The following is a 57671-nucleotide window of genomic DNA, read 5'->3' as shown; positions in this document are numbered from 1 at the left end:
GGCCAGGCCCTCGGGGTCGCCGACCGCGCGGAGGTCGGGTTCGCCCTCGTCGCGGTGGCGGACGGCCTCGGCGTACTCGGCGCGGGCCAGGGCGGTGGCGGCCAGGTACATCAACGCGAAGCCGGCCTGGCCGCGGTCGCCGGCCGCCCTCGCCTGGCGTACCGACTCCTCCAGCACCCGCACCGCCCTCGGGTGGTCGCCGGCGTAGAACGCGGCCAGGCCCGACGTGGTCAGCGCGCGGGCGGCGCCGGCTCCGTCGCCGGCCTCGCGGCTCAGCCGGGCCGACTCCTCCGCGGCGGCGGCCGCCGCCGGCAGGTCGCCCTGGATCGTGGCGAGGCCGGCGGCGCTGTCGAGTGCGCGGGCGCGGACCAGCTCGGGCACGCCGGCGTCGAGGGCGAGGGCGCGGGCGAGCCACGCGCGGCCTTCGCGAGGCGCTGTGCGGGCTCGTCCAGCAGGTCGTAGCTCCAGTCGATGACGGCGCGGAGCGTCTGGTGGCGGGGCGAGGCGGTGCGGCTGCCGTGGGTGAGCAGGCGGAAGCGGTCGTCGAGGCGGGCGGCGATCCGGTCGACGCCCAGCGCGGGCACGACCGCGGCGGCCAGCTCGATCGCGAGGGGGAGGCCGTCGAGGCGCTGGCAGATCTGGGCGAGCGCGCCGGCCGTCGCCCCGGTGAGGGCGAAGCTCGGCTCCCCCAGCGGTTACCCGTTCCACAGTCTGCCAGCCCACGTGGGCACGCTCCCGCGACGCCGCTGTGCCACCAGGTGGGAAATCGATGTCCGAAAATACCCTTTCTATCGACTTGTGCGAATACCTGCGGCTTGTCCGCCCGGTGATCGGGCTGCTTAGTTCGGAAAAACTCCCCCCACGATCCGGTGTGTGCGCACCGGGGTCAGGAGGCCTCATGACGAGACGACTGCTCGCCTTCGCCGTCACCGGTGCCATGCTGGTGCTCGCCGCCGTCGGCGTGGCGGCGCCGGCCGGTGCCGAGCCGCTGGAGAGCGGCCCGTGGACCGCCTACTCGCCGTCCTTCACGGTGCAGGAGCGGGGCTGCGGCGTGGTCAACGGGCTGACCTTCCAGCTCACCTGCTCGACCGCGAGCGGTGACCAGCGGGCCGAGCGCCGGTACGCCACGTACAGCACGGGCGTCCGCCAGTTCGAGGGCTACTTCCGGATCACCAGCATGCCGGGTACGCGGATCAGCCTGAAGCAGACGTTCGGTCCCAGCGGACCCTTCTTCATGCTGGCGGTGGAGCGCGGTGGCCGGCTGTACGCGGTGCACGGCGGCACCACCCTCGCGACCGGCGCCACCGTCGGTGCCACGGTGCGGGTCAACACCGTGCACAACACCGGCAACGGCGCGCACCGCACGTACATCAACGGCTCCAACCGGCATTCCCAGACCGGCGGGAGCGGCGGCTACTACGACAAGTTCGGCGCGTACCGGACCAACAGCGGCGCCGGGCCGGCCACGGTCGTGTGGAGCGGTATCCAGTTCTGGCAGAAGTAGACCCGCGCGGCCGTCCCGGGCGGGGGACGGCCGCACCCGCTACGGAGGCGACGTGAAGGCACTACCGCTCGTCCTGGCCCTCTGCGCGGCCGGCTGCGCCGCGACACCGTCCACTTCGGAGCCGGCCGCCGCGGTCCGGTTGGAGGCCACGCTCACCACCCCGGTCGACGTCCGTCTGGAGTGGACCGGCGCGGCGCCGGGCACGACCGGGCAGATCGTGGAGTTCGCGACCGCGCCCGAGGGACCGTGGACGATCCTGCGGTTCCTGCCGGCGACGCGGCGCGGGTACGACCACCCCGACCTGATGCCGCGGACCCCGTTCTACTACCGCGTGCGCGCGCTGCACGGCCCCGCCTCGGCGCCGGTCGACGTGCGGTTCGCGGACGTACCGTACCCGGAAACGACCGATGTGGACGTCGCCTGGGCCGACCCGCGGCGCCGACCCGGCACGGCGGCCGGTGGCCACGCCCTGCGCGGCGGTGACCCGGCGGCCGCGCCGGCGGCCTTGGCGGCGCGGGTGATGAGCCACGACGCCGTGCTCTTCACGTGGCGGGACAACGCCGCGGACGAGGACGGCTACCTCGTGGAGGTACGCCCGGAGGGCGCCGCCGAGTGGGACGTGGCGATGATGCTCGACCCGGACGTGACGTCGGTCGGGCTGACCGCGCTGCCGCGGGAGCGGCGGGCGGCGTTCCGGGTGCGCGTCTACTACCACGGCGCCAGCTCCAACGTGGTCCACCGCACCACCGGCGAGGGCCGCTAGTGCGGTGGCCTCACCCGGGCCGGCTTCGCCGGCACGGGTGAGCGGCGGCCGAAGCCACCAGCCTCCTAGAGGCCGGCGCGGTCGAGGCGGACCTGGAAGAGCGTCTTGCGCTCGTGGTCGCGGCGCAACGCGACCAGCCGCGTGCGAAACTCCTCGCCGTCGCCACGGCTTTCGTAGGCGTCCTTCAGCTCGGTCAGCAGCTGGATCGCGCGGTCGTAGTGTCTCGACCGGCTGAGCTCGACGAGCCTGGTGACCTTCTGCCACGCGTCGAGCGCCCGGCCACCGGCGTGGCCCGGCGCGGTGACCGCGGCGATCTGGCCGAGCAGCCACTGTGGATCGGGCAGCACGACCGTTCGCTGGAAGCTGTGCGCCCCGTCCACCGGCTCGAGGGTCCACCGGCCGAGGTCGAGTGTCGATCCCCAGGGTGGCGGCCACCGGCCGTAGAACACGGGCGGGCAGTCCGGGACGACGTCGACGCGGAGCCGGCCGTAGCCGAGCAGGGCGCCGAGCGGAGAGCGGACGGCGGTCACGTCGGCGATCGCGGCGAGCGGCAGCTCGACATCCGGCTCGGAGTCGCGCGTGAGCACGATGCGCCGGTCGGTGACGACAAACCGGGTGGTGCGCCAGGCTTCGAACCGGAGTAGCCACAGCATCGCGCCGGCGAGCAGCCCGACAACGAGGAGGACCCCGGACACCGCCTCGGCGAGGAGGGCCGACACGGTGACGATCCCGCCCGCGACGACGCTGGACGCCGCTACGTGGACCGGATGTGGCCGCAGGTCGGCGACGATGCGTTCGACCGGCTGTGCCGCGCCGTCGTCCGGCGCGGTCCACCAGAGGTCGTCGCCCACCGTCCACCGAAACTCCGCCAGGTCCGTGCCGGCCGGCAGGCGGCGGCGCACGAAGCGGCGCGCGCGCTCCGGGTACGTCGCCCGCCGCAGGACGCCGGCGGCGAGCCGGATACGGGCCTTCAGCCCGTCCAGTCGGGTGGCGAGCGCGTCGGCCCGCCGCGCGGCCGCCTGGATCTCCCGGTACGCGTGCAGGCCGCCCGCCGCGCGCAGGCCCTCCAGGCGCGCGGGCAGGTCCGTCACGTGGAGGTGGTGCTGACCCCACTCGTGCCGGGTGATCGTCAGGCCGGCGGCGCGCGCCGTGCGGTCGGCTGCCGCGTGCAGCCGCTCCCACAGCGGGGCGATCCTCGCTTCGGCCCGCTCGCCGTACGGCGCGAGCTGCTCCGTCCATAGTGGATGCTTCGCCGCGAGGTGCTCCTGGAGGCGCAGGTGGCGGAACTGGTACACCGCGCCGCTCTGGCGCAGGACGCCGCGGCGGTGCGCGCCGGACAGGAACGCCATCGTCCGCCACGGGAGGCGGCGGGTGAGCGCGAGCCAGAACCGGGCGTCCGCGTACGACTGGCTGGCGCTGAACAGGCCGTTGACCGTCGCCGTGCCCACGGCGAGCCGGACCGGGAGCATCAGCAGGGTGCAGGCCAGGTACACCGCCGGCACCGGCAAGCCGCAGATCAGGTAGAGCCCGGCCGCGGTGGTGGCGTTGTCGAGCAGGCGCCTGACGACGAAGGCCGGGCGGTCGAGGCGGAGCACCTCGGTCGGACTCACAGCGCGGGTGACGTCGACGGGCTCGGTCACCGGCATCGACGCCATCGTCGCCGCGAGCAGGGCCAGCCAGGGCACCAGTGACCAGAAGGGCAGTTCGGTGCCGGCCTGTTCGCCTTCCACCACGACCACGCCGAACCCGGCGAGCGCGGTCAACATGGCGGCCAGGGCCAGCGCCTGCACGACGTACGCGCGCAGCAGGCGCAGCGGCCGCAGGCGCAGGGTGACCGGCCGGCGGTCCTTGGCGGCCGTGTCGAGGACGGCGTCGATGGCCGCCACGGTGGTGAGCACCGCCCAGGCGCCCAGCGCGAGCCACAGGACGGTGCGGGTGGGGTCGTCGTCGTGGAGGAAGCGCTCGACGGCGCCCTCGAGGAATTCCCCGACGTCGGTGCCGACGAGAACGTCCCACCACGGAAGCAGCCGCTCCCCGAGTGGACCGCCGAGAAGGAGGCCGGGAATGTCGGCTTCACCCTCGGGCGACCGGTCGTACCGGGCGAGCGACCACACCGCGATCGCCAGCACGGCGACCCGCAGGGCCATCTTGAGACCGACCGCTACCGGCAACCACGCGAGGAGCGCACGGTGCAGCCGCCACCACGCCAGCTCCGGCGTCCCGATCCGCCGCAGGTGGGCGGCCAGGAACGCGAGCCAGCGCTCGGCCCGGCGGCCGCCGGCGTCCCGGCCGTAGACCGCGGGCACGAACGCGTCGAGCAGGTACGTCTCGAGCGCGGCCCGATCCTGGTCGCTGCGGGTGAGCCGAGCCGGGGTGGTGGTCGGCTCCTCGTGCACGGTGCGGGCCAGCCAGAGCATGAGCGGGTTGGTCAGGGTGCCGGCGAGCGGACCGTCCGGCTCCCGGGTGAGCTGGTCGAACACCGGTTGCCAGCGCTCCGGCCGCACGGTCGCCTCCATCAGGTACTCGCGGACCTCGGGGAGGCGCAGCGGCCGCAGCTCGACGACCGCCGCCTGGGAGATCGCGCGGCCGGCGGCGACGGCGTCGTGGTACTCGTCCGGACGGCTGGTGAGCACCATCGGCTGGTCTGAGCCGTGCGCGTTGATCGCCGCGACCGCGCGCTCCCGTACTGGCTCCGGCAGCTCGTCGAACCCGTCGAGCAGGGGCAGGATCCCGCCACGTGCCAGCAGCGCGCCGGCGAGCGAGATCGTGCCGCCGGTCGCCGGGCGGATGTGGGCGCCGAGCCCCGGGTGGTTGCTGATCAGCTGGTCGGTGAGCCAGTCGTCGAAGGGCTCCTCCGCGTCCCAGGTCGCGATCGGCACGATCACCGCGACCGGCTCCGTGTCGCCCCGCGCCGCCAGCAGGTCGCGGGCCAGCCGGGTGAGAAGGACGCTCTTGCCCGCCCCGGCCGCCCCGAGGATCACCAGCCGGCGGGCGGGAAGCCGCGCGAACACCGGCTGGATGTCGGCGTACTCACCGGCCAGGTCGCCGCCGGCTGGCGTGCCGGACGCCATGCCGACGACCTCCCACCGCACGGGCAGCGGGCGCGGATCGTTGACCTTGCGGAGCCGCTCCTCCGCGGCCAGGTTGCCGCGCAGCACGGCCGCGAGATCCGCCATCGCCCGCGGCACGTCCACGTCGGACAGGGGCGCCCGCGACAACCACCGCGACGTCCGGCGGAAGGCCGGCATCGCCACGACGCCGAGGGCGAGGAAGAACGCCGCCACGCTGGCGGCCTTGTCCGCCCACTCCAGCCCGTTGCGCGACGCGACCTGGCTCGCCACGTAGAAACCCACAGCGAGCGGCGCGGCCACGGCGAGCACACCGAGCCACCGCAGGAGCACACCACGCACGCCGCCATGATGGTGCAGGCCAGCAAGCCGGACAATCCACCGATCCGGGAGTGTCAGGAGGGCCGCTCGCGCTCCAGTTTGGACAGCAGCGCGATGTTTTCCGCCTCGTCGGTGTCGGGCTCGGGCGTCTCGACGAACGCGCGAGCCACCTCGACGGCCACGTCCGGCGCGAGTCGCTTGAGGCTCATGGCGAGGACGTTGGCGTCGTTCCAGCGGCGGGCGCCGGTGGCGACCCAGGGCTCCCAGGCGAGCGCCGCGCGGACGCCGGGGACCTTGTTGGCGGCGATCGCGGTGCCGGTGCCGGTCCAGCACATCACCACGCCCAGGTCGGCCTCGCCACCCGTCACCGCGCGGCCCACCGCGGCGCCGATCTCCGGCCAGGGCCGGGCGGCGTCGACGCGGACCACCTCCCCGAGCCCGGACAGGTAGTCGACGACCGCCCGGGTGGTCTCGTTGTCGTCGTCGGCGCCGAACGCGATACGCACGCCGCCAGCATACGACCGGTCAGGCGGGGTAGCGGCGGACCCACTCGGTGCGCGGGCCGTAGTCGCCGTGCAGGTCGCGGGACTGGGCCTGCTCCATGGCGAAGTCGTCGGCGAGCTCCAGGATGGTGCCGCGGCCCTCGACGGCCGCCACCCAGTCGGGCGGCAGCGCCGTCTCGCCGTGCCAGGCACCGAGCAGGTTGCCGCAGATGGAGCCGGTCGAGTCGCTGTCGCCGGAGTGGTTGACCGACAGCAGCAGCGCCGCGCGCACCTCGGCCGGGTCCGGGTGGGACAGTGCACAGTAGACGCCGATGGCCAGCGCCTCCTCGGCCACCCAGGCGCCGCCCAGGCGCTCGATCTCCTCCGCGGAGCCGGGCCGGGCGGCGAGCGCGGCGCGCAGCGCGGCCACCGTCTCCTCGTGGCCCGGGCGGGCGGGGAGGAGGTCCAGCGCGACCGCGACGGCGTCCGCCAGCGAGGCGCCGTCGACGAGAGCGCGGACGATCGCTGCGAAAGCGCCCGCGGCCAGGTACCCGGTGGGGTGGCCGTGTGTCTGTGTGGCGCACTCGGCGGCCAGGTCGAAGACCTTCTCCGGGGTCAGCCACGGCTGCGGGTAGAGGCCGAACGGCGCGGAGCGCATCACGGTGCCGCAGCCCTTGGAGCCCGGGTTCTTCGGCTGGGCGAGCGTGCCCATGCCGGGTGAGCTGAGGCCGGAGAGGCAGGCGTTGCCGGGCGCGCGGCGGGCGTACAGCCAGGGCAGGGCGGCCAGCCAGCCGTCCGGCGACGGCGGCGGTGCCGGGAGGTGCTGGGTGTCGAGCCACCGCAGGTGGGCCCGGTGCACCATCGACGGCGGGTGGCTGACCCCTCGGTCGGATCGGACCGAGGCGCGGATCAGGCCCTCGGCGGTGAAGAGGGTCATCTGGGTGTCGTCGGTGACCGGCGCGACACCGGCCTCGTCCGTGACGATGTCGGTGAGGCCGTCCGGGCCGTACTCGGCGCGGACGCGGTCGAGCGACATGAACTCCACCGGCGCACCGAGCGCGTCGCCGACCGCGCCCCCGACCAGGCAGCCGCGCACCCGCGAGCGGTAGCGCTCCAGGCCGGCCCGATCCATCACCGCGGTGATCCTAGCAATCGGGCACCGGATCATGCCGGCCCGACCAGAATGAGCGACATGCGATGGTTGGTCGCTTGTGTCCTCGCCGCCTGCGGGCTGCTCGCGGTCAGTGGCGGGCAGGCCCGCGCGGACCTCGGCGACGAGACCGCCCTCGCCCAGCGGTACGCGCCGGTGGTGCGCCTGGTCGAGCAGGTGGAGGAGTGCGGCTACGGCGAGCCGTACCGGCCGATGGACGTCGACGTGCTCTTCGACCAGTCGACCGTCGCGCTGCGCGGGCCGTGGACCACCACCGACCTGGTGAAGATCGGGCCGAGCGCGGCGGACCTGTCGGCCGGGCGGTACGAGTACCACCTGGACTTCCCGGGCAACGCGCTGCACCCGGGGTGCGGCTACCAGCGGTGGGCGGACCGGGTCACCGGCGACGCGCCGCCCACGGTGTACGCGCACGTGGCGACCGACCCCGGCCACCCCGGCAAGCTGGCGCTCCAGTACTGGTTCTTCTACGCGTTCAACGACTTCAACAACACCCACGAGGGTGACTGGGAGATGATCCAGCTCGTCTTCGACGCGCCCGACGCGGCCGCCGCGCTCGGCGAGCGGCCGGTGGAGGTGGGGTACAGCCAGCACGAGGGTGCCGAGCGGGCCACCTGGGGCGACCGCAAGCTGGAGCTCGTCGACGGCACCCACCCGGTGGTGCACCCGGCCGCCGGCTCGCACGCCAACTTCTTCGAGGACGCGCTCTACCTCGGCAGCTCCGGCTCACAGGGTGTGGGCTGCGACGACGCGACGGCGCCCTCTGTGGAGCTGCGGCCGGCGGTGAAGGTGATCCCGAGCGACCCGGTGGCGGCGCGGGCGGCGTTCCCGTGGATCGGGTACGAGGGGCGCTGGGGTGAGCTACAGACGGCGTTCTACAACGGGCCGACCGGGCCGAACCTCAAGCGGCAGTGGACCGAGCCGATCACGTACGCGGAGGAGTGGCGCCACCGCAGCTACTCCGTGCCGGCCGGCGGGCTGCTCGGCACCGGGGCCACCGACTTCTTCTGCGCCGCGCTCCGCACCGGCTCCGACGCGCTGCGCCGCATGGTCGACGAGCCGGCGCGGGTGCTGATCGCGATCGGTGTCGTGCTCGCGCTCGGCCTGTTCATCGTGCGGCGTACCCAGTGGCGGCCGGCCGCGCCGCTGCGGGTGAGCCGGCGGCGGGCCTGGGGGCAGATCCTGGCCGCGTCCGCCCGCATGTACCTGCGGCGGTGGCTCCTCTTCGCCGGGATCGGCGTGGTGGCGCTGCCCATCGCCGTGTTCATCACGCTGATCCACTGGCTCGGGCTCGGCGCGCGGGACCTGCTCGGCGTCGAGCTGGAGGGGAGCGCCGCCGGGCTGCTGGAGCTGGTGGCGCTCGTGGCCGGCGCGACGCTCACGCTCGCCGCCCTCTCGCTCGTGCAGGCCGCCACCGTGCGTGCCCTCGCCGAGCTCGACGAGGGACGGCCGGTCACGCCGCTGGGCGCGTACGCGATGGCGGCACGGCGCCTGCCCCGCCAGCTCGCCGCGGCGGCGATCGCGGTGATCATGGTGTTGCTCCTCAGCGCCACGGTGCTGCTGCTGCCGGTCGCCGTCTACCTGGCCGGGCGGTGGGCGCTGGTGGCACAGGTCATCGAGCTGGAGGGCGCCACGGTGCCGGCCGCGCTGCGGCGCAGCGGCGAGCTGGTGCGCGGGCGCTGGTGGAAGGTGGCCTGGCTGGTCGTCGCCGGCGCCGCGATCGTGCTCGCCCTCGGCCCGCTGGTCGGCATGGCGCTCATCCTCGGCACGGACATCCCGTTCACGATGGTCGACATCGTCTCCGGCGTGGTCTACGCGCTGACGCTGCCGTTCGTGGCGCTCACGACCGCGTACGTCTACCACGACGCCGCGGTGAGCGAGGTGCTCGAGCCCCACCACGATTCCAGCGAGCTCCCGTCCGAACTTCCCGCCTGATCGCGGATACGATCGCGCTCGTGACTCGACTGGTGCGCACCGCCGCCGGCTGGGCCGTCTCACACGACGGCGCCCTGCGCGGGCTCGGCGCCACCCTCGCCGACCTGCTCGCCCTCCCGCTGGCCGAGGCCCGCGCCCGCTACGAGGCCGCCGCCGAGCCGATGGACGGCGCGCGCTCGCTGGCGCCGGTCGACGCGCAGGAGGTGTGGGCGGCCGGCGTCACCTACCAGCGCAGCCGCGAGGGGCGGCGGGAGGAGTCGGGGCACGCCGCCCTCTACGACCACGTGTACAGCTCGTCCCGCCCGGAGATCTTCTTCAAGGCGACCGCCGCGCGGGTGGTCGGCGACGGCGAGCCGGTCGGCATCCGCGCCGACTCCGGGTGGGACGTGCCCGAGGCCGAGGTCGGCCTGGTGGTCAACGCGGCCGGCGAGGTCTTCGGCTACACCGTCGGCAACGACGTGAGCAGCCGCTCGATCGAGGGCGAAAACCCGCTCTACCTGCCACAAGCCAAGGTGTACACGCGCTCGTGCGCGCTCGGCCCGGCGATCGTGCCGGTGTGGGAGGCGGGGCCCGGCCCGTTCCCGGTGTCGGTGCGGGTGGAGCGCGACGGCGCCGAGGCGTGGGCGGCGCAGACGTCGACCGCCCGGCTGGCCCGCACGCACGACGACCTGGTCTCCTGGCTGACACGCGCGCTGGACTTTCCCGCCGGCGTGGTGCTGCTCACCGGCACCGGCGTGGTCCCCGACCGGGACTTCACGCTGCGCGCGGGCGACGTGGTGACGATCGACGTCGGCGGGGTAGGAACTCTGCGCAATCCGGTGACGGTAGTCGGTACAGGGGGATGAAACGTGGACCACATCGAGAGCCGATCGCCGCAGTCGCCTGACGACCTCGTCGTCCGGGTGCCGGACGGTGGCGCCGCCGAGGTGTCCGGCGCCGTCGAGCGCACCCGCGCGGCCGGCGCCGGCTGGGCCCGCCGCCCGGCCACCGAGCGGGCCGCCGCGCTCGGCGCCTGCGCCGACGCGCTCGCCGCCGCGGCCAGCGAGGTGACCGCGCTGGTCGTCCGCGAGGTCGGCAAGCCGGTCGGCGAGGCCACCGGCGAGGTGGCCCGGGGCGTGGCGATCCTGCGGTACTTCGCGCAGGCCGCACTGCTGCCCGACGGCGACGTCTACCCGGCCGCCGACGGCGTCTCGCTGCTGCACACCCGCCGCCGCCCGCACGGTGTCGCCGGCCTGATCACGCCGTGGAACTTCCCGGTCGCGATTCCACTGTGGAAGGCGGCGCCGGCGCTCGCGTTCGGCAACGGGGTGGTGCTCAAGCCGGCCGAGCAGTCGCCGGCCGTGGCGCTGCGGCTGGCCGAGCTGTTCGCGGAGGCGCTGCCGGAAGGGGTGTTCACGGTGGTCACCGGCGGCGGCGCGGCCGGCGCGGCGCTGGTGGGGCTGGCCGACGCGGTGTCGTTCACCGGATCGGTCGGCGCCGGGTCGCACGTGCGGCGCGCGGCGGCCGAGCGGGGCATCCCGGTGCAGTGCGAGATGGGTGGCCAGAACGCCTCGGTCGTGCTCCCCGACGCCGACCTCGACGCCGCCGCCCGCGCGATCGCCGCCGCCGCGATGGGGTACGCCGGCCAGAAGTGCACCGCCACCAGCCGCGTCATCGTGGTCGGCGACGCGGACGGCTTCGCCGAGCGGCTCGTCGCGGCCGTCGAGGCGCTCGGCGTCGGCGACCCGGCCGAGCCCGGCACCGCGGTCGGCCCGGTCATCGAAGAGGAGGCCCGCGACGCGGTCACCGGCGCCGCCGACCGGGCGGCGAGCCACGGCGCGAAGGTGCTCACCGGCGGCCGGCCGCTCGACCGTGCCGGGTGGTTCGTCGGGCCCACCGTCGTCACCGCCGTGCCCGAGGGCGACGAGCTGCTGACCGAGGAGGTCTTCGGCCCGATCTGCGCGGTCGTCCCGGCCGCGTCGCCCGAGGCCGCGGTCGAGGCCGCCAACGCGGTGCGGCACGGCCTCGTCGCCGCGCTCTTCACCCGCGACCTCGGCCACGCGCTCACCCTCGCGCCCCGCTTCGACGTGGGCATGGCCAAGGTGAACGCGCCGACCGCCGGCGTCGACTTCCACGCGCCGTTCGGCGGGGCGAAGGAGTCCAGCTACGGGCCGCGCGAGCAGGGGCCGGCGGCACGCGACTTCTACACCCGCACCACCACCGTGACGCTCACCCCGTGAAGATCGCGGTCACCGGCGCGGCCGGCCGGGTCGGCGGCGCCGTCGTCGACCTCGCCCGCGCCGAGGGGCACGAGGTAGTGGCGATCGACCTGCCGGACGTCGACGTGACCTCGTACGGGCAGCTCCACGCGGCCCTCGTGGGGTGCGACGCGCTGGTGCACCTGGCCGCGCATCCCCAGCCCGAGGCGCGGCCCGAGCCCGAGGTGCACAACAACAACGTCACGGCCAGCTACACCGCACTGCGGGCCGCCGCCGACCTGGGCATCGACCGGGTCTGCCTCGCCTCTAGCGTCAACGCGATCGGCGGCGGCTACTCGCGCCGTCCCCGCTTCGACTACTTCCCGCTGGACGAGTCGCACCCGTCGTACACGGAGGACCCGTACAGCCTCTCCAAGTGGATCGCCGAGACGCAGGCCGACAGCATCGCCCGCCGGTTCTCCCACATGTCCATCGCCAGCCTGCGGCTGCACTGGGTACGCGACGAGCCGCCGACCGGCATCACCCCGGACGACGCGGATCGCGGCGGGTTCGCGGTCCGCGACCTCTGGGGCTACGTGCTGCGGCCCGCGGCGGCACGGGCCTGCCTGCTGGCGTTGTCGGCGGACTTTCGCGGGCACGAGGTCTTCTACATCGTGGCGCCACGGACCTATGTGGACACCCCGACGGCGCGCCTGTGTTCGACCTTCTACCCGGAGGTACCGCTGCGCCAGCCCTTGCGCGGCAACGCCGCCCTCTTCGACTGCGCCAAGGCCGAGCGCCTGCTGGGCTGGCACCACGACACCTGACCCCCGCACCTGTCCATAGTGGATCGACCGCGTCCGGACCGTATCCGAAGATTGGGCTACCGCGACGTTCGCCGTGGCCTATGCCGTTGCTCCCGCGGCCTCACCCTGGTTTCTTGGTTGCGGTTACCCCTTTGAGCCTCCGGACCATCAGGATTGGAATGGCACAGGCGAGTGGAGTGTGCGCAGACCCCCTCCTCTGACATCCTGACGCAGCGTCACCAGCCTCGGGGTCGGGTTTTGAGATTCTAGGGGACTTAGGGTTGAAATAGCGCCCTAGCTCTCCAAGATCTCGCATTGCGCGCTGTTCACACCGTCGCGGCGGTTACTCGCGGCATCGACGATGCCGACTGGGTGGCCGGGGCAAGACCGGGCCCGACCGCGTGTCGCCCACGCCGGAGCAGGCCGAGGAGCTCAGGCGGACGATCCCAGGCGCTGACCGGCCGGGATCCGGAGAGCGGGAGCGGATACACCGAGAATTCATCTTCGTGACTGGATTCGCCTTCCGCCGGACCGGGAAGGTGGGGCCATGCGTCCGATGAAGATGGTTGCCGCGGGGGTGGCGGCGCTGCTGATCGGCGGCTCAGCGGCGGTGGTGCCCAGCGCGCACGCCGGCGCGGCTGACGATGTCGCGATCACGCTGCCCCGACCGACCGGCCCTTACCCGACCGGCACGACGCTCGTCCACATGCGCGACGAGGGTCGGGTCGACCCGCTGGATCCGGCCGGTGGGGTGCGCGAGCTGATGGTCCAGCTCTGGTACCCCGCGCGGCCCGCGCCCGGTAAGCCGCTGGCGCCGTACGTCCCGCCGGGGGAGGCGGCCGCCCTCCAGCAGATGCACGCCGACGTGCCGGCCGGTGCGTTCACCGCCACCACCAACAGCCGCCTCGGGGCGCCGGCCCGGCCGGGCACGCACAAGGTGGTCTTCTTCCACCATGGACTGTGTGCCTCGCGTACCGATTCGACCGCCGTCAACGAGCAGCTCGCCAGCCTCGGGTACGTCGTCGTGGCGCTGGGCGGCACGCGCGAGTCGTGGGCCGTCGAGTTTCCCGGCGGGCGCGTGGTCGGCACCAGCGACCTGGCGTTCTGCCGCGCCGGCGGTGACCCGTTCTCCGAGGCGGGCCAGGCGATCCTCAACAGGCTGCTCGCCGTGCGGGTCGCCGACACCCGGTTCGTGCTCGACCGGCTGACCGCCGGGGCCGGCCTCCCGCCCGGCCTCGCGGGCGCGATGGACACGCGGCGGGTGGGCATGTTCGGGCACTCGTTCGGCGGTGGCACGGCCGCGGCGGTGCTCCACGCCGACCGGCGCTTCGTGGCCGGTGTCGACCTCGACGGCTTCATCATCGGGCCGGTGGCCGAGGCCGGGCTGCGCAAGCCGTTCCTGGTGCTCGGCAGCTCGTACCACGACACCGTGCTCGACCCGTCCTGGGCCACGTTCCTGCCCCGGCTGCGCGGCTGGCACCGGTGGCTGCGGCTGCTGGACGCCGGCCACTACCGCTTCGTCGACCTGGGCGGCAGCGCCGGCCGGTGGGGCCTGAAGGAGAAGATCCCACCGGAGGCCTGGCGGCTCAACTTCGGCGACATCGGCGACGCGCGCGGCCAGGAGATCCTGATCCGCGTGACGGTGGCGTTCTTCCAGAAGTTCCTCTGTGGACAGAGGGAGCCGGTCCTCGACCATCCGGAGCGCTTCTACCCGGAGATCGAGGACCGGACCGACCTCATCGACTCCTAGCCGTCCGGCGCAGGCCCGGGATCAGCACGGCGGCGGCCGCGAGGTGCATCGCCACCAGCGCGGCCGCGCCGCCGGCGGTCTCCGCGCCGCCGACCGGTCCGGCCAGCGAGAGCACCAGCACCGCCACCGCCGCCCAGGTCCAGGCGGTGGCGGCGCGCCGCATGGCGCGTTCCAGGATGGCCAGGAGCGCCCACGCGGCGAGGCCGACCACCAAGGTCACGACGACCACCGCCGGGAGCGTCACCGCCTGCCCGCCGGCGGTGAGATCGGCGCCGGCGCCGCGGCCAATCGCCCAGATCGTGCCGGTCGCGGCCGCCGCCCCCACGATCCAGACCGCACGGGTACGGGCGACGGGGCGGGACTTCGGGGCAAGAGTTGTCGTCATCGGGGCACCTTCCTGAGTCGATTGACGCCGACCACGATCCGCCGCGCGGGGCTCGTCCCGGATCGCCCGCCGGACCGGACCCGCCCTCGGTCGCGGGACGGAGACCGGACCCCCGCGCGGTCGGTCGCCAGTCCGATGGCGGCGCCCCGGCCGCCGCCTACCGTGAAGGTCATGAACGCCATCCGCTGCCGGCCCGCCCTCCTCGACGGGATGTTCGGGGCCGTGCTCGCCGCCGGCCTGATCACGCTCGTGCTGGGCGTGCCGGACGACCGGCCGGGTCCGGCGGGGCTCGCCGTGGCCGCCGCCTGCGCCGTGGCACAGGGCGCCTCGCTGTCGCTGACGCGCCGGCACATCTGGTGGGCGACCGCGGTGGCGCTGCTGGCCGGCGCCGGTTTCGAGGCGGTCACCTCGCACGTCGGCTGGCTGGGCCTGATCGCCGCGCCGCTCACCTACGTGTCCCGGCTCCGCCCGCCGCGCGAGTCGCTGTGGGTGCTCGGCCTGATCCTCGCGCTCACCCCGCTCGAACTCGCCACCGGCGGCTGGCAGAACTTCGTCATCGCGCTCTTCGGCACCCTGCTCGGCTGGAGCTGGGGCGAGCTAGCCCGGGTGCGGTCGGTGCGGCGGGCCGAGGAGCGGCGCCGCATCGTCGCCGACGAGCGGGCCCGGCTCGCCCGCGAGCTGCACGACGTGGTGGCGCACACCGTGTCGCTGATCGTCGTGCAGGCCGGTGCCGCCGCCGACGTGTTCGACGCGCGGCCCGAGAAGGCCCGCGCGGCGCTCGACACGATCCAGGAGCACGGGCGGGCGGCACTGGCCGAGCTGCGCGCGATGCTGGACACCATGCGCCCCGGCGACCCCGACCCGAGCGGGCCCCGGCCCGGCCTCGACGACGTCGACGCGCTCGCCGCCTCGCTCGGCTCCGCCGGCCTGGCGGTCGACATCACCCGGGCCGGCGTACCGCGGGAGGTGCCGGCCAACGTGAGCCTTTCCGCGTACCGGATCGTGCAGGAGTCGCTCACCAACACCCTGCGCCACGCGCGCGCCACCCGGGCCGGCGTCGACCTGCGCTGGACCGACGGCGCGCTGCTGGTGGAGGTGACCGACGACGGCAGCGCGGTGCCGGCGACCGGGGGCGGGGGAGCCGGGCTGATCGGCATGCGCGAGCGGGCGCGGCTGCTCGGTGGCACCCTCGAAGCCGGCCCGCTGCCCGCCGGTGGGTTCCGGGTCGCCGCCCGGCTGCCGCTGCGGGCCCACTTCCGTGCGGAGGTCTCGTGAGCGACGTGCGGGTGCTGCTCGCGGACGACCAGGAGCTGGTCCGGGCCGGGTTCGCGATGATCCTGGAGGCCCGCGACGACATCGCGGTCGTCGGCGAGGCGGCCGACGGGCAGGAGGCCGTCGAGCTGGCCGCCACCACCGATCCCGACGTGGTGCTGATGGACGTGCGGATGCCCCGCCTCGACGGCATCGAGGCGACCCGCCGGATCGTCGACTCCGGCAGCCGGGCGCGGGTGGTCATGCTGACCACGTTCGACCTGGACGAGCCGGTCTTCGCGGCGTTGCGGGCCGGGGCGAGCGGCTTCCTGCTCAAGGACATCCGGCCGGCCGAGCTGGCCGACGCCGTGCGCGTGGTGGCCCGCGGCGAAGCCCTGCTCGCGCCGACGGTCACCCGGCGGCTGCTCGACCGGTTCGCCACCGGCCTGCCCGCCGAGCCGTCCCAGTCCGCCCGGCTGGACGTGCTCACCGCGCGCGAGGCGGAGGTGCTGACGCTGGTGGCCCGCGCGCTGACCAATGCGGAGATCGGCGAGCGCCTCTTCCTCACCCAGGCGACCGTGAAGACCCACGTCTCGGCGATCCTCATGAAGCTCGGCCTGCGCGACCGCGTCCAGGCGGCCGTGTTCGCGTACGAAACCGGACTCGTCCGGCCCGGATCCGCAACGTAGCGGCGTCAACCTTTCGGCACCCGGTGCGCTCCTACTCTGTAGGACCATATGGACGGGGGCACATGCCTAGGGACGACGAGGGGTTCCGGGAGTTCGTCGACACGCGGTACGTCGAGCTGCTCCGGATCGCCTACCACCTCACCGGGTCGGCGCACGAGGCCGAAGACCTGGTCCAGTCGGCGCTGGTCAAGGTGCTGGGCCGGTGGGGGCGGATCGACGACCCGGTCGCGTACCTGCGGCGTGTGATGGTCAACCACCTGAGCAGCGTGTGGCGCCGCCACCGGATGCGGGAGGTGCTGACCGCGATCCTCCCGGACCGGCCGGCGCCGGACGCCGCGTACGGGATCGCGGAGCGGCAGGCCGTGTACGCCGCGATGCGCGCGCTGCCGGCCCGCACCCGGGCGGTGATCGTGCTGCGGTACCTGGCGGATCTTCCGGAGGCCGAGGTGGCGGCCGCGCTCGGCTGTTCGGTCGGGACGGTGAAGAGCCGGGCGTCGCGGGGCCTGGCGCGGCTGCGGGAGGCGCTCGAGGCGGATGCGCCGGTCATCGAGATCGAGAGGGCGCTGTGATGGTTGTGGAGGAGCGGATCAGCCGGATCCTGGCCGAGATGGCGGAGGACCTGCGGCCGCTGCCGGACCCGTACCAGCGGGCCCGGGCCGGCCTCCGGCGGCGGCGCCGGCGCCAGCTGATGGGGCTCGGGCTCGCCGCGGTGACGCTGCTCTCGGCGACCGGCGCGGTGGTGGCCGGCGGCTCGGCCCGGCGGGTGGACGAGACCGCCGTGCGGGAGCCGGACCCGGGCTGGCCACAGGTGGTGGAGTGGGCCCGCCGGCTGGCGGACTCGCCGCGGCGGGGCGCGGTGGCGGCCGACCGGGGCTACGTCGCCGCCGTCGAAGGCAAGCTGCTGGAGGACCACCGCCGCGGGTCGATCGGCCCGGCCGGCACCGCGCTCTCCAACGTCCGGGTGCTCTTCGCGGACGACGTCGGCGACCACCGGGTCGCGCTCGTCGCGCTGGTCCGCGCCGACCCGGCGCCCAACGAGTGGCCGGCCGCCGCCACCTGGCTCGTCGCGCCGAAGGGCACCGGCGCGGCCGAGCTCGCCTCGTCGGTGCGCGGCGTCAGCGACGCGCTGGAGCCGTACATGACACTGCGCGAGCAGGGCTATTACGTCGGGATCGCGCCGGCCGGATGCGAGTTCGCCAGCGCCGCCTGGCCGCTCGTGAAGGACTGGAAGGACGAACCCACCGGCTCCTACCTGGTGCGCACCGGCGCCACGCTCCGCCCGGAGTGGTGGCGGGTCACCTGCGGCGGCCTGGTCAAGGAGATGACACCCGGCCCGGGCGGCCTCCACGGCCAGTCGCTCATGGACGCCAACATGGCGGAGCTGGCGGCCAGCGCGCGGCGCGGGCCCGTCCCGGCTGCCTGGCGCGAGGCGATCTTCAACTTCGCGTCCGGCGTCGGCTACGAGGTGACCGCGCTCCCGAGGGCGATCTGGGCCGGACGGATCACCGGCACCGTGCCCGGACTGGACGGCTCCTACGACGGGCAGGCGAAGGTGGTGGCCGCCCCGGCGGTGGGCGGCGGCTGGATCGGCGAGGTCCAGATCACGTACGACCACGTCAACCCGGTGACCAACAGCGTCGGGACCGCGATCCGGTTCACCGTCAGCGGGTTCGACCCCACGGATCCGGACACCACGGTCGCCGTCCCGCTCGGCGACCGGGACAAGGCACGGAGCATCCTGGTGATCGCGCCGAGGGGGGCCTCCCACATCGTGGCCTACCGGAGCGAAGGGCCGTTGGCCACGGCCCCGGTCGTGGACGGTGCCGCGGTGTTGCCCGTGCCGGCCAGCGCGGACGTCGGGGTCAGGGCGTTGACGCCGTCCGGCGAGAACCTCGCGTTCGTCCCGCCGGGCGACTGGATGCGCCCATCGCTGGCGGTCTCGAGCTGGGGGCTCTGATCCTCAGAAGGCGGTGATCGTCCGCGGCGCGCGCTCGGCCCGGCTGAGCGCGCGCAGCACCGCGGTCGGGCCGTGGCGGCGGACGGCCAGGCGGGACAGCAGGTCGACGACCGTCTCGACCGCGGACGGCGGCACCGGCGGCGCCTCGACCCCCACGCTGACCGCGAGGTCGTCGGCGTGCACGGCGAGCTCCATCATGCGGGTCACCAGCAGGTCGTCCAGGCGCATCGACCACGGCCCCCACAGCGGGATGCGGGCGGCGCGGTCCGGCGCCGCGGCGGGCAGGCCGGCGGCGAGGGCGTCCACCGCGGCGTCGTACCGGTCGGCGAGCGCCCCGGGCCCCTCCGCGCCGATCTGGTCGCCGCCCCGCCGGATCCGCACGTTGATCTCGGCGTCGAGGTCGGCGCCGATCCACTCCACCCGGCCGTAGTGCTCCATCAGCGTGATCACCGGCTCGGTCGGCTCCGGCGCGGCCAGCACGTCCGGCAGCGCCAGCACCTGGTAGGCGAGATGCCCGGCCAGGCCGCCGACGCTGAACTCGGCCAGCGCGCTCGGCCCGCCCCAGGCGGCGGCCACCGCGGGATCACGGAACAGGGGCGCGACAGCGCGGGCGGTGGCGATGAAGTCGTCTCGGGTACCCGTCATGGAGAAGATTTTCGGATTTTCTCGCCGGCGGTGTCGATCCCGGGCCGGCCCGGTCGACGCGTGGATAGGGAGGCGCATCCGGCGCCGCCACGCACCGTAAGGAGATCGGACCATGCCGACCAAGGCCGGACCCCGCACCTGGCTCGCGCTCGCCGTCCTCTGCCTGCCCACGATGCTCGCGGTGGTGGACCTCAACGTCCTGTTTCTCGCGCTGCCCAGGCTCAGTGCCGACCTCGGCGCGGGCAGCACCGCCCAGCTCTGGATCATGGACATCTACGGCTTCATGATCGCTGGCTTTCTCGTCACGATGGGTAACCTCGGCGACCGGATAGGCCACCGCAAAGTGTTGCTGGCCGGCGCCGCGCTCTTCATCGCCGCGTCGGTGCTGGCCGCGTACTCCACGTCGGTGGCCTCGCTCGTCGGCGCCCGCGCGGTGCTCGGCGTCGCCGGCGCCACCGTGATGCCCTCGGTGCTCGCGCTGATCCGCCAGCTCTTCACCGACCCGAAGCAGCTCGGCGCCGCCTACGGCATCTGGGGCACCGCCATCATGGTGGGCGTCGTCGTCGGCCCGTCCGTCGGCGGGCTGCTGCTCGACGCGTTCTGGTGGGGCGCCGCCTTCATGATCAGCGTGCCGGTGATGGGCCTGCTGCTGGCGACCGGCCCGTTCCTGCTGCCCGAGTCGCGGGAGCGTACCGGCGGCCGCCTCGACCCGCACAGCGTCGCGCTGTCGCTGGCCGCCATCCTCCCGTTCGTGTACGGCCTCAAGGAGATCGCCCGCGGCGGCCCGGACACGCCGGCGGTGGCCGCGGTGGTCGCCGGCCTCGCGTTCGGTGTCCTGTTCGTGGCCCGGCAGCGGCGCCTGGCCAGCCCGCTGCTCGACCTGCGCCTCTTCGCCGACCGCGGGCTGCGCGGCGCGCTGACGCTGGCGTTCGTGCTCGCGTTCACGCTGGCCGGCGTCGGCCTGCTGGTCACGCAGTACCTTCAGGTGGTCAAGGGGTTCAGCCCGCTGGCCGTCGGCCTGTGGCTGCTGCCGCCGTCGCTGGCGATGATCGTGGCCGGCAACGTGGGCCCGGCGCTGGCCCGCACCGTCCGCCCGGCGTACATCTTCTCCGCCGGCCTCGTGCTCGCCGCCGCTGGCGCGCTCGCCATCACCCGCATCGGCCCGGCCGCCGGCATCGGGTGGCTGATCGCCGCGCTGTTCGTGCTGTACATCGGCACGAGCCCGATCGGCGTCATGGCCAACACGATCATCATGACCTCGGCCCCGCCGCGGAAGGCCGGCTCGGCCGGCTCGCTCTCGTCGACCAGCGGCGAGTTCGGGCTGGCGCTGGGCGTGGCGGTGTTCGGCTCGGTCGCCACGGCCGCGTTCCGCGACCGGATCGCGGTGCCCGCGGGCGTGCCGGCCGACCTGTCCGGCACCGCGGGCGAGAACGTCGTCGGCGCCACCACGGTCGCCGGCCAGCTCCCCGGCCAGGTGGGCGCAGACCTGCTGGATTCCGCGCGGGTCGCCTTCACCGGCGGGATGGATCTCGTGTTCGCGGCGGCGGCGGTGCTGTTCGTGGCGCTGGCGGTCGTGTCGGTGGTGACGCTCCGGCACGTGCCGGCCTCGGGCACACCCGCCCCGGCCGCGGACCCCGAGCCGGAACTCGCGCTGAGCGCCGCCTGAGGGTCGAGGGCGCGTGGCCCGCTGCCAGCACGCCACGCGCCCTCATCAAGACCCCGGCGCCGGTCACCGGGGACTGATCGCGCCGGTGAGGGTGCGGACCATCATGCGGAGGACTTGGTGGCGCGACTCGCCCTGCTCGCCGACGTAGCTCCACGCGGCGTACAGCTGGGACCACAGCACGGTCTCAAGCCAGCTCGCCGGCAGGTCGGGGTCGATCGAGCCGTCGCGGTGGCCGCGCTCGATCGCCGCCTTGAAGTGGTCTTGCGAGGTGCCTTGCTCGCCCCAGTCGACGTCCTCCAGGCACTGTGGATCGCTGAACACGACGGAGAGCACGTCGCCGAGGTCGAAGAACTCCTCGCAGAGACGGCGCAGGGCCTCGGCGCCGGTGCCCTCGTCGAGGCGGGCCCGCTCGGTGGCGCGCTTGAGCCGGACCACGCACTCGGCCTGGACGGCGTGGAGGAGGTCGGAGCGCTCCGGATAGTACCGGTGGAGGGTGGTGCGGCCGACGTCGGCGGCCGTGGCGACGTCGCCGAGTGGGGCGGACAGGTTTTTGCCCAGGACCGCGATGGCGGCGTCGATGATCGCCTGCCGGGTGCGGGCGCGGCTGGCCGTGTCGTGCGTGTCCACCACGTGAGCAGGCTATCAGTGTCCCTATACGGAATTCCACTTGACCGTAATGGAACAACTGTGTTCCACTCGGCGGATGGGGCCACGCATCCGCACTCTCGCGTCCTTTCTCACCCCGCACACGCCGACGCTGGTGGTCGGCCTCCTCCTCGGCCTGGTGGCCAACGCCGCCGGCCTCGCCACCCCGATGGTCACCAAGTGGGTGCTCGACTCGCTCGGCGGCTCGATGGCCTGGCCGCTCACCGCGCTGATCGCGCTCGTGGTCGTCGGGGCCGGCATCTCGCTGCGGCAGTGGATCCTGATGGGCACGCTCGCCGAACAGGTGATCCTCGACGCCCGGGTGTCGATCATCCGGCGCTACTTCGCGGCGACCGTCGGCGACCTCGCCCGCCGGCCGAGCGGCGAGCTCGTTACCCGGGCGACCTCCGACACGGGGCTGCTGCGCGAGGCGTCGAGCAGCATCGTCGGCATCGTCAACAGCTCCCTCGCCATGCTCGCCACCCTCGTGCTGATGGGCGTGCTCGACCTGGTGCTGCTCGGCTGCACGCTCGCCGCCGTCGTGATCGTCGGCGCCATCATGGCCACGCTCATGCCCACGATCGCCAAGGCGCAGGAGGCCGCGCAGGAGTCGGTCGGCCGGCTCGGCGGCACGCTCGACGGCGCGCTGCGCGCCATCCGCACGGTCAAGGCCAGCCGGGCCGAGGCCCGCCAGAGCGAGCGGATCGTCGCCGACGCGCGGGATTCCGCCGAGTACAGCATCCGCGCCGCCCGCCGCACCGCGGTGGTGTGGACCATCGCGTGGACCGGCATCCAGCTGTCGGTCATCGCGATCCTCGGCATCGGTGCGTGGCGGGCCGACCGCGGGCTGCTGGAGATCTCCAGCCTGATCGCCTTCCTGCTGTACGCGTTTCAGCTCATGGGCCCCATCACCGAGCTGACGCAGAACGTCACCGCCCTCCAGGCCGGCGTCGCCGCCGCGGCCCGCATCCGCCAGATCGAGGCCATCGAGGTCGAGCCAGCCTCACCGCCCGCGGCGCCCGCACCGCGCCAGGAGCCGGACCCGGCCGGCCCGATCCTCGCCCTCCGCGGCGTCACCGCCCGCTACGCGCCGGACACCCCGCCCGCGGTACACGACATCGACCTCGACATCCCGCGCCGCGGCCACACCGCGATCGTCGGACCGTCCGGCGCGGGCAAGACCACGCTCTTCTCGCTAATGCTCCGCTTCCTGGAACCGGAGAGCGGCGAGCTGTTCCTCGACGGGCGGGCCTACCGGGCGTACGGGCACGGCGACGTGCGCGCCCGTCTGGCCTATGTGGAGCAGGAGACGCCCGTCGTGCCCGGCACCATCCGCGACAACCTGCTCTTCACCCACCCCGACGCTACCGAGGAGGAGCTGCGGGCGGTGCTCGCCGCCGTGCGGCTCGACTCCAAAGTGGACGGCCTCGACGAGGGCCTGGACACCCCGCTCACGTCGAGCGCGGTCTCCGGCGGGGAGCGCCAGCGCATCGCGTTGGCACGGGCCATCCTGCGTACCCCCGACGTGCTGCTCCTCGACGAGGCCACCGCGCAGGTCGACGGGCTGACCGAGGCGGCGCTCCAGGAGTGCATCCGCGAGCGCGCCGCGGCGGGCGCGGTCGTCACCATCGCCCACCGCCTCTCCACCGTGCTCGACGCGGACTCCATCGTGGTGCTGGAGGAGGGCAGGATCCGCGCCCAGGGCACGCACGCGGAGCTGCTCGCCACCGACGACCTGTACCGCCGGCTCGTCGAGGCCCTGCGCATCGCGGGGTCAGGGCTCGTGGCGGCGGATGCATGACGCGTAGCGCTCCCTGAGGGCGGCGTTGTGCGCGTCGCCGGCCTCGACGTTTTCGGAGATGTAGACCGGCGGGTCGATGCCGCGGGCGACCAGCGCCGCGCAGATCTCCGCGGTCAGCAGCTGCGCGATCAGCACGCTGGTCATCGTCGAGGTGGGCACGATGCGGGCGCCACCGGGCAGCTCGTAGGCGGCGTCTCCGGGTACGCCGCAGTTGTCGATGACGACGTCGGCGAGCTCGAAGAGGCGTTCACCGGCCGGGTCGCGCGTGGGCACCGCCTCGCTGTGCGCGAGCGAGGTGACCGCGACGACCCGGTTGCCGTTGCGGCGGGCGAGCCGGGCCATCTCCACCACCGCGCCGTTGATGCCGGAGTTGGAGGCGATGAGGAAGACGTCGGCCGGGTGGATGTCGTGCAGCGCCCCACACCCGGTGGGCGAGCCGCGGGTCGCGTTCCTTGGTGGGGTCGAGGATCTCCTCGGGGTCGGCCCCGCCGTACATCACGACGTCCTTGATGGACAATCGCCTTGCGCAGCGTCATGCGGGCCACCGACCAGCGCGCGGCCAGCTCCCGCTCGGCGGGGATCCGCTCCCCGGTGGGCAGCGAGTCGATCAGGTCGAGCAGGCGGGCCCGCGCCTCCGCCGCCTTGTCGGCACCTCCGGTCAGCACGTCCCACCTCCTCCCGGACGATCACCGCTGAGGGCACCCGTAAGCACGCCAAGGGGCCGTGGGCTAGACCACCACGCCGATTCCCCTAGACCACGACCACGCCGCGCACGCTCCGCCGGGGTCCGTCTGGTCTAATCTGGTACAGCCCTTGTGGGCCCCGGCCAGGCTCGTGATGATGTTGCGATGCGCCGTGTGCTCTCCGCTGTCCTCGCGCTCCTCTTCGCCGGTACGGTCGCCGTGCTCGCCGCCGCGCCCCCCGCCCTGGCACACGGCACCCTCGCGATGTCGACGCCCGCCGAGGGGTCCACGGTGGCCGAGCCGCTGACCGCGGTGGAGCTGTACTTCACGGAGAAGGTCGCCTCGAACGCCTACTTCACGATCACCGCACCGGGAGGCGGGCGGGTCGACAACGGCTGGACGTACGGCTCGCCCAAGCCGCTGGACAAGCCGGTGCGCGAGTACTTCATGGTCGAGGGCAAGTTCGAGCCGCGCGAGTTCACGACGGGCTTTCCCGCGGTGGTGACGGTGGCGCACCTGCCCGCCGCCGGCCAGTACTCGGTGAGCTACCTGTCGGTCGCCTCCGACGGCGAGCCGGTGCGGGGCACGATGAGCTTCCGCTACAACGGCAAGGCGACGGCGGCGCCGCAGGGCTGGAGCCCACCGACCAACCAGCCCGACCCGTCCCTCGTCGCGGCCGCCGAGCAGCACGGCTCGACCGGCGGTTCCGCGCCTCCACCGGCGTCCGCCCCGTCGTCCGCCGCGGCCGCCCCGCCGCCCGCCGCCGCCCCGTCCGCCGAATCGGGGGACGGCGGTGGCTCGGGCTGGATCGCCTGGTCCGGCTGGGCGGTGGCGATCGCGGCCGCCGTGGCCGGCTTCGTGGGCTGGCGCCGCCGGCCCGCCCCGGCGGCTCGGCCCCGCCCCTCCGGCGCGGCGTCCGGAAAGCGCGGCGGCTCCCGCCCGAGCGGCTCCGGCCGCGGCGGCCCGGCCGGGTCGGCCCGTGGCGGCGGCTCGGCCGCGTCCGGCCGTGCCGGCGGCCCGGCCGCTTCCGGGCGCCGCGGCGGCTCGGTCGCGGCGGCTGCGGGTGAGGGTGGCGCCGGCTCGGGCGCGGTGGCCGCGGGTAAGGGTGGCGGCGGCTCGGCGGGCCGGCCGGCGGTGCCCGCGGCCCGGAAGACCGGCGCGGTCGTCACGGCGGCGGTTTCCGCGCCGCCGGAGGAGGCCTCCAGCCAACCGTCCGATGTGGATGAAGCCGCCACGGCGCCGTCCGGTGTGGAGGCTCCGGCGGGCGGCGGCCTGACGAACACGCGGCTGGCGTTGCTGGCGGGCGGGCTCATCGTGGCGCTCCTGGCCGGCTTCGGGCTGGGCCGGCTGGGCAGCGGTGACGACCGGCCCGCCGGCGCGCCCGCGGGCACGCCGCCCACCGCCACGGAAGGGGCGGTGAGCGCGGGCGACGGGCACCAGCATCCGGCCGGCACGGGCGCGCACAGCCATCCCGGCGACGGCTCCACCGGCGAGGCGCAGGCGGCGGGCACCACGGTCAGCGGCGGCGGATACACCCTTCAACCCGAACGCCGCACCCAGGCGGCGGGCGCGACCGTGGACTACCGCTTTCGCATCGTGGGCACGGACCGGCAGGCGGCCACCCGCTTCGCGGTCGTGCACGACAAGCCCTTGCACATGATCGTGGTGGGCCGCGACCTGTCCGGGTACCAGCACCTGCACCCCACCATGGCCGCCGACGGCACCTGGAGCGTTCCCCTCACGCTGGCGAAGGCCGGCGGCTACCGGGTCTACGCCGACTTCTCGGTCACCGCGGCCAGCGGCACCCAGGTCCCGCTCGTGCTGGGCGTCGACCACCAGGTGCCCGGCGCGCACACCCCGGCCGCACTCCCGGCCGCGGCGAAGCAGGCGACGGCCGGCCCGTTCGCGGTGTCGATGGAGGGCACCCCCACCGTCGGCGTGACCGCCCCGATGTTCTTCCGGGTCAGCCGCAGCGGCGCGCCCGGCCCGTCACAGCTGGAGCGCTACCTCGGCGCCTACGGCCACCTCGTCGTGCTGCGCGAGGGCGACCTCGGCTACGTCCACGTCCACCCGGAGGCGGAGCTCGTCGACGGGGCGGTCAAGTTCTGGCTGACGGCACCGAGCGCCGGCCGCTACCGCGCGTTCTTCGACTTCCAGGTCGCCGGCGAGGTGCACACCGCGGAGTACACAGTGGACATGCTCTAGAGACCTTTCGGGGTCGGGGTGGCTTTGACCACCGAATCCCCTATTTGGACAGAGATTTGAGCTACCGCGACGTCGGTCGTGGTCCAGACCGCTGCTCCCGCGGCCTCACCCGTCCGCCGTTGGTCGCGGCCGGGAGGAAAGGGGGCGGGGTGATGGAGCTCGTGCCAGGCGGTGGTCGACGTTTGTCCACAATGTCTGTTCCCGGTCGGCTATCCGGGAAAGCAACGGGGTTTTCGTCGCCGAGCGTAACCGCCGCGAGGGTGTGAGCGGCGCGAGGTTCGAGATCTAGGAGAGTTTGGGCGCTATCTCAACCCTAAGTCTCCTAGATCTCGAAGTCTGGCCCGTTTGGCTGGTTACGCCGCGTCAGGATGGCGGAGGAAGGGGCCGCGTAGACCCGTTCGGGCCCGCGGGAAAGCAACCCCAAGAAAACGCTCCGCCGCGCTCCACGTTTCCCCGGGGACCCCGCGCATACGGTCCGCCGCTGACGCGGACCTGGGCAAATCTGCCTCGACGCAACGCCACGACGAGCGGCGACCCTGACCCCGAAAGGTCTCTAGTTCAGCTTGTCGTCGGCCTTCATCCCGCTGCGGCCGGCTGCCATTTCGCGCAGGACGCCATGTGTGGTGTCGTCCAGCTCGATGGTCCCGGCTTCTTCGTTGCTCCGGCGCGTGGCCCGCGATCTCTCGCCCGGGACGACGACGGATCCTCCGCCCGGTCGCGGAGAGCTGTTTCGCACCTCCGAAAGCAGACGATCCACCATTTCGGGAGCGTCGCCACCCATCGGTTCGATCGCGATGAACACCGCGCCCAGATCGTACTCGTCATGTACCTGAAGCCCGGTGCGTGCTCCCGTCAGCGCCCCGACGAGCGCTTCCAGCGCTATGCACAGGGCCGACCCCTTGGCGCCTCCGAAAGCCATCACGGCCTCTGCCCGGCTCGGCTCGGCAGTCTCGTGACCGGCGGCGTCTAGAAAGGCTCCGGACGGCAGGGCCCGGCCCTCCAACTCCGCCTGGCGGATCTCACCCCAGACACGCTCGGCGGTGGAAAAGTCGACGACGAAGGGCTCGCCAGGTGTGGGAAATCCGAAAGCGATGGGATTGGTGCCGAGAATTGGCTCGCCCGATCCGAACGGAGCGACGGCCGGCGGTCCGGCGTTGTTGCTGACGATTCCGACAAATCCCCTGTCGGCTATGATCTTGGCATAGGGGATCAGTCGACTGAACCTGGCGAAGTTCTTGAGTCGCACGATCCCGATGCCACCCGCGACAGCCAGATCGACGGCGAGTGCGCTGGCGGTGCGCGCCGCCAGCTGGCCGATCTCCCTGTTTCCGTTGATCAGTGCGGTGGAGCCACGCCGCATTTCCACGACCGGTTCGCCCGCTCGGCCGCTCAGCGCGTTGTCCAGCACCAGGAACTTCCCGACGCCGTGTGTCCTCTTTCCCTCGAGCTCCGCGTCCATATAGTCGTCGACGACGAACTCCGCGGGCTCGCCAGAAATGCCACGATGGTCAAGGGCTTTGATCATCAGGTCCCTGACCTCTGCCACCGTCATTTCCATGTGGAGACCTCACCATCCCTCGGGGTCCGACAGCAACCGGCCGGTTCATCGAGCTCGTCGACGTGCCGCGAGTCTTCAGGGGCCGAGGATCTCGGCGACCGTGTCCTGGTCGTCGGCGTCGTGGGCCTCCAGGAGGGCGGCGAACCGTTCGGCGGACAGGATGCGGACGCCGAGCTGCTCGGCCTTCGTGGCCTTGGAACCGGCGCCGTCGCCCACCACGACGAGGTCGGTCTTCTTCGAGACCGAGCCGGACGACTTGCCGCCCAGCCGCTCGACGGCCTCGTTGCCCTCGTCGCGGGTGAGGCCGGGCACCGCGCCGGTCACGACCACGGTCATCGGGCTGCCGTCGGCGCGCTGCAACGGCAGTGCCGCCACCGAGGTCTCCAGCGGCTCGGCCATGTTGACGCCGCGCTCCACGAGCTTGGCGATGAGCGGGGTCAGCTCGACGAGCTCGGCCGCGATCGTCACCGCGCGCTCCGGGCCCACGCCGTCGACGCGTTGCAGGTCGTCGACCGAGGCGGCCAGCAGCGCGTCCATCGTGACGAAGTGTCTGGCCAGGCGGCGGGACATCGAGCGGCCCGTCATGCGTACCCCGAGGGCGGTCAGCACGCGCGACAGCGGCTGGCCCTTGGAGCCCTGGATGTTGGCGACCAGCTTGGTGGCGGAGACCTCGCCTAGGCGTTCCAGGGCGGCGAGGGTGGGGACGTCGAGGTCGTAGAGGTCGGCGGGGTCGGTGACCAGGCCCGCGGAGACGACCGCGTGGAGGATCTTGTCGCCGAGGCCCTCGATGTCCATCGACGTGCGGGCGACGTAGTAGGAGAGCGACTCCGCCGCGCCGCACGCCCGGCCGGACGTGCACCGCCACCGCTTCTGCGAGCGGTCGATCTCGCCGCCGCAGCGCGGGCAGTGGGTGGGCGGCTCGAACGCCACCGAGTCGGCCGGCCGCAGGTCGAGCTGGGCGCCGGTGACCTCGGGGATCACGTCGCCGGCGCGGCGGACGAAGACGGTGTCGCCGGCGCGCACGTTGCGGCGTACCAGGTCGTCGAAGTTGTGCAGGGTGGCCGAGGTGACGATCACGCCGCCGACCTGTACCGGCTCCAGCACCGCCACGGGCGTGATGACGCCGGTGCGGCCGACCTGCACCTCGATGCGGAGCAGCTTGGTGGTGCGGGTGTCGGCCGGAAACTTGTACGCGACGCCCCACCGCGGCGCGCGGCTGGACGAGCCGGCCCGCTCGCGGTCGGCTGGCTGGTCGGCCTTGATGACCGCCCCGTCCACGCCGTAGCCGAGCGTGCCCCGCGTCGCGGTGACCTCCTCGACCGCGGCGGCCACCTCGTCGACCGTGGCGCAGAGCTTGTAGGCGGTGGTGGCCACGCCCAGCTCCGCCAGCCAGGCCATCGCGGCCGACTGCGCCATCGGCTCGGCGACGCCGTGCACCGAGTACGCGAAGAAGGAGAGCGGGCATTCGTACACCCGCTTGGGCGCGCGGAGGGTGCCCGCCGCGGCGCTGCGCGGGTGCGCGAACGCCGGCTCGCCCGCCCCGGTGCGCATGACCTGCGCGGCGGCGAAGTCGTCGTCGGTCATGAAGACCTCACCGCGCACCTCGACCGTCACCGGCTCGCGCAGCCGCTCGGGCAGGCCGGCCGCCCGGCGGGCCTGGGCGGTGACGTCCTCACCCGCGCGCCCGTCACCCCGGGTCGCCACCAAGGTCAAGATCCCGTCGGTGTACCGGGCGGCGATGGCCAGCCCGTCGATCTTCGGCTCGACCGTGTAGCCGGCGACCGGGCGCCCCAGGATCCGCTCCAGCCGCGCCGCCCACTTGTGCAGCTCGTCGGAGCCGAAGACGTTGTCGAGGCTGAGCATCGGCTCGCTGTGCGTGATGTCGCCGACCACGCCGCCGCCGGCGCCCACCGCCTCGGTGGGGGAGTCGGCGGCCTTCCACTCCGGACGGGCCGCCTCGGTGGCGGTGACCCGGGCCATCAGCCCGTCGTACGTCGCGTCGTCCATGGCCAGGTCGGGACCGCTGTAGTACGCCTCGGCGGCGGCCCGGATCCGCTCGACCGCCGCGCGGTACTCCTCGACGTCCGGGAACGGCGCCGCCTCCGCCGCGTCCACGACCGGATCGACCGGATCTACCAGCTCGCGCATGCTCCCCCGCCCTTCAGCCTCGCCTGTACCGCGCTCATTGTGGCTGCTCGGGGCCGGTTCGCGCGAACCGCGGCCCGGGCTGGGGTGCCGGGCCGGGGTGCCTCCGCGGGTGTCGGGCCGCCTCTGTTGGGGTGCTTGTGACAGCGCTCGGGGTGGCAGTATGCAGCCGTGCTTGAGCGACTCGACGATGTCGACTGGGACCGGATCTGCCACGCCTACGGGCCAGCCTCCGACGTGCCCGACCAGATAAGAGACCTGTGCGCCGCAGACCCCGACCGGCGGGAGAAGGCGCGCTGGCAGCTGTGGGGCAACATCTTCCACCAAGGCACCCGCTACGAGGCGACGGCCTACGCGGTGCCGTTCATGCTGGAGGTGCTCGCCGACCCGGACGGCGCCGACAAGGCCGAGCTGGTGCTGCTGCTGTCCGCCATCGCGGTGGGCTACGACTCGTACTGGCTGCCCGACGGGCTGCCGATCGCGGAGCACCGCCGCATGGCCGAGGGCGGCGGCATGCTCCTCGCCGCCGCGCCGCACCCGGGCGACGACGACTTCGACGAGGACGAGGGCGACGCGGAGTACATCGAGGCGCTGTCCGAGCGGGAGCAGGAGGCGATGCTCGCGCACGTGGCCGTCGCCGCCCACGAGGCCGTGCGGCAGGGCGTGCCGCTCTTCCGCGCGCTGCTCGGGCACACCGACCCGGAGGTGCGCGCGGTCGCGGCCTACGCGCTGGGATGGTTTCCGGAGGACGCCGCCGGCAGCGTGCCCGTCCTCGCCGCGCTGGCCACGTCCGATGTGGACGAGCCGCTCGCCGCCACCGCCCGGGTATCCCTCGGGCTGCTCGGCGTGGCGACCGGCTTCGACGACCCGCGGCCGTTGGTGCGGTGGGCCACCGCGGTCGCGCGGATGCGGGTGTACGGCGCGGGCGCGGGTCAGGAGACGGTCGACGAGCTGCGGACCTGGGCGCGCGGCTCGGGCCGCGACGAGCGGGTGCCGTACCTCGACGGCGACCTCGTCGGGTACGCGACGCTGGTGCTCGACGGCCTGGAGGAGCAGGCCTCCTGACGAACAGCGCACGTTGGAAGGTGCGCGCCCGGATCCGTCCCGGAAGACTCGGGCCGGTGTCCACCACCACGCAGCGGGCGGTCCCCGCCGTCGACGTCCGTCCGCGGTCGCCCCGGCTGTGGCGGGTGATCCCGCTCAGCGTCGCGGCGGGGATCGCACTGGCGGTCCTCTGGTCGTACGAGCTGGTCGACAAGGTGATCGGCGACAACGTCGCGAACACGCTCCTCGGCCACGACGCCAAGGAAACGGCGATCGGCGGCACGGTCGCCGGGCTGCTGTTCGCGTTCGTCTCCGGTCTGGCCGGCACGTTCACCGCGTGCAACATCGCCATGGCGGCGTCGATCGGCCCGATGAGCCACGCCGGCGCCGCCGCCGGTGACCGCCGCCTCGGGCTCGCGGCCCTGCTGCGCCCGGTCGGCTGGCTCACGCTCGGCCTGGTGGCCGTCTCCGGGGTGTACGGCTTCGTCGGCGTCCTGCTCGGCGACCGGCTCCCGCAGCTGTCCACCGGGACGGTCGGCGACATGCCGGTGCGGATCGTCCAGTCGTCGGTGGTCTTCGGCGTCATCGGGCTGGCGTTCGTCTACCTTGGACTCGCGGCGCTCAGGGTGGTGCCCGACCCGTTCGAGCGTCACCCGGCCGGCCGGGTGGTCGCCCTCGGGGTGCTCGTCGGCGGGTTCCTCATCGGGCGCCCGTACCCGCTGTTCAACAAGCTCTTCCACTGGGCGGTGGACACCGGCAACCCGATCTACGGCGCCGGGGCGTTCATCCTCCAGTCGCTGGGCAACGTGGTCGTCGTGACCGCCGTCTTCGCGCTGGTCGTGGTCGCGAGCCGGGGGCGGTTTCTGCGGTGGCTCGCGGCCAGCCCGTCCCGCACCATGCTGATCACCGGCTCGCTGATGGTCGCGCTGGGTGTGTTCACGGTCGTGTACTGGGACATCCGGGTGCCGTCGATGTTCGGGTTCGGCTGGTTTCCCCGGATGCCGTACAACTGACGGCCGTCGCCGGGTCGCCTCAGCCGAAGGTCCAGCGGGTGGGTGAGCCGGTGAAGTCGGCCTCCACCATGCCCAGCGCCCACGACGGCGTGAAGCGGTAGGTCGCGTTGGTGAGGAAGAAGTCGACGGTGAGCTCGCCGCCGTACTTGGCGTTGAACCGCTCGGCCAGCAGCGCGTTGGCGTCCCGCCCCGGCTCGCGCACCACTGTGCCCTCCAGGACGACCGGCTCGTTGGCGTCGCTGGTGGTCACGGTGGCGCGGGGATCGCGGTCGAGGTTGCGCGCCTTGCGCGAGCGCGGCCCGCAGCTGAACCACACCGCGTCCCCGTCCCACACGCCCCACACCGGGGTGACGTTGGGCCGGCCGTCGGGATGGATCGTGGCGACCCAGTAGTCGTGGGAGCGGGCGAGGCGCGCGGCCGCCCACTCCCAGGGCAGCAGCCCGCTGCCCCCGGTCGGCGCGGCGACGCCGTAGTCGGGCATGTGTGGCCGGCTCGCGGTGGGCACGCCGCCCACCCTACGCCGCCCCGGCGCCGGTGCGGCTCCGCGCGCCCGCCGGCCGTCGCCGCTTTGCCAACCCGCCGGGACCGGCGCGGCTATGCGCCCGCCGGCCGTCGCCGCTTCGCGAGCCCGCCGGGACCGGCGCCGCTTTGCGAGTCCGCCGGGACCGGCGCCGTCTTGCGAGCCTGCCGGGACCCGGGCCGTGATGACGCCGTCATGATCTGGCGCTGAGGACCCTCCGGAGTCTGGCCTGAGGCCGCCCGCCGCTGGGGCGCCGGCCTCGACCGAAGGAGTAGATCATGATTCGACGGATCGGCATCGTGGCCGCCACCATGGTGGCGCTGTCGATGGCCGCCGTGGGCGTGGCCTCGCCCGCGTCCGCGGTGATCACGTGTAACGGGCTGGTGGAGACCGTCAGCGGAAACACCGGCACGGGCGGCGACGACGTCATCATCGGCACCGACGGCAACGACGTCATCGACGGCCAGGGTGGCGACGACACGATCTGCGCGCGCGGCGGGGTCGACAACGTGTACGGCGGGCGGGGCGAGGACCTCATGTTCGGCGGCCCCGGCGCGGACTTCATGTGGGGCGACTCGGGCTCGCCGAGCGCGGTGTTCGGCGACGCCGACCGGATGTACGGCGGCGACGGCGAGGACTACCTCGACGGCCAGATCGGCGGCGACGACCTCAACGGCGAGGCCGACAGCGACACGCTCCTCGGCGGCGACGGTCCCGACGATCTGGACGGCGGCACCGGACAGGCCGAGACGACCGGACCGGTGAGCGACGTGTGCCGGGGCGAGGGCGGCGCCAACGACGACTACGTCAACTGCGAGCAGATCATCGACTGACACTCTCCGCGAGCCAACGCCGGCGGTACAGCCCATCGGGGTCGAAGCGTTCCGCTTGCCTCTCCGGGTTGAACCGCCGGTACGGCTTCGTGTCGTTGCCCGTGCCGGCCACCCACTGCCAGTTGCCCCAGTTGTTGGCGACGTCGGCGTCGATCAGCCAGCGGGCGAACCAGGCGGCGTCCTCCCGCCAGTCGATCTCCATGTCCTTGGTGAGGTAGCTGGCGGTGACGAGCCGGGCCCGGTTGTGCATGAAGCCCTCCGCGACCAGCTGACGCGCGCCGGCGTCCACGATGGACACACCGGTGCGCCCCTCCCGCCACGCCTCGAGCGCGGCCGGGTCGTCCCGCCACCGCTCGACCGCCCCGCTCCGGTAGGCCCGGCGAGGGACTCGGCGAGGAAGCGCCGCCGGTTGGCGGAGGACCGGATGCGCGGGTCGAGGACGAACAGCGGCACCACCCGCTCGGCTGCGGCGCAGGCGGCGTGCAGCGCGGGGTTGTCGCGTACGCGCAGGTCACGGGTAAACAGGACGACAGCGGTCCGCATCACGACCTCCTCGCGGCGGGCAGCCCGACCGGCGTGCCGGGCGGTGTGAGCAGGCACCGGGCCACCATGGCCAGGCGCCGCCGGTTGGGCACCACCGCCCGGCGCGCGAACACGTCGTAGTCGGCCCGCCGCACCTCGTCGAGGATGCCGCCGTACAGGTGGAACGCGGCCCGGATGCACGCCTGCGAGGTCGGTGCGAGCATCGGCACCCCCGGCGCCGCCGCGGCGTAGTGCGCGCGGGCACGCTCCACCTCGTACCCGATGAGGGCCTTGACGGCGGGTGAGGCGGCGCGGCGGTCCGCGGCGGCGCGGAGGTCGGCCCGGGTGACGCCGAAGAGCTCCAGGTCGGCGCGGGGCAGGTAGACCCGGTCACGGTCGAGGTCCTCGCCGACGTCGCGGATGAAGTTGGTGAGCTGGAAGGCGAGGCCGAGCTGGCGGGCCGGATCGCGGGCGAGCGCGCGGTCGGCCGGATCGAGGATGGGCAGCATCATCGTGCCGATCGCGGCCGCTGAACCCTCCATGTAGGACAGCACGTCGTCGTACCGCGCGTAGTCACGGACCTCCAGGTCCATCGCCATGCTCGCGAGGAACGTGGCGAAATCGGTGCGGTCCATGCCGAAGACCTCGATGGTGTGCAGCACGGCGGGCAGGAGCGGGTCGTCGACCCGCTCGCCGGCCAGCCCCGCCACGAAGCGGTCGGACCACGCGCGCAGCCGCCGGGCCCGCTCGGCCGTGGAGAGCCCGTCGGTGCTGTCGACGATCTCGTCCGCGTAGCGGGTGAAGCCGTAGAGCGCATGGACGTGGCGGCGCTTCCACGCCGGGAGCAGGCGGGTGGCGAGGTAGTAGCTGCGGCCGTGCCGGCGGTGCAGGGCACGGCAGCGCGCGTACGCGGCGGCGAGTGCTGGCTCCATCGCGCTTCGTTTCCCCAATCGACGTTCCACTAACCGACGCAATAAACGACGCAAGCCGGCCCTACGATACCCTGACCCAGTGAACACGGCGCCCGGAGACGGGCTGAGCGCGGGCGAGGTGGCCCGCCGGCTCGGCGTCGCGGTGACGACGCTGCGCAGCTGGCACCGGCGATACGGCCTGGGTCCCGACCGGCACGAGGCGCGGCACCACCGGCGGTACACCGGGGAGGACCTCTCCCGCCTCGAGGTGATGTGCCGCCTGACCGGCGAGGGCATGCCCGCCGCCGAGGCGGCCCGCGCCGCGCTGGCGGTGCACCCCCTCGACGAGGTGCGCGCCCACCCCGCGACCGCCGCCCGCGCCGGCGGCGGCAACACCATCCCCGTCGGCGGCGCCGGCCCGGAGGCGCGCGGCCTGGCCCGGGCGGCGATGCGCCTGGACGTCGCCACGATGACAAGTGTGATCACCCGCACGATCGCCGAACGCGGCGTGGCGCACACCTGGGACCACCTGCTCCGCCCGGTCCTGGCCGGCGTCGGCGAGCGGCACGCCGCCAGCGGCGCGCTGGTCGAGGTCGAGCACTTGCTGTCCCGCACGATCTCCGACGCGCTCGCCGCCGTGCCCCGCCCACCCGGCGCGCCCGCCCCGCGCACGCTGCTCGCCTGCGCCGACGACGAGCAGCACAGCCTCCCGCTGGAGGCGCTCGCCGCCGCCCTCGCCGAACGCGGCCACCGCTCACTGCTGCTCGGCGCGCGCGTCCCACCCCGGGCACTGGCCGCGGTGGTCGCGCGCCTGGGGCCGACGGTGGTGGTGCTCTGGTCACACGCGCCGCCTACCGCCGACCCCGGCCAGCTGGCCGGCCTGCGCGGGACCCCGCTCGTCGCCGCCGCCGGCCCTGGCTGGCCCCCGGAGGGCCTGCCCGCGGCGGTCACCCGCCCGTCCAGCCTCGACGAGGCGCTTGAGCTCACCCTCCGCTGGCTGCCGGCGGCCGGATAGGCCGTTCCCCGCCAGATCTTCTCAGGCGAATTTTCAGGCAGTTTGCCCACGTCCGCGTCACCTGCGGGCCGTATGCTCCCGCGGGCACCGCTCCCGGCCGGCGGCTCGCGGGGCGAGCCGAGTTCCCCGGCCGTCCACTGCCGGCTCCGCGTGACAAGCTCGCCCACCCGCCGGCATCCTGACGCAGCGTCACCAGCTGCGGGGTCGGGCTTCGAGATCTAGGACGCTTAGGGTTGAACTGGCGCACCAACTCTCCAAGATCTCGCATCGTGCGCCGTTCACTCCGTCGCGGCAGTTGCTCATGGTGACGACACCGTCGTTCGGTCTGTTGCTCGCCGTCTCGGCAAGGGGCATTGTGGACAAACGGCCGCCCGCGCGGTGCGGGCTTGTCGCGCGGACGTGGCAGCGGAGGTCGGGGGTCTCGGCGAGCGCTGCGAGCCGCCGACCGGAGCGGTCTCCGGCGGGAGCGGCGGTCCGCCGCTGACGCGGTCCGGGCAAAAGATGTCCCGAAGGTCCCCGTCCGGCGCGGTCGCGGGCGAAGACGGCGACAGGTTCGCGGCGATCGGCAATTGTGACGGCGGGTTTTCCAACTCTTGACGAGCGTGCGTCGTGAGGGCTAGCTTCCGCTCATGACATCGATGTCATCGTGCTGATCTGCTGGCAGGAGGCACCGTGCGCGCGGTCAGGACCCATTTCGCTGCCAAAAATCAGGACAACGGTGCCGCCATCGGTACCGGAGCATCGTGTGCTCGCCGTCACGTCAGTGAGCTGGGTCTATGACCACGATGACATCGCGGCCGTTGCTGATCGGGGTCGACGCGGGCACCAGCCGGGTCAAGGCGATCGCCGTCGACGAGCGGGGTGACGTGCGGGGCGACGCCGAGCGGGCGACGCCGTGGCGGCACGACGGCGGGCGCACCGAGCTCGACCCCGTCGCCCTGGCGGACCTGGCCCGCGTCGTGGCCGCCGAGGCGGTCGGCGTCGGCGGCGGCACGGCGATCGGCGTCGGGGTGACCGGGATGGCCGAGACCGGCGTGCTCGTCGACGGCCGGGACCGCCCGCTCGCCCCCGCGATCGCCTGGCACGACCCGCGCGGCGACCTGGACACGATCGCGCGGGAGCTGGGCGCGGAGACGTTTCGCGCGACCACCGGGCTGCCGGTGACGCCGATGCCCTCGCTGGGCAAGCTGCTGTGGCTGCGCCGCACCCACCCGGACAGCAAGGCCGCCGCGCGGTTCTACTCGGTCGGCGAGTGGATCGTGCGGCGGCTCGGCGGCGCGCCGGTCGCGGAGCTCTCCCTGGCCAGCCGGACCGGCCTGCTCGACCTCGCCGGCCGGCGGCCGTGGGACGCCGCCACCGCCCTGCTCGACTGGCCGCCCCTGCTCGCCGACCTGGTCGTGGCCGGCACCCCGGTCGGCCGGGTCTCCGGCGACGGCGCGCCGCCGTCCCTGCGCGGCGCGGTGCTGACCGTGGCCGGCCACGACCACCAGGTCGCCGCGTACGGCGTCGGCGCCACCACCGACGGCGCCCTCTTCGACTCGCTGGGCACGGCCGAGGCGCTGGTCCGCACCGTCCGCCCGCCGCTCGCGCCGGCGGAGGTCGGCCGGCTCGTCGGCCACGGCATGTCGGTCGGCTGGGGCGTGGTCGCCGAGCACATGTGCGTCATGGCCGGGGTGCCGACCGGCCTCACGCTCGGGCGGGTCGCCACGCTGCTCGGCGCGGCGACACCGGCCGCCCGGGACGCACTCGGCGAGCAGGCCCTGTCCGCGCCGGACCACCCGATCCTGCGCCTCGTCGAGCCCCGCAACGGGCAGTTCGGCCTCGCCGGCATCAGCGACGGCGTCACGCCCGCCGTGCTCTGGCGTACCGCCGTCGAGGGTCTCGTCGCCGAGGCCGCGCGGCTGCTGGCGCTCGTCGACGCGCACGCCGGGCCGTACCGCGACGTCGTCGTGGCGGGCGGCTGGCTGCGCAACCCGGCGCTCCTGGCCGCGAAGCGGCGGCAGTACCCGGCGATGCGGACGACCGCGCTCCCGGAACCGGGCGCCTACGGCGCCGCGATGCTGGCCGCCGAGGCGGCCGGCGCACCCCTCCCAACCGCCTCCGGAAGGTAGTTCGCATGCCCACCACCCTCGACCAGATCGCCGGCGACGCGGGAACGTTCGCCATCCTCGCGATGGACCAGCGCGGCACGCTGCGCACGATGCTGGACAAGGCCGGCCGGCCCTCCGCCGACGAAGAGCTGAGCGACTTCAAGGTGGACGTGATCGGCGCGCTGTCGCCGTTCGCCTCCGGGGTGCTCACCGACGTCGAGTACGGCGTCGGCCCGGTGCGGTCCGCCGGCGCGCTCGACGCGCGGGCCGGCCTGCTCGTCTCCAGCGAGCGGTCACCGCAGCCCAGGTGGAACGGCGAGCACCGCACCGAGTACGACAGGGCCGGGCGCGGACCGACGTTCGTCGCGGAGCACGGCGGCGCCGCGCTCAAGTTCCTGGTCCGGTGGCGCCCCGACCGGCAGGGCGAGCCCGACCTCGCGGGGGAGGCCCTCGACGCGGTCCGGGCGGTGGTCGCCGACTGCCGGGCGTACGGCATGCCGTCCGTCATCGAGCCGCTGGTCACCGTGTACCCGGGTGAGGGCGAAGAGGAGAAGAAACGCCTGGTGATCCGCTCGGCCGAGCTGCTCGCCGGGCTGGGCCCGGACCTGCTGAAGCTGGAGTGGCCGGGCGACGCGGACGGCTGCCGCGAGGTGAGCAAGGTGTGCGGCGCCGTGCCGTGGGCGCTGCTGTCGGCCGGCGTCGCGTACGAGCGCTTCGTCGAGCGCGTGCTCACCGCCATGGACGCGGGCGCGAGCGGCTACATCGCCGGGCGGGCGTTCTGGGGCGAGGCCGTGGGGATGACCGGTGACGACCGGCGGCACTTCCTGCGCACCACGGCGGTGGACCGCATGGCCGCCCTCAACGCGGCCATCGAGGGGCACGGGCGCGGCTGGCGGGAGGTGCGCTCATGACCCCGGTGATCGGCGCCTACGGCGTGGTGAAGACCTTCGGCCACGTACGGGCGCTGCGCCACGCCTCGTTCGAGGCCATGCCCGGCGAGGTCACCGCGCTGGTCGGGGACAACGGCGCGGGCAAGTCGACGCTGACGAAGATCCTGGCCGGCGTGTTCGGCCCGGACGAGGGCGAGGTGCGCATCGACGGCGAGCCGGTGCGCCTGGCCGACCCGCACGACGCCAAGCGCCGCGGCATCGAGACCGTGTACCAGGATCTCGCGCTCGCGCCCGACCTCGACGCGGCGGCCAACGTGTTCCTCGGCCGGGAGGTGCGCCGGTTCCGGTTCCTGCACAACCACCCGGAGATGCGCCGGCGCACGGCGACCGCGTTCCGCGAGCTCGGCGTCGGGCTGGTGCAGGACATGCGGGCGCCGGTGGCGGCGTTCTCCGGCGGGCAGAAGCAGTCGGTGGCGATCGCACGGGCCGCGATGTGGGCCACCAAGGTCATCCTGATGGACGAGCCGACCGCCGCGCTCGGCGTCCTACAGACCGTCAAGGTCCTGGAGCTGGTCGAGCGGATCCGCGACCGGGGCATCGCGGTCGTGTTCATCTCGCACAACCTGCCGCAGGTGCTCCAGGTCGCCGACCGGATCGAGGTGCTGCGCCTCGGCGCCCGGGTGGCCCGCTTCCGGCGCGGCGAGGCCGACGTCGACCGGCTGATCGCCGCGATCTCCGGCGCGTACGCGAACGAGACCGGGGAGGCTTTGGAATGACGCAGACCAAGCCGACCGACCCCGACACCCAGGAGCCGGTGACCCCGAGCGTGCCGCTGGTGCGCGCGCTGCTGCGCAACCCGACGATGGTCACGTTCGCCGCGCTGCTGGTCATCATCGCGGCGTTCTCGGTGCTGGCGCCGGACACGTTCACCCAGCGCAGCAACTTCGTCCAGCTGGCGCAGAACGTGGCCATCCTGACCGTGGTCAGCGTCGGCACCACGTTCGTCGTGATCACCGCGGGCGTCGACCTGTCCATCCCGAGCGGAATCGTGCTGGGCGAGGTCTTCGCCGTACACGCGCTCCAGCTGATCGGCACCGGCGGCGGCAACACGGCGGCCGACGTCGCGGCGGACCAGTCCAAGAGCTGGTACGTCCTGGTCGCGTTCGCCGGTGCGCTGCTGGCCGGGCTCGTCATCGGCACGGTCAACGGCCTCGTGGTGGCGTACCTGAAGGTACCGCCGCTGCTCGCCACGCTCGGCACGCTCGGCGCCGGTCTCGGCGTGGCGCTGATCCTCCAGGACGGCGTGAACACCGCGACCTACGCCCTCGACCCGGTCGGGCACGGCGAGTGGATACCGGGCGTACCCAACCTGATCCCGATCGCGCTGCTGGTCGTGGTGGCCGGGTTCGTGCTGCTGCACATGGCCGTCTTCGGCCGGCACACGTTCGCGATCGGCTCCAACCCGGAGGCCGCGCGGCGGGCCGGCATCAACGTCGAACGGCACCTGCTCAAGGTCTACGTCATCGGCGGCACGGCGGCCGGGTTCGCCGGCTTCCTGTCGCTGGCGTACTTCTCCACCACCAGCATCGGCGGGCACTCCACCGACAACCTCCAGGCCATCACCGCGGTGGCGCTGGGCGGCACGAGCCTCTTCGGCGGCGTCGGTTCGATCATCGGCACCTTGATCGGCGTGTGGATCCCGGCGGTGCTCAAGAACGGATTCGTCATCACGGGGGTCCAGCCCTACTGGCAGGACGTCGCGGTGGGCCTGGTGCTCATCGTGGCGGTCTGGCTCGACCAGCTCCGGCGCCGTTCCCGCGACCGGGGCTGACACCCAACCCCACTTTTTTTGGAGGCACCGTGAGAAAGATCGTGGCGGCCGCGGCCGCCGGGGCACTGCTGCTGGCCGCCGGCTGCGCCGACGACTCCGGCGGCGGCTCGGACACCGGCAGTGGCAGCGCCTCAGGCAAGAAGTTCGTGCTCATGGTCGGCGTCAAGGGCGACCCGTTCTACATCTCGATGGAGTGCGGCGCCAAGGAGAAGGCCAAGGAGCTCGGCGTCGACCTCCAGGTGCAGGGCCCGGACAAGTTCGACGCCACGCTCCAGAACCCGCTGCTCGACGCCGTGGCCGCGGCCCGGCCGGCCGCGCTGCTCGTCGCGCCGAACGACGTCAAGGCGTCGGCCACGCCGCTCAAGCGGATCCAGGACGCGGGCAGCAAGGTGGTGCTCGTCGACACCACTGTGGACGACACGAGCATCGGCGCCTCCCGGATCGCCACCGACAACAAGCTCGGCGGTACGAAGGCGGCCGAAGCGCTCAACGAGCTGCTCGGCGGCGCCAAGGGCAAGGTGCTCGTCATCTCCACCGACCCCGGTGTGTCCTCTGTGGACGCACGGGTGGCGGGCTTCGAGGAGGCGGTGAAGACCAAGTACACGAACTTCACGCTCGCGGCCGCCACCCAGTACTCGCACAACTCCCCGCAGACCGCGGCCAGCATCATCCAGGCCGAGCTCCAGCGCAGCCCCGACATCGTCGGCGTCTTCGCCACCAACCTCTTCTCCGCGCAGGGCACCGCGACCGGCGTGCGCGCGGCCGGCAAGAGCAACCAGGTCAAGGTCGTCGGCTTCGACGCCGGCCCGGACCAGATCAAGCAGCTGGAGGCCGGTGACGTGCAGGCGCTGGTCGCCCAGAAGCCGTACGACATCGGGGTGCAGGGCGTCCAGCAGGCGGCGAACGCCCTGGAGGGCAAGACGGTGGAGACGAACATCGCCACCGAGTCGCTGATCGTCACCAAGGACAACCTCAACGACCCCGAGGTGAATAAGTACGTCTACAAGGACAAGTGCTGATCCACAAAGGACCCCGGGTGTACGTCGTCGCCGGTGCGCCGGCGACCGGCAAGAGCGTGTTCGGCGCGGCGCTGGCCCGCGCGGCCGGCGCCGCACCGCTCGACCAGGACGTGCTCACCGGCCCGTTGACCGCCGTCGTGGCCGCCCTCGTCGGTGCCGCGCCGAATGATCTCGACGATCCACGGGTACGGGCCGCGACCCGCACCGCCACCTACGACGCGCTGCTCGACACCGCCGCCGGGTGCCTCGCCGCCGGGTTGCCCGTGGTACTCGTGGCGCCGTTCACCGCGGAACGGTCCGACCCCGGCGCCTGGGCCGCGCTCGAGGCCCGCTTGGGCGCCCCCGGCGGCGCGGTGCTCGCCTGGACCACCTGCCCGCCCGCGGAGGTGGCCCGGCGGCTCGCCGCGCGGGGCTCGCCGCGCGACCGCCGCAAGCTCGCCGACCTCGACGGTTTCCTGCGCTCCGGCGCCCTCGACCCGCCGAAGGTGCCGCATGTGGTGGTGGACACCACGGCACCCCTGACACCGCGTATCGCGGCCATGCTCACCCGGTAGCCTGCCAACGGCTTCATTGGAGGACCCTTGCTCATCGCGACGCCCAACATCACCGTCGACCGGACGGTCCGGCTGCCCGAGCTGCGGCCGGGGAGCGTGCTGCGGCCGCGCCGCGCGGTCGTCACCGCGGGCGGCAAGGGGCTCAACGTGGGCCGGGTCTCCGCCGCGTTCGGGCACCGCTCCACGCTGGTCAGCTTCCAGCCGGACGGCGACGCCGCCACGGTCGCGCGGCTCTTCGCGGCCGAGCCGGTCGAGTTCGTGGGCGTCGCGGTGCCCGGCGACGTCCGGGTCGCCACGATCTACCTGGAGGACTCCGGGCGGGTGACCGTGCTCAACGAGCCCGGTCCGCAGATCGCCGCCGACGCGTGGGCCCGCTACGAGGACGCGATCGCCGCCGAGCTGGCCACTGGGCGGCACCGCACGCTGGTGTGCTCGGGCAGCCTGCCGCCGGGCGTGCCCGACGACGCGTACGGCCGGCTGACCCGCCTCGGGCACACCGCCGGCGTGCGGGTGGTCGTCGACGCGGCGCGGGCCGCGCTGGCCGGAGCCCTCGACGCCGGCCCGGACGTGGTCACCCCCAACCTCGCCGAGGCCGACGGCGTGCTGGCGGGCCACGAGGTCGAGTCGGTACACGAGGACGACCCTTCGGTGCCCGACCGGGCCGCCGCCGCGGTGCGTGAGCTGTGCCGCCGGGGCGCGCGGACGGCCGCGGTGACCGCCGGGGCGGCCGGCACGGCATACGGCGACGCGGGCGACGTCGCCTGGATACCCACGGTGGCGGTCGAGGTGGTCAACCCGATCGGCGCCGGCGACTCGTTCGTCGGCGGCCTCGTCGAGGCGTACGAGGAGGGGCGCGCCGGTGTCGACGCGGTCGTCTTCGCCGTCGCCACCGCGACCGCCTCCGTCGAGCGGGAGCTGGCCGGCGGCGTCGGCCCGGCCCGGGCCCGCGAGCTCGCCGCCACGCTGCGCCCGGGGGTGTTCCGGTCCGGGGAGCGGAGCGACGAGGGCGGAGCGCGCAGGCCGCCCGGGGCGGTCAGCGAGCACGGCCCCGCCCGTCTGGAGGCATGATGTCCCGCCGGCCCACCCTCCGCGACGTCTCGGTGCTGGCCGGGGTGAGCGCGAAGACCGTCTCCCGGGTCGTCAACGACGACCCGGCGGTGGCCCCGGACACGGCCGAGCGGGTGCGGGTCGCCATCCGCGAGCTGGGCTTCCACCCCAACCCGGTGGCCCGCTCGCTGCGCGTCGGCCGCGACGACGCGATCGGGCTCGTGGTCGAGAACATCGCCGACCCGTTCATGGCCGAGGTCACCGGCGCGGTGGAGGAGGTGGCCCGCGAACGCGGCATGTTCGTGGTCATCGCCAGCGCCGGCTACGCCCCCGAAAACGAGCGGATGGTCGTCAACGGCCTCACCAACCGCCGGGTCGCCGGCCTCATCATCACGCCCACGTCGGGCGACCACTCCTACCTGGGCCACGGACCGGTGCGCTTCCCGACGGTCTTCGTCGACCGCCCGCCGATCCAGCACGACTCCGACACCGTGCTAGCCGACAACGAGGGCGGCGCCAAGGCAGCCACCCAGCACGTGATCCAGCACGGCCACCGCCGGGTCGCGTTCATCGGCGACCGCCTGCACATCTACACCACCCGCCTGCGCTACCAGGGCTTCCGCGCGGCGATGGCCGAGGCCGGCCTGCCGGTCGACGAGCGGCTGGTCCGGGTCGACGCGATGGGCAGCCAAAACTCCACCGCCGCCACCATCGATCTGCTCACCTCGAACCCGACCCCCACCGCCGTCATCTCGGCGAACGCACGCACGTCGCTCGGCGTGGTCCGCGCCCTACACCAGCGCGACCGCACGGACATCGCGCACGTCAGCTTCGACGACTTCCAGGGCGCCGAGTCGCTGAGCCCGCCGGTGACGGCGATCTACCAGGACCCGCAAGGGCTCGGCCGGGCCGCCGCTACGCTGCTCTTCGACCGGATCAACGGCATGGACGGACCACCCCGGCGGGTGGTCCTGCCGGTCAAGCTCATCGTCCGCGGTTCCGGCGAGCTGCCCCCACCCCCGGACCCGGCGTAGGTATGTTTCCGGTGTACGGCGCGGCCCCGCAATCCGAAGGATCACGCGGTGGCCGTCTCACCTCCCGCCGCCACGCCGCACCACGATCCCGACACCGCGAAAAGGGCTCATAGCGTGAACCGACCATCCACGCGAGGCCGGCCCTGGGCACCCACCGACCGCACCGGCGGCCCACTCGACGACGTGTTCGACCTGGTGCGACAACACGTCCCAAGCTTCACCATCGAGCGCCTCACCGCGACTCATCCGGCCGACGACGACAACGTCTACTACCTGGGCGACCACGCCGGACCAGACCAAGTCCAGGTCGACTCAGCCGACCACGGCCAGCCACCGTTCCACATCGAGGCGAACGAACGCCTCAGCACCTCCGACCCCACCAAAGCAGCCGATACCATCCGCGCCTGGCTCACCAAGCACCAGCACCCAACCAGCCTCTAGCGCAGAGAGCTTTCGGAGTCGGGGTGACTTCGACGTCCTACTTTAGACAGAGATTTGAGCTACCGCGACGGGCGTCGCAGTAGCCCGGATCTGCGTCTTTGATTGGGGATCCGGGGCCGCGGCGACGGGTTGAGCGGCCGCCGGGCTCCAGGCCCGGCGGCCGCCGGTGTTTCACGGGGTCAGGCGTGCGTGGCGACGCGCCTGTTCTTGGTCAGTAGCGGCACGAGGTTGAGCAGCAGCCCCGCCAGCGCGACGCCGGTGACCAGGTTGATCCCCGGGTGGTAGTCGCCGAAGTCGACCGCCCCGCCCGGCCCGCTCACCGCGATCAGCGCGGTGACGACCGCCAGGACCAGCGCCGCGCCGACCTGGCCCGACGTCTGCACCAGGCCGGCCGCCAGCCCCTGCTCGGAGTCGTCGATGCCCTCGGTCGCCTGGGCCATGATCGAGCTGAAGCCGAAGGCGAACCCGCCGCCGAGCAGCAGCATGGTCGGGAAGACCGCGACGAGGTAGTGCGGCGTCGTGCCCGCGGTCAGCAGGAACCACACGTAGCCCAGGGTCATCGAGGCCATCGCGGTGTTGATGAGCCGCTGCGTCCCGTAGCGGTTGATGAGCCCGCCCATCAGCGGCGACGTGAACGCGACGAGCAGCCCGGCGGGCAGCAGCGCGAGCGCCACCCGCAGCGGCGACCAGCCCCGCACGTCCTGGAGGTACAGCGTCATCATGAACTGGAAGCTCAGGTACGAGCCCATGAGCGCGATGATGCTCACGTTGGCCCGGACGATCGAGCCGACCCGGAGGATGCCGAGCCGGATCAGCGGGTGGGCGATCCGGTTTTCGGTGACCACGAAGGCGACCAGCAGCGCTACCGCGGCCGCGGCCAGACCGAGCGTGATCGGGTCGAGCCAGCCGCGGTCCGGTGCGGAGACCACGGTGTACACGGCGAGCAGCATCCCGGACGTCAAGGTGGTCGCGCCGAGTATGTCGTGACCGCCGTCCGCGGCCGGCCGGTCGCGCGGGATCAGCATGGCGGCGAAGAGCAGTGCGGCGAGCGCGAGCGGCACGGGGATCAGGAAGGTCCACCGCCAGCCGAGGCTGGTGAGCAGGCCACCGAGGATGAGGCCGGACGAGTACCCGCTGGCGCCGAACACCGTAAAGATCGACAGTGCCCGGTTTCGGGCCGGCCCCTGGTGGAAGGTCGTGGTCAGGATGGACATGGCGGTCGGCGCGGTGAAGGCGGCCGCGAGACCCTTGACGAAGCGGGTGATGATCAGCAGCGTCCCGTCGTCGACGAGGCCGCCGACGAGCGAGGCCACCGCGAAGACGGCGAGCGCGATCAGGAAGACCCGCCGCCGGCCGAGCAGGTCGGCGGTGCGGCCGCCGAGCAGCAGCAGGCCGCCGTAGCCGAGCACGTAGCCGTTGACGATCCACTGGAGCGAGGTGGTGGACATGCCTAGGTCGGCACCGATGGACGGGAGCGCCACGCCGACCATCGAGACGTCGAGGCCGTCGAGGAACAGCACGGTGCAGAGGACCGCGAGCACACCCCAGAGGCGAGGCGTCCAGCGTTGCTCGACCGGCGCGGTCGACGGGATGGTCGCGGTGGCCGCGGGAGCGACGGATACTTCGGTGACAGACACCCGACGAACATTAGATGCGCGTGCATTGAATGTCCATGCACAGGTTCTCCGTGCATGTAATGCGGATGCATTGATCGGCCGGGTTCGGTATGCTGCCCCGATTTCGGCGTTCGCCCTGCTAGATGCGCTCACCGACCCCCTCGCGGGCCGCTCGGCGGGACGGATCCGGCCCTCCAGCGGCCGACTGTGATGATCGCCGCACCCCCGATCTAGAGAGCTTTCGGAGTCGAGGTCGTTTCGACCCTGAACCACAGAGAGATGTGAGCTAGCTAGTGGCCGTCACCGGTTCGAAGCTGGCCAGCAGCTCCTCCAGCGCGTGCTGGTCGGGGCCGACGAACGGGTCCGAGCCGGGCGCCTCGGCGAGCATGTCGAGGAAGTCGGTGGTGCGGCCCAGCGCCGGCGGCAGGTGCGTGCTGAGGAACGCGCGCGGCTCCATCGTCCGGAGCGGCTGGATGGTGTCCAGGTACTTGGCGCGGTCGACGGCGTGCACCCACGGGCTGTCGATGGTGGCCCACAGCAGCTGCCCGGCCCGCAGGGCGTCCCGGGGGACGTCGACCACGTCGGTGGCGCCGGCGAGGTCGCTGGTCGGCAGCGGCGCGCCGAAGCAGTCGGAGCTGAAGCACACGCCCGACCGGTCGTCGTAGAAGCCGACCGTGGCGGGGCTGTCGAACAGCGGCGGCCGGAAGCCGGTGAGGGTCCGGTCGCCCACGTCGAGCGTCTGGCCCGGGTTGAGCAGGTAGACCCGGTCGAGTGGCAGCGGCCGCTCGGTCGACATGATGCCGGCGCCGATGAACGTGGTGACCAGCCGTGCCTCGGGTGCGGCGTCGAGGAGGGCGAAGAGCCCGCCGGTGTGGTCGCGGTCGGGATGGGTCAGCCAGATCCACCGCACGTCCCGCGGATCGACCACCGACCCGAGTGCCTCGAGGAAGTCGCGGTCGGGCAGGCCGAGGCCGGTGTCGACGACGACGGGCTCGGCCGCGTGCAGGACGAACGCGTTGACCGCCAGGAAGCCGATGCCAGGCACGGGAAGCTGGTCGTTGAGGACGGTGACGTCGCGCCCGATTTGATGGATGTGCATCGGGTCCTCCTTCCAAGGAGGGAAGTCTGTCCGTTTCGAGAGGATTTTTCCTATATCAGGATGATCAGGTCCGGGTGGCGGTGTCAAGAGCGCAGCGGAGCGTGGCCGGCGTAGGCGCTGTCGAGCACGCCCTCGCCGGCGGTCAAGCCGGGCAGCTCGCGCTGGAGCACGGCGACGCTCGCCGCGGGCAGCAGCGCCTCCACCGTGACCTCGTCGCCGCGGGACCGCTGGGCCTCCACCGTGGCCGCGAGGGCGCTGAGGGCGGCGAGCACGGGGCCGAGCGCGGCCGCGGGCGCCTCGATGTGTACCCGGGAGATCGGCTCGCAGACCGTGGTGCCGGCGGCGGCCAGCGCCTGGTGGACCACGACCGGGGTGAGCTTGCGGAAGTCGGCGGCCGTGCTGAGCGGTCCACGGGTCGCGGGCGGGCCGTCCGGCGAGCTGTAGCCGGACCGGGTCATGGTGACCACGCAGTCGGTGACCGGCCAGCCGCGCGGCCCGCGGCGCAGCGCCTCGCGCACGTACCCGTCCATGCTCGCGGCGAACTCGGCCATGTTGCGGTAGACGAACAGCGGCACCGAGCGGTAGTCGACGGCCACGCGGACGTCCACACCGGACCCGGCGGCGGCCGGCTCGACGCGCAGCCCGACCGTGGCGCGGAAGGGGTTGTCCGGCGTGTTGAGGAGCGCGAGCGCCTCGCCGGCGCGGGTGGGCCGTTCGAGGTACAGCGGTGTCGTCTCGCGAAACCCGACCTCGATGCCGTAGTCGGCGGCGAGCGTCGCCTGGATGACCTCCTTCTGCACCTCGCCGTAGAGCGAGACGGCGAGCTGGCGCCCGGTCTCGTCGGTCCGCACGTCGATGAGCGGGTCCTGCTCGGCGAGCTGGGCGAGCGCTGTGCGCAGCGCGACGTGGTCGCCGGGCCGCGCCGGCTCGATGACCGCCTCCAATGTGGGCGGTGCGAAGTGCCCGCTCGCGGCGCCGGCCGGCGGCCGGCCGACCGGGTCGCCGACCTTGTGCGTGGACAGGCCCCACAGCTGGCCGATCTCCCCGGCCGAAACGGCCGGGCGCCGCACCCACCGGCCACTGTGGAACACGTTGATCGCGGTCACCTTGTCCGGCCCGGGCGGCAGCGGGTCTCTGATGTGGAGGGTGCCGGCGAACATGCGGACGTACGCGACCTTCTCGCCGGCGGCGCCGCGCTCGACCTTGAACACGGTGCCGCTCGCCGACCCACCGGCCTCGCCGCCCGCGGCCGGCAGCAGGTCGACGAGACCGTCCATGAGGGAGTCGACACCGGCGCCGGTAGCCGCGGAGCCCACGTAGAGCGGGTGCACCAGCGCCTGGGCGGTCTGCGCGGCGAGCTCCGCCCGCAGTACGCCCGGGGTGACGCGGCTCTCGTCCTCGACGTACGCGGCGAGCAGCCGCTCGCTGTGCGTGGCCAGCTTCTCCACCGCATCCGCGTCCATACCGGACGGTCCGACCTGGACGGTGCGCCCGCCCTCGCCGGCCTCGACGCGGCTCATCGGCACGGCGGTGACGGCGAGGCGGCGTTCGACCTCGGCCGTGACCCGGGCCACGTCGGCGCCGGGCCGGTCCACCTTGTTGAGGAAGAGCAGGGTCGGCACCCGCAGGCGGCGCAGCGCGCGCATTAGCACGCGGGTCTGCGGCTGCACGCCCTCGACCGCGGAGACGACGAGCACAGCGCCGTCCAACACGCCCAGGACGCGGTCGACCTCGGCCACGAAGTCGGGGTGCCCGGGGGTGTCGATTAGGTTGACCGCGGTGCCGCGGATGGGCAGCGACACCACCGCCGCCCGGATGGTGATGCCGCGCTGCCGCTCCAGGGCGAGGGAGTCGGTGCGCGTGGTGCCGTCGTCGACGCGGCCGATCTCGTCGATGACGCCGGCCGCGTGGAGCAGCCGCTCCGAGAGCGTCGTCTTACCGGCGTCGACGTGCGCCAGGATGCCGAGGTTGAGGATGCGTGCTGACAAGCGCCGTGCCCTTCGAATCGACCGGTACGGGTCCGAGAGAGAACGGCGTCGCTCGCATCATTGCCTCCTTCGCAGGTGATCGGGCCAGCGAAGCAGGGCCGCCCCATCAGGCGCAACCGAATAACCGTGCATGATCTACCTGTGCCTTTCACCGCCTCGCGGGCCCTGAGCCGCCGTACCGAGCGCTGGTTCGTGCGGCGCGGTGTGCCGACCATGATCGAGGGGTACGGTTTCGCCACCCACGTGCTGCCCCGGATGCTGCCCTCGCTGGCGTTGGTGGCGGTGGCCAGCCTGGCCTGGCTGGTGCCGCTGCGCGCCGCCGGCTCCGGCCGCTGGGTGCTCCTCGGCGGGGTGGTCGTGGCCACGCTGGCCGTGCGGTGGGCGCTGAGCGCGTTCGCCCGCCGCGGGCTGCACCTCACCCGGCGTACCACCGTGGCCGTCCTGATCGGGTACGCGCTGATGCCGGTGGCGGTACCCCTGCTCCAGCTCGCCGTCGACGGTGTGGTCACGCCACCCGGAAACGAGCTGGTCGGGGTGGTGGGCTTCGGCATCTTCTTCGCGGCGGTCTTCGCCGGCACGCTGCTGGCGACCACCTACGGCGTCGGCGCCCTGCTCGGCCGGGCGGTCCGGCACACGATCTACGACCTGCGCAACAGCGTGCACCTGCTCGGGCGGGCGCTGCCGGCGTTGCTGTTCGTCACGCTGTTCCTGTTCTTCACCGGCGAGCTGTGGCAGGCGATGAACCGGCTCGGGTGGTGGCGGCTGGTGCTGGTGGTCGCGCTGTTCGCCGCGGTCACCATCCTCGCCGCGGCGGCCCGCCTGCGCGACGAGATCGGCCGGGTGGAGCAGGACCTCAGCCCGCCCCGGCTGTCGGCCGCGTGCGCGGGCACGCCCCTCGCCGACGCGCCGGTCGACGAACTCGCGCCGGACGGCCCGCTCCGCGCGGTGCCGCTGAACGGCCGCCAGACGCGCAACCTGCTGCTGATGCTGGCGACCCGGCAGCTGGTGCAGGCCGCGGTGGTGGGGCTGGCGCTGTTCGGGTTCTTCCTCGTGCTCGGCGTGCTGGTGGTGACGCCGGAAACCGCGGAGCAGTGGATCGGTGCGGAGCCGGCGCGGTCGGCGCTCTTCCCCGCCGTGCCGGTGGCGCTGCTGCGCAACGCGACGCTCTTCGCCGGGTTCGGCAGCATGTACTTCGCCGTCACCTCGATGAGCGACGCCGACCACCGGCGGCAGTTCTTCTCGCCGATCATCGACGAGGTGGAGCGCACGCTCGCCGTCCGCGCGGTGTACCTCGCCGTCCGCGCTGATGCTCAGGGGAGAATGATCTAGGAGCGGACGTGGGCAAGCCGCCTCACGGCGGGTTGGGTTTGGTCTTGCACCGCGGGCCCGGCGGCCCGCGGGAGCATACGGTCTTCAGCTGACGCGGACGCGGGCGAAAACTCTAAGGCAGGACCGTGTCGAGCAGGGTGACGATCCGGGTGGCGTACGCACCGTCTTCGTCGAGGTCGGGGCGGAAGTCGGCCACGCTCACGCCGAGCAGGTGAGGTGAGGTGGCAAGGGGGCGCAGGGCGGCGGCGAGCGTGTCCCAGCCTGGGCCGCCGGGCTGCGGGTAGGTCACGGCGGGGAGCGCGGCCGGGTCGAGCACGTCCAGGTCGATGTGGAGCCACGCGCCGTGGGTGGTGCCGGTGAGCCAGTCGCGCGCCCGCTCGCCGGCGGCGGTGGGGTCGGCGGTGAGCGTGGCGGCGTCGATGCGGCGGAGCGCCGGGGGTACGCGGGCGACCTCGGCGGCCGACGCCGGGTCGAGGTCGGTGGTGCGGTGGCCGATCAGCACGGCGGCGTCCGGCGGGACCATCGGTGGCGGGCCGGCGAGCGACACCAGCGGCTCGGGGCCGTCGCCGGTCACCAGCGCGAGGTCGAGGTCGGCCGTCTCGCCGGTGTCCGAGTCGGCCGGGGACTGGTAGTCGGGATGGCCGTCGACGAACCACAGGCCCACCTGGCTCGACCCGGCGTCGAGCCTCGGGCCACCGGCCCGGATCGGGCCGGCATCCGGCGCCGGAGCGAGCGGACCGAGGGCGCCTCGCGCGCGCAGCGCCGGGACGATGCCGAGCAGGATGCTACAGTCGCCGCCCGCGACCAGCGGGCGGCGGTCGGGCGCGCGGGCGAGCAGGTCGGTGAGGGCTGTGGTGAGCGCGTGCGCGGCGCGGCGGGTGTCGTCGAGCGCGCGGACGCCGGTGGCCGGGTCGCGGGCGGTGCTCGTGACGGCGGTGGCGGCGTCGCCCGCGTCGAGGCCGACCAGGTCGCCCAGGCCGGCGGCGCGGAGCGCGGCGGGCGCGCTGGCCTCGCCGCGGCCCTCACCCGAGCAGTCCCACGGCGCGCCGAGCAGCGCCCAAGCCGAGGCGTCCACCCGCCCCACCCTACGCGGATGGGAGGGCCTTGACCGGCCGAGACCGAAACGCATAGATTTGGGTCACTGCGGGATTCCGGGCATCCGTGCCGGTCGGTCATGACCGGCGGTTCCTCGTTGCCCCAGGTCCATCAAGGAGTGCCCGCATGTCCGCAACGCCCCCCGCCGAAGAAGAGGAGCCCAACGCTCCGGCGCACCACCGCAAGGTGCTGCGCCTCGATCGCCACGGCCGCACGATGATCGCCGCGACGGTCGTCTGCGTGTGCCTGGCGGCGGCCACGCTGGTCGCCTCGGCGCTCGACCTCGTCGGGCCGGCGCAGGACGCGGGCGCCACCGCCAACCGGGCCGGGCCGGCCTACCTCGACGCGGCGCAGCCGGTGCCGGCGCGGGTCGCCGACCTGCTCGGGCGGATGACGCTCGAAGACAAGCTGGGCCAGCTCGCCCAGGTCGACCGGGCCGCGCTGACCAGCCCGCAGGACATCGCCGCGTACCGGATCGGGTCGGTGCTGTCCGGCGGCGGCTCGGCGCCGGCCGACAACACGCCGACCGGGTGGGCGGACATGTACGACGGGTTCCAGAGCGCGGCGCAGGCCACGCCGCTCGGCATCCCGATCATCTACGGCGTCGACGCCGTGCACGGCCACAACAACGTGCGCGGCGCGACGATGTTTCCGCACAACATCGGGCTCGGCGCCAGCCGCGACCCGGGGCTGGCGCAGGCGGTCGGCCGGGCCACTGCCGAGGAGGTCGCCGGCACCGGCATCGACTGGACCTTCGCGCCCTGCCTGTGTGTGGCGCGCAACGACCGGTGGGGGCGCACGTACGAGTCGTTCGGCGAGCAGGCCGAGATCCCGACCGCGATGACCTCGATCATCGGCGGCTTCCAGGGCACCAACCTCGGCGAGCCCACCTCGATCCTCGCCACCGCGAAGCACTACGTCGGCGACGGCGGTACCACCGGCGGCCGCGACCAGGGCAACACGGAGATCTCCGAGGCCGAGCTGCGCTCGACCCACCTCCCACCGTTCCAGGCGGCCGTCGCGCAGGGCGTGGGCTCCATCATGGTCTCCTTCAGCAGCTGGAACGGGCAGAAGCTGCACAGCCACAAGCGCCTGCTCACCGACATCCTCAAGGGCGAGCTGGCGTTCCAGGGTTTCGTGGTCTCGGACTGGGCGGGCATCGACCAGATCGACGGCCAGCGCGGCTTCACCGGCGCGGAGATCTCCGCCGCCGTCAACGCGGGCATCGACATGGTGATGGTGCCGACGGACTACCGGCAGTTCCTCCAGCTGCTGCGCGGCGAGGTGGACGCCGGCCGCATCACGATGGAGCGGATCGACGACGCCAACCGCCGCATCCTGACCAAGAAGTTCGAGCTGGGCCTGTTCGAGCGGCGCTTCGCCGACCGGGGGCTGACCTCCACCGTGGGCAACCAGGCGCACCGCGACCTGGCCCGCGACGCGGTACGCAAGTCGCAGGTGCTGCTCAAGAACGAGGGCGGGGTCCTGCCGCTGGCCAAGAGCGGCGGCAAGATCTTCGTGGCCGGCAAGAGCGCCGACGACATCGGCCTCCAGTCTGGCGGCTGGACGATCTCGTGGCAGGGCGCGGCCGGCAACATCACGCCGGGCACCACGATCCTCCAGGGCATCCGCGCGACGGTCGGCTCCGGCGCCACCGTCACGTACAACCGGGACGGCACCGGCATCGACTCCTCGTACCGGGCCGCGATCGCGGTCGTGGGCGAGACCCCGTACGCGGAGGGGCAGGGCGACCGCACCGGCGCGATGGGGCTCGACAGCGCCGACCTGGCCGTGCTGACGCGGCTGCGCGCCTCGGGCGTACCCGTGACCGTGGTCCTGGTCTCCGGCCGCCCGCTCGACATCGCCGCGCAGGTCGACGGGTGGGCGGCACTGGTCGCCGCGTGGCTGCCCGGCACCGAGGGGCAGGGCGTCGCCGACGTGCTGTTCGGCGACTACAACCCGACGGCGAAGCTGCCGGTGACCTGGATGCGGAGCGTCTCCCAGCAGCCGATCAACGTGGGCGACGGCAAGCCGCCCCTGTTCGCGTACGGCTTCGGCCTCAACTACCCGGGCCGGCCCACGACGCCCTCGCCGTCGGTCCCGACGACCCGGCCGGCGCAGACCACCCCACCCGCCCCGACGACCCCGCCGGCACCAACCACGCGACCCGCGACGACCACCCGGCCACCGGCCACCACCGCCGTGCCGACGACGCCGGCCGGAGGCACGCTCTCGTGCACCGTCAAGTACACGGTGAGCAACCAGTGGGCCAACGGCTTCGTCGCCGAGGTGCGGGTCAGCGCGGGCTCGGCGCCGGTGAACGGGTGGACGCTGCGGTTCACGTTCCCGGGCGACCAGGCCGTCACCAACGCCTGGAACGCGAGCGTCACGCAGAGCGGCAGCCAGGTCTCCGCCGCCAGCCAGGAGTACAACGCGAACATCCCGGCCGGCGGCAGCGCCACGTTCGGCTTCCAGGCCAGCTACAGCGGCACCAACCCGGCACCCACCGGCGCCACCCTCAACGGCACGGCGTGCGCCAGCGGCTAGGCCTGGTTCACAGGTCGCGGCGGCGGAAGGAGACCGCGGCGAGCCCGAGGATCAGGGTGACCCAGACGGCGGCCCAGGCGACGTAGGGGACGGTGAGGCCGGCGTCGCTCAGAAACGGCTGACCGCGCAGCTCGGCGAACTGCGACAGCAGGTTCGGCTCCTGGAAGGAGCTCATCGCACCCCGCCAGAGGCCGTCGGTCGGCAGGATCATGCGGGAGACGGTGCCGACCCGGGCGACGCTCTCGTTGCCGAGGGCGTCGCCGAGCCCGCCGACCACGCCCGCGATCCAGGTGGCGCCGAAGAGGCCGACGGCGACGATGCCGGACGCCATGGGCGAGATCGCGGTCGACAGCAGCAGCCCGAGCGTGAGCAGCACCGCGGTCTGCGCGGCGAGCAGCGCCAGCCCGACGACCGGGCTCGGCGGCCAGTACCCCATCGTCACCCACACGATGAGGAACTGGGTCAGCCCGGCGAGTGCCACGAAGACGCCGCCGAACGTGACCAACCCCAGCCACTTGCCCAGCAGCACCGCCTCGCGGCGGATCGGCCGGGCCAGGATGGCGAGCGCGGTGCCCGACTCCATCTCGCCGGCCATCGTGGGGCCGGCGAGGAACGCGGTGCCGAGCGCGGCGATCATGCTGAGCCCGAACATGACCAGGTTGAGGACCACGGATGCGGCGATGCGCGCCTCACCGCTGGTCAGCCCGCCGAACTCGGCGTCCAGCCGGTAGAAGCCCCAGGCGCTGAGCGACAGCAGCACGACCGTCATGACGGCGAGCGAGCGCAACACCTTGCGGCGGGCGGCCTCGCGCAGCGTGAGGGCGGCGATGGTGAGCACGATCCGGGCGTTCATCGGTGGTCACTCCCCGCGCGAAGGATGTCCAGCAGGCGTTCTTCGAGGCTGATGCGGCCGGGCTCGACGGCGTGTACGCGAACGCCCAGCCGGACCAGGTCGGCGACGAGATCGGGCACGACGCCGACGTCCGGGAGGGCGACGGTGAAGTCGTCCCCGGTGCGGGTGAGCTGCCCCTCGGCGGCCAGCCGGGCCTCCGCCTCCGGGCCGACCCCGTCGAGCCGCAGCCGCAGCTCGCGCTGGCCGAGCAGCTCGGCGAGGGTGCCGGACGCGGCGACCTTGCCCTTGTCGAGGATGACGACCCGGTCGCAGACCCGCTCCACCTCGCCGATGAGGTGCGAGTTGAGCAGCACGGCGACCTGGCGTTCCTTCAGCGACAGCAGCAGGTCGCGCACGTCGGCCCGGCCGAGCGGGTCGAGCGCGCTGGTCGGCTCGTCGAGCACGATCAGCTCGGGGCGGGCCACCAGCGCGACGGCCAGCCCGAGGCGCTGCTGCATTCCCTTGGAGAAACCACCCACCCGGTCTCCGGCGCGGTCGGCGAGACCGACGGTCGCCAGGCACTCGCGGCGCTCCTCCTCCGGCACGGTCACGCCGGCGAGCCGTACGTGCAGCGCCATCACCTCGGCGGCGGACAGCCACGGCTGGTACCGGAACAGCTCCGGCAGGTAGCCGACCCGGGCCCGCGCCCGCGGGTCGCGCGCCGGCCGCCCGAGCAGCAGCACGTCGCCCGCGTCCGGCCGCACCAGGCCGAGGAGCATCTTGATGACGGTGGTCTTGCCGGCGCCGTTCGGCCCGAGCAGGCCGAGCACCTCGCCGCGGTCGACGGTGAACGACACGTCGTCGACCGCCGTCTGCCGCCGGTACCGCTTGCGCAGGCCCGAGCACCACACCGCCCGCGACGGGGGCAGCTCGTCGAGCAGCTGCCGCGTGGCCGTGGATCCGGCCGTCATCGGTCCCACCTCAGGTCGCGCGCGACGGACAGGACCTCGTCGGCGCTCAGCGAGCCGGCCACCGCGGTGAGCACACCCTCGTCGACCCAGACCACGCCGGCCATCGTGCGGTCCTTGGAGGTGAGCACCGTGGCCGGCCGCCCGCCCACGTCGGCGGACGTCGTGGTCTGCGCGTCGCTCGACACGAACAGCGGCAGCGTCGTCCCGTCGCCGGAGAAGCCGCGCAGCTGCGACGCGATGTTCTCCGGCACGCCGGGCAGCGACAGCACGTAGTCGCGGGCCGTCTCGAACGGTATGCCCGAGGAGTACGCGGTGGGCGCGATCGCCCGGACCACGACCATGGCCGGCACGGGGCGACCCTCGGCCCAGACCGCGGCGAGCCCCGGCCCGGCGGTCAGCCGGAACTTCGCGCCGTCCAGCCCCGGCGGCGGCGGTGGCAGCGCCCGCGCGGTCGTACCCACCGCCTCGGCGGCCTTCTCCACCGAGAACGTGAGGATCGCGCTGGCCCGGCCGGCCGCGTAGTAGGCGGGCTGCCCGGTCACCCCGCGAGGCAGGTCACCCACCCGCGGGACGGAGAGGCCGGTGGCCTTCTCGGCCTCCGCCGCGTCGGCGACCCGGCGCGGGTCGATCCGCTCGGTGACCACCATCTCGCCCAGCGCGTCGAGCTCGGGAATCTTGACCAGGTCGGCCTCGGGCGCGGTGACCGGGGCGATCCGCTCGGCGTGGAAGATCGGCAGCCAGTCCGCCGCGGCGGCCGCGGTGGCCCCGGTGACCAGCGCGACGGCGCCGACCACGGCGACCACCGGGCTGCGCAGCGCGTTGCGCCAGCGTCGGCCAGGGGCGGCCGCGGTGGCCCGGCGCGGCGCCTCGACGGCGACGGCGTTCGACAGCCGCCGCCACCCCGCGTCGACGTCCGCGGTGACCTCGACGTCCAATGCCGCGCCGGCGGCCACCGCGTCCCGCTCGGCGGCGGCCAGCCCGGACAGGCACACCGCACATCCGGCGACATGCTCGCGGTCGGTGTCGGCGACCCCGGCCGGCTCGTCCAGGAGCCGGCGCAGTGTGCCGTCAGTCGGATGACGCATGACGGTTCAACTCCTCGCGAAGGGCGGACTCGGCGCGCCGCACGGTGGTGCCCACGCTGCCGGGTGAAAGATCGAGGGCGGCGGCGACCTCGGCGTAGCTGAGGCCGCTGTGCCGCAGGACGAGCGCGACAGCCTGCCGCCGCGGCAGCCGCGCCAGCGCCGCCCGCACCCGGCGGCGCTCGTCGAGCGTCACGACCGCGTCGGCGACATCCGGACCCACGGCGCCGCCGTCCCCGGCGGCCTCCTCGCGGGAGGCACGCCGCCGGCCCGAGCGGAGGTGGTTGAGCGCGGTGTGCGCCGCGGCCACCGACAGCCACCGCGACGCCTCACCGGCCGGCACCGAAGACCGCCCGAACGTCAGGAACACCTCCTGCGCCACGTCCTCCGCCCCCTCCCGGGAGCCGAGCACGCGGGCGGCGACGGCGACGACCCGCGGGTAGGTCGCGCGAAAGACCTCTTCGAGGTCGGCCCGGACGGACCTCGACACCATGCCGTCCTTCCGCTCACCCCGCCCGGCGACGGCGGCTCTCACATCACCGGCCAGGGCATGCCCAACAACGTCCACATCTGTACAGCACCGCCGGCCACCCATGTGTGACAAGCCGCCGCGCCGCGATGCCTCTTCGCCCGCTCGGCTCTCTCCGGAGATTTGAGCTACCGCGACGATGCTCCTATGGTTGTCAAGCGGCGGGGTCAGGGTCGTTTGTTGTGATGATTTGGTAGAGCTCGCGGGCGATGTAC

General features: G+C 73.6%; 49 protein-coding genes and 3 pseudogenes (1 of these 52 running past the window's edge). 29 read left to right on the top strand and 23 right to left on the bottom strand.

Going from position 1 to position 57671, the window contains the following annotated elements; translation table 11 throughout:
- Positions 1 to 381 carry the 5' portion of a hypothetical protein gene (locus AC5L36_RS17320; RefSeq protein WP_441217191.1) on the bottom strand. It extends 63 nt beyond the left edge of the window, so only the first 381 of its 444 coding nucleotides appear in the window; the start codon lies at positions 379 to 381; its stop codon lies beyond the left edge, outside the window.
- Between the two features lie 517 nt (positions 382 to 898).
- On the opposite strand from AC5L36_RS17320, the gene AC5L36_RS17315 reads away from it, so the two are divergent.
- Together AC5L36_RS17315 and AC5L36_RS17310 are read left to right on the top strand one after the other, a co-directional pair.
- Positions 899 to 1504, top strand: coding sequence for a hypothetical protein (locus AC5L36_RS17315; protein ID WP_441217190.1), 606 nt, complete (start codon positions 899 to 901; stop codon positions 1502 to 1504).
- A gap of 52 nt (positions 1505 to 1556) precedes the next feature.
- On the top strand, positions 1557 to 2267 hold the full coding sequence (locus tag AC5L36_RS17310; RefSeq protein ID WP_441217189.1) for a hypothetical protein: 711 nt from the start codon (positions 1557 to 1559) through the stop codon (positions 2265 to 2267).
- Between the two features lie 65 nt (positions 2268 to 2332).
- On the opposite strand, the gene AC5L36_RS17305 is transcribed toward AC5L36_RS17310, so the two are convergent.
- From AC5L36_RS17305 to AC5L36_RS17295, 3 genes are read right to left on the bottom strand one after another with little or no spacing between them, the layout of a single operon-like run.
- Entirely contained in the window at positions 2333 to 5677 is a 3345-nt protein-coding gene (locus AC5L36_RS17305; protein ID WP_441217188.1) for an NACHT domain-containing protein, read from the bottom strand.
- Positions 5678 to 5730: 53 nt separating this feature from the next.
- Positions 5731 to 6162: an RpiB/LacA/LacB family sugar-phosphate isomerase gene (locus AC5L36_RS17300; RefSeq protein ID WP_441217187.1), complete on the bottom strand. Its 432-nt coding sequence runs from the start codon at positions 6160 to 6162 to the stop codon at positions 5731 to 5733.
- Between the two features lie 19 nt (positions 6163 to 6181).
- The gene (locus AC5L36_RS17295) at positions 6182 to 7270 is read right to left on the bottom strand and encodes an ADP-ribosylglycohydrolase family protein (RefSeq protein ID WP_441217717.1); all 1089 of its coding nucleotides are present in this window, start codon (positions 7268 to 7270) and stop codon (positions 6182 to 6184) included.
- Positions 7271 to 7330: 60 nt separating this feature from the next.
- On the opposite strand from AC5L36_RS17295, the gene AC5L36_RS17290 reads away from it, so the two are divergent.
- The 5 genes from AC5L36_RS17290 to AC5L36_RS17270 all read left to right on the top strand — a co-directional run bounded on the left by AC5L36_RS17290 (position 7331) and on the right by AC5L36_RS17270 (position 13974).
- A complete protein-coding gene (locus AC5L36_RS17290; protein ID WP_441217186.1) occupies positions 7331 to 9241 on the top strand; it encodes a hypothetical protein in 1911 nt (636 codons plus the stop codon).
- A 20-nt stretch (positions 9242 to 9261) separates the two neighbouring features.
- Positions 9262 to 10086, top strand: a complete 825-nt coding sequence (locus AC5L36_RS17285) for a fumarylacetoacetate hydrolase family protein (RefSeq protein WP_441217185.1) — start codon at positions 9262 to 9264, stop codon at positions 10084 to 10086.
- A 3-nt stretch (positions 10087 to 10089) separates the two neighbouring features.
- Positions 10090 to 11460 (top strand): aldehyde dehydrogenase family protein, encoded by a 1371-nt coding sequence (locus AC5L36_RS17280; protein WP_441217184.1) that lies wholly within the window; start codon positions 10090 to 10092, stop codon positions 11458 to 11460.
- A complete protein-coding gene (locus tag AC5L36_RS17275; protein ID WP_441217183.1) occupies positions 11457 to 12245 on the top strand; it encodes an NAD-dependent epimerase/dehydratase family protein in 789 nt (262 codons plus the stop codon). The genes AC5L36_RS17280 and AC5L36_RS17275 overlap by 4 nt, the downstream gene beginning before the upstream one ends.
- Before the next feature lie 526 nt (positions 12246 to 12771).
- Positions 12772 to 13974: an alpha/beta hydrolase family protein gene (locus AC5L36_RS17270; protein WP_441217182.1), complete on the top strand. Its 1203-nt coding sequence runs from the start codon at positions 12772 to 12774 to the stop codon at positions 13972 to 13974.
- Here AC5L36_RS17270 and AC5L36_RS17265 read toward each other — a convergent pair.
- Entirely contained in the window at positions 13961 to 14359 is a 399-nt protein-coding gene (locus AC5L36_RS17265) for a DUF6069 family protein (RefSeq protein WP_441217181.1), read from the bottom strand. The genes AC5L36_RS17270 and AC5L36_RS17265 overlap by 14 nt on opposite strands.
- Before the next feature lie 171 nt (positions 14360 to 14530).
- Between AC5L36_RS17265 and AC5L36_RS17260 the strand changes: the two genes are divergently transcribed.
- The 4 genes from AC5L36_RS17260 (at position 14531) to AC5L36_RS17245 (ending at position 18256) form a co-directional block, all read left to right on the top strand.
- Complete coding sequence (locus AC5L36_RS17260) at positions 14531 to 15634, top strand: sensor histidine kinase (RefSeq protein ID WP_441217180.1); 1104 nt, start codon at positions 14531 to 14533, stop codon at positions 15632 to 15634.
- Positions 15631 to 16299, top strand: coding sequence for a response regulator (locus tag AC5L36_RS17255; RefSeq protein ID WP_441217179.1), 669 nt, complete (start codon positions 15631 to 15633; stop codon positions 16297 to 16299). Before AC5L36_RS17260 ends, AC5L36_RS17255 begins: the two co-directional genes overlap by 4 nt.
- Positions 16300 to 16361: 62 nt before the next feature.
- Complete coding sequence (locus AC5L36_RS17250) at positions 16362 to 16868, top strand: SigE family RNA polymerase sigma factor (protein WP_441217178.1); 507 nt, start codon at positions 16362 to 16364, stop codon at positions 16866 to 16868.
- Positions 16865 to 18256, top strand: a complete 1392-nt coding sequence (locus AC5L36_RS17245; protein WP_441217177.1) for a hypothetical protein — start codon at positions 16865 to 16867, stop codon at positions 18254 to 18256. The genes AC5L36_RS17250 and AC5L36_RS17245 overlap by 4 nt, the downstream gene beginning before the upstream one ends.
- A 3-nt stretch (positions 18257 to 18259) precedes the next feature.
- Here AC5L36_RS17245 and AC5L36_RS17240 read toward each other — a convergent pair whose 3' ends face one another.
- Positions 18260 to 18901, bottom strand: coding sequence for a maleylpyruvate isomerase N-terminal domain-containing protein (locus AC5L36_RS17240; protein WP_441217176.1), 642 nt, complete (start codon positions 18899 to 18901; stop codon positions 18260 to 18262).
- A 112-nt stretch (positions 18902 to 19013) separates the two neighbouring features.
- On the opposite strand from AC5L36_RS17240, the gene AC5L36_RS17235 reads away from it, so the two are divergent.
- The gene (locus AC5L36_RS17235) at positions 19014 to 20567 is read left to right on the top strand and encodes an MFS transporter (protein ID WP_441217175.1); all 1554 of its coding nucleotides are present in this window, start codon (positions 19014 to 19016) and stop codon (positions 20565 to 20567) included.
- 63 nt (positions 20568 to 20630) lie between these two features.
- On the opposite strand, the gene AC5L36_RS17230 is transcribed toward AC5L36_RS17235, so the two are convergent.
- Positions 20631 to 21197: a TetR/AcrR family transcriptional regulator gene (locus tag AC5L36_RS17230; protein ID WP_441217174.1), complete on the bottom strand. Its 567-nt coding sequence runs from the start codon at positions 21195 to 21197 to the stop codon at positions 20631 to 20633.
- A 73-nt stretch (positions 21198 to 21270) separates the two neighbouring features.
- On the opposite strand from AC5L36_RS17230, the gene AC5L36_RS17225 reads away from it, so the two are divergent.
- Positions 21271 to 23013 (top strand): ABC transporter ATP-binding protein, encoded by a 1743-nt coding sequence (locus tag AC5L36_RS17225; RefSeq protein WP_441217173.1) that lies wholly within the window; start codon positions 21271 to 21273, stop codon positions 23011 to 23013.
- On the opposite strand, the gene AC5L36_RS17220 is transcribed toward AC5L36_RS17225, so the two are convergent.
- Positions 22987 to 23418 (bottom strand): sugar isomerase domain-containing protein, encoded by a 432-nt coding sequence (locus AC5L36_RS17220; RefSeq protein ID WP_441217715.1) that lies wholly within the window; start codon positions 23416 to 23418, stop codon positions 22987 to 22989. The two genes, AC5L36_RS17225 and AC5L36_RS17220, sit on opposite strands and share 27 nt — an antisense overlap.
- Before the next feature lie 122 nt (positions 23419 to 23540).
- Positions 23541 to 23678: pseudogene (locus AC5L36_RS17215) on the bottom strand (hypothetical protein); the annotation flags it as partial.
- 183 nt (positions 23679 to 23861) lie between these two features.
- Between AC5L36_RS17215 and AC5L36_RS17210 the strand changes: the two are divergent.
- The gene (locus AC5L36_RS17210) at positions 23862 to 25901 is read left to right on the top strand and encodes a copper resistance CopC family protein (RefSeq protein WP_494908396.1); all 2040 of its coding nucleotides are present in this window, start codon (positions 23862 to 23864) and stop codon (positions 25899 to 25901) included.
- 553 nt (positions 25902 to 26454) lie between these two features.
- On the opposite strand, the gene AC5L36_RS17205 is transcribed toward AC5L36_RS17210, so the two are convergent.
- A complete protein-coding gene (locus AC5L36_RS17205) occupies positions 26455 to 27459 on the bottom strand; it encodes an Ldh family oxidoreductase (RefSeq protein ID WP_441224974.1) in 1005 nt (334 codons plus the stop codon).
- A 75-nt stretch (positions 27460 to 27534) separates the two neighbouring features.
- Positions 27535 to 29607: an NAD-dependent DNA ligase LigA gene (ligA, locus tag AC5L36_RS17200; protein ID WP_441224976.1), complete on the bottom strand. Its 2073-nt coding sequence runs from the start codon at positions 29605 to 29607 to the stop codon at positions 27535 to 27537.
- 168 nt (positions 29608 to 29775) lie between these two features.
- Between ligA and AC5L36_RS17195 the strand changes: the two genes are divergently transcribed.
- Entirely contained in the window at positions 29776 to 30669 is an 894-nt protein-coding gene (locus AC5L36_RS17195; RefSeq protein ID WP_441224978.1) for a HEAT repeat domain-containing protein, read from the top strand.
- Positions 30670 to 30725: 56 nt separating this feature from the next.
- Positions 30726 to 31661, top strand: coding sequence for a hypothetical protein (locus AC5L36_RS17190; RefSeq protein WP_441224979.1), 936 nt, complete (start codon positions 30726 to 30728; stop codon positions 31659 to 31661).
- A gap of 19 nt (positions 31662 to 31680) precedes the next feature.
- Here AC5L36_RS17190 and AC5L36_RS17185 read toward each other — a convergent pair whose 3' ends face one another.
- A complete protein-coding gene (locus AC5L36_RS17185) occupies positions 31681 to 32166 on the bottom strand; it encodes a pyridoxamine 5'-phosphate oxidase family protein (RefSeq protein ID WP_441224981.1) in 486 nt (161 codons plus the stop codon).
- A 293-nt stretch (positions 32167 to 32459) separates the two neighbouring features.
- On the opposite strand from AC5L36_RS17185, the gene AC5L36_RS17180 reads away from it, so the two are divergent.
- Positions 32460 to 33014 carry a calcium-binding protein gene (locus tag AC5L36_RS17180; RefSeq protein ID WP_441224983.1) on the top strand — a complete coding sequence of 185 codons (555 nt, stop codon included), beginning with the start codon at positions 32460 to 32462 and terminating at the stop codon, positions 33012 to 33014.
- On the opposite strand, the pseudogene AC5L36_RS17175 reads toward AC5L36_RS17180, so the two are convergent.
- The 3 genes and pseudogenes from AC5L36_RS17175 to AC5L36_RS17165 form a co-directional block, all read right to left on the bottom strand.
- Positions 33004 to 33390: pseudogene (locus AC5L36_RS17175) on the bottom strand (FAD-binding domain-containing protein); the annotation flags it as partial. The gene AC5L36_RS17180 and the pseudogene AC5L36_RS17175 overlap by 11 nt on opposite strands.
- 62 nt (positions 33391 to 33452) lie before the next feature.
- Positions 33453 to 33557, bottom strand: a pseudogene (locus AC5L36_RS17170) (deoxyribodipyrimidine photo-lyase); the annotation flags it as partial.
- Positions 33557 to 34468 (bottom strand): phytoene/squalene synthase family protein, encoded by a 912-nt coding sequence (locus AC5L36_RS17165; protein WP_441224984.1) that lies wholly within the window; start codon positions 34466 to 34468, stop codon positions 33557 to 33559. The gene AC5L36_RS17165 and the pseudogene AC5L36_RS17170, both read right to left, overlap by 1 nt.
- 79 nt (positions 34469 to 34547) lie before the next feature.
- Between AC5L36_RS17165 and AC5L36_RS17160 the strand changes: the two genes are divergently transcribed.
- The 10 genes from AC5L36_RS17160 to AC5L36_RS17115 all read left to right on the top strand — a co-directional run bounded on the left by AC5L36_RS17160 (position 34548) and on the right by AC5L36_RS17115 (position 44368).
- Positions 34548 to 35462 (top strand): MerR family transcriptional regulator, encoded by a 915-nt coding sequence (locus tag AC5L36_RS17160; protein ID WP_441224985.1) that lies wholly within the window; start codon positions 34548 to 34550, stop codon positions 35460 to 35462.
- 776 nt (positions 35463 to 36238) lie between these two features.
- The gene (locus AC5L36_RS17155; RefSeq protein WP_441224987.1) at positions 36239 to 37573 is read left to right on the top strand and encodes an FGGY-family carbohydrate kinase; all 1335 of its coding nucleotides are present in this window, start codon (positions 36239 to 36241) and stop codon (positions 37571 to 37573) included.
- Positions 37574 to 37578: 5 nt separating this feature from the next.
- On the top strand, positions 37579 to 38463 hold the full coding sequence (locus tag AC5L36_RS17150) for a hypothetical protein (protein ID WP_441224988.1): 885 nt from the start codon (positions 37579 to 37581) through the stop codon (positions 38461 to 38463).
- The gene (locus AC5L36_RS17145) at positions 38460 to 39218 is read left to right on the top strand and encodes an ATP-binding cassette domain-containing protein (protein WP_441224990.1); all 759 of its coding nucleotides are present in this window, start codon (positions 38460 to 38462) and stop codon (positions 39216 to 39218) included. Before AC5L36_RS17150 ends, AC5L36_RS17145 begins: the two co-directional genes overlap by 4 nt.
- A complete protein-coding gene (locus AC5L36_RS17140; RefSeq protein ID WP_441224992.1) occupies positions 39215 to 40273 on the top strand; it encodes an ABC transporter permease in 1059 nt (352 codons plus the stop codon). Before AC5L36_RS17145 ends, AC5L36_RS17140 begins: the two co-directional genes overlap by 4 nt.
- 29 nt (positions 40274 to 40302) lie before the next feature.
- The gene (locus AC5L36_RS17135) at positions 40303 to 41292 is read left to right on the top strand and encodes an ABC transporter substrate-binding protein (RefSeq protein WP_441224993.1); all 990 of its coding nucleotides are present in this window, start codon (positions 40303 to 40305) and stop codon (positions 41290 to 41292) included.
- Positions 41293 to 41309: 17 nt separating this feature from the next.
- The gene (locus AC5L36_RS17130) at positions 41310 to 41846 is read left to right on the top strand and encodes a P-loop nucleotide/nucleoside kinase family protein (protein ID WP_441224995.1); all 537 of its coding nucleotides are present in this window, start codon (positions 41310 to 41312) and stop codon (positions 41844 to 41846) included.
- A gap of 27 nt (positions 41847 to 41873) precedes the next feature.
- Entirely contained in the window at positions 41874 to 42914 is a 1041-nt protein-coding gene (locus tag AC5L36_RS17125) for a 1-phosphofructokinase family hexose kinase (protein ID WP_441224997.1), read from the top strand.
- A complete protein-coding gene (locus AC5L36_RS17120) occupies positions 42914 to 43927 on the top strand; it encodes a LacI family DNA-binding transcriptional regulator (protein WP_441224999.1) in 1014 nt (337 codons plus the stop codon). Before AC5L36_RS17125 ends, AC5L36_RS17120 begins: the two co-directional genes overlap by 1 nt.
- Before the next feature lie 114 nt (positions 43928 to 44041).
- Positions 44042 to 44368 (top strand): hypothetical protein, encoded by a 327-nt coding sequence (locus AC5L36_RS17115; RefSeq protein ID WP_441225001.1) that lies wholly within the window; start codon positions 44042 to 44044, stop codon positions 44366 to 44368.
- Between the two features lie 179 nt (positions 44369 to 44547).
- Here AC5L36_RS17115 and AC5L36_RS17110 read toward each other — a convergent pair whose 3' ends face one another.
- The 3 genes from AC5L36_RS17110 to AC5L36_RS17100 form a co-directional block, all read right to left on the bottom strand.
- The gene (locus tag AC5L36_RS17110) at positions 44548 to 46005 is read right to left on the bottom strand and encodes an MFS transporter (protein ID WP_441225003.1); all 1458 of its coding nucleotides are present in this window, start codon (positions 46003 to 46005) and stop codon (positions 44548 to 44550) included.
- Between the two features lie 265 nt (positions 46006 to 46270).
- Positions 46271 to 47083, bottom strand: coding sequence for an MBL fold metallo-hydrolase (locus AC5L36_RS17105; protein WP_441225005.1), 813 nt, complete (start codon positions 47081 to 47083; stop codon positions 46271 to 46273).
- Between the two features lie 83 nt (positions 47084 to 47166).
- The gene (locus AC5L36_RS17100) at positions 47167 to 49071 is read right to left on the bottom strand and encodes a GTP-binding protein (RefSeq protein ID WP_441225006.1); all 1905 of its coding nucleotides are present in this window, start codon (positions 49069 to 49071) and stop codon (positions 47167 to 47169) included.
- Between the two features lie 141 nt (positions 49072 to 49212).
- Here AC5L36_RS17100 and AC5L36_RS17095 point away from each other — a divergent pair, with 141 nt between their 5' ends.
- Complete coding sequence (locus tag AC5L36_RS17095; RefSeq protein ID WP_441225007.1) at positions 49213 to 50400, top strand: hypothetical protein; 1188 nt, start codon at positions 49213 to 49215, stop codon at positions 50398 to 50400.
- 112 nt (positions 50401 to 50512) lie between these two features.
- Here AC5L36_RS17095 and AC5L36_RS17090 read toward each other — a convergent pair whose 3' ends face one another.
- Positions 50513 to 51475: an arginase family protein gene (locus AC5L36_RS17090; protein WP_441225009.1), complete on the bottom strand. Its 963-nt coding sequence runs from the start codon at positions 51473 to 51475 to the stop codon at positions 50513 to 50515.
- A gap of 146 nt (positions 51476 to 51621) precedes the next feature.
- On the opposite strand from AC5L36_RS17090, the gene AC5L36_RS17085 reads away from it, so the two are divergent.
- On the top strand, positions 51622 to 54042 hold the full coding sequence (locus AC5L36_RS17085) for a glycoside hydrolase family 3 N-terminal domain-containing protein (RefSeq protein ID WP_441225011.1): 2421 nt from the start codon (positions 51622 to 51624) through the stop codon (positions 54040 to 54042).
- 7 nt (positions 54043 to 54049) lie between these two features.
- Here the strand turns inward: AC5L36_RS17085 and AC5L36_RS17080 are convergent, their stop codons facing one another.
- From AC5L36_RS17080 to AC5L36_RS17065, 4 genes are read right to left on the bottom strand one after another with little or no spacing between them, the layout of a single operon-like run.
- Entirely contained in the window at positions 54050 to 54895 is an 846-nt protein-coding gene (locus AC5L36_RS17080; protein ID WP_441225013.1) for an ABC transporter permease, read from the bottom strand.
- Positions 54892 to 55845, bottom strand: coding sequence for an ABC transporter ATP-binding protein (locus AC5L36_RS17075; RefSeq protein WP_441225015.1), 954 nt, complete (start codon positions 55843 to 55845; stop codon positions 54892 to 54894). Before AC5L36_RS17075 ends, AC5L36_RS17080 begins: the two co-directional genes overlap by 4 nt.
- A complete protein-coding gene (locus AC5L36_RS17070; RefSeq protein ID WP_441225017.1) occupies positions 55842 to 56930 on the bottom strand; it encodes a hypothetical protein in 1089 nt (362 codons plus the stop codon). Before AC5L36_RS17070 ends, AC5L36_RS17075 begins: the two co-directional genes overlap by 4 nt.
- Positions 56914 to 57417, bottom strand: a complete 504-nt coding sequence (locus AC5L36_RS17065) for a sigma-70 family RNA polymerase sigma factor (RefSeq protein WP_441225019.1) — start codon at positions 57415 to 57417, stop codon at positions 56914 to 56916. The genes AC5L36_RS17070 and AC5L36_RS17065 overlap by 17 nt, the downstream gene beginning before the upstream one ends.
- Positions 57418 to 57671 lie beyond the last annotated feature (254 nt).

It is taken from the genome of Phytohabitans sp. LZ39 (assembly GCF_059359075.1).
Note: the sequence above shows the minus strand (reverse complement) of the source record. Positions and strands in the feature narration are given on the sequence as shown.

Bases quoted from the DNA above. Each gene is read 5' to 3' on its own strand.
- AC5L36_RS17315 (WP_441217190.1), top strand. From the start codon at position 899: ATGACGAGACGACTGCTCGCCTTCGCCGTCACCGGTGCCATGCTGGTG.
- AC5L36_RS17295 (WP_441217717.1), bottom strand. From the start codon at position 7,270: ATGGATCGGGCCGGCCTGGAGCGCTACCGCTCGCGGGTGCGCGGCTGC.
- AC5L36_RS17290 (WP_441217186.1), top strand. From the start codon at position 7,331: ATGCGATGGTTGGTCGCTTGTGTCCTCGCCGCCTGCGGGCTGCTCGCG.
- AC5L36_RS17270 (WP_441217182.1), top strand. From the start codon at position 12,772: ATGCGTCCGATGAAGATGGTTGCCGCGGGGGTGGCGGCGCTGCTGATC.
- AC5L36_RS17265 (WP_441217181.1), bottom strand. From the start codon at position 14,359: ATGACGACAACTCTTGCCCCGAAGTCCCGCCCCGTCGCCCGTACCCGT.
- AC5L36_RS17260 (WP_441217180.1), top strand. From the start codon at position 14,531: ATGAACGCCATCCGCTGCCGGCCCGCCCTCCTCGACGGGATGTTCGGG.
- AC5L36_RS17250 (WP_441217178.1), top strand. From the start codon at position 16,362: ATGCCTAGGGACGACGAGGGGTTCCGGGAGTTCGTCGACACGCGGTAC.
- AC5L36_RS17240 (WP_441217176.1), bottom strand. From the start codon at position 18,901: ATGACGGGTACCCGAGACGACTTCATCGCCACCGCCCGCGCTGTCGCG.
- AC5L36_RS17235 (WP_441217175.1), top strand. From the start codon at position 19,014: ATGCCGACCAAGGCCGGACCCCGCACCTGGCTCGCGCTCGCCGTCCTC.
- AC5L36_RS17225 (WP_441217173.1), top strand. From the start codon at position 21,271: ATGGGGCCACGCATCCGCACTCTCGCGTCCTTTCTCACCCCGCACACG.
- AC5L36_RS17210 (WP_494908396.1), top strand. From the start codon at position 23,862: ATGCGCCGTGTGCTCTCCGCTGTCCTCGCGCTCCTCTTCGCCGGTACG.
- AC5L36_RS17205 (WP_441224974.1), bottom strand. From the start codon at position 27,459: ATGGAAATGACGGTGGCAGAGGTCAGGGACCTGATGATCAAAGCCCTT.
- ligA (WP_441224976.1), bottom strand. From the start codon at position 29,607: ATGCGCGAGCTGGTAGATCCGGTCGATCCGGTCGTGGACGCGGCGGAG.
- AC5L36_RS17180 (WP_441224983.1), top strand. From the start codon at position 32,460: ATGATTCGACGGATCGGCATCGTGGCCGCCACCATGGTGGCGCTGTCG.
- AC5L36_RS17165 (WP_441224984.1), bottom strand. From the start codon at position 34,468: ATGGAGCCAGCACTCGCCGCCGCGTACGCGCGCTGCCGTGCCCTGCAC.
- AC5L36_RS17155 (WP_441224987.1), top strand. From the start codon at position 36,239: ATGACCACGATGACATCGCGGCCGTTGCTGATCGGGGTCGACGCGGGC.
- AC5L36_RS17150 (WP_441224988.1), top strand. From the start codon at position 37,579: ATGCCCACCACCCTCGACCAGATCGCCGGCGACGCGGGAACGTTCGCC.
- AC5L36_RS17145 (WP_441224990.1), top strand. From the start codon at position 38,460: ATGACCCCGGTGATCGGCGCCTACGGCGTGGTGAAGACCTTCGGCCAC.
- AC5L36_RS17140 (WP_441224992.1), top strand. From the start codon at position 39,215: ATGACGCAGACCAAGCCGACCGACCCCGACACCCAGGAGCCGGTGACC.
- AC5L36_RS17120 (WP_441224999.1), top strand. From the start codon at position 42,914: ATGTCCCGCCGGCCCACCCTCCGCGACGTCTCGGTGCTGGCCGGGGTG.
- AC5L36_RS17105 (WP_441225005.1), bottom strand. From the start codon at position 47,083: ATGCACATCCATCAAATCGGGCGCGACGTCACCGTCCTCAACGACCAG.
- AC5L36_RS17085 (WP_441225011.1), top strand. From the start codon at position 51,622: ATGTCCGCAACGCCCCCCGCCGAAGAAGAGGAGCCCAACGCTCCGGCG.
- AC5L36_RS17080 (WP_441225013.1), bottom strand. From the start codon at position 54,895: ATGAACGCCCGGATCGTGCTCACCATCGCCGCCCTCACGCTGCGCGAG.
- AC5L36_RS17075 (WP_441225015.1), bottom strand. From the start codon at position 55,845: ATGACGGCCGGATCCACGGCCACGCGGCAGCTGCTCGACGAGCTGCCC.
- AC5L36_RS17070 (WP_441225017.1), bottom strand. From the start codon at position 56,930: ATGCGTCATCCGACTGACGGCACACTGCGCCGGCTCCTGGACGAGCCG.